Here is a 57,671-nt window from a genome sequence, read left to right as displayed (position 1 = left end):
TGTTGCGCTGACATGCGGTGATCCAGCGGGAATAGGGCCCGAAATAGCCATAAAAGCTCGTCAGGCACTTAAAGACCAAATGCCATTCTTCTGGATCGGCGATCCGCGCCACCTGCCAGCGGAGACTTCCTACCAAGTCATCGAAACGCCAGCCGAAGTTCCGGATGTGTCATCAACAAAGCTGCCTGTCCTTCGCCACGACTTCCCATGTCCGGCCACACCGGGCAATCCCACACCCGAGAACGCCAGTTCGATCGTGACCGCAATCGAACGCGCTGTCAGCCTGGTCAAAAGTGGCCAAGTTTCCGGCCTCTGCACAAGTCCAATCTCAAAGAAAATTCTTGTTGATCACGCCGACTTCAAGCACCCCGGACACACCGAATTTCTTGCACATCTGGCAGGCCAAGACCGCAGCGTCATGATGTTGGCTTCCAGCGAACTACGTGTAGTACCTGCAACCATCCACATTCCATTGCGCGATGTTCGTGGTGCTCTAACGCCCAATGTCCTGGAATACGTACTGCGGACCACCCTTGAGGCCCTTCACAAAGATTTCGGGCTCTTGGTGCCGCGAATTGCCGTTGCGGGGTTGAACCCGCACGCAGGCGAAGGCGGCATTTTGGGTGATGAGGAACTGGAATTCATAGCGCCGCTTTGTGAAAAGCTGCGAAAAGAGGGGCATGATGTCATCGGCCCATTGCCCGCTGACACGATGTTTCACGCGGCTGCTCGATCCACCTATGACGCCGCAGTGGCAATGTATCACGATCAGGCATTGATACCCATCAAGACGATAGCCTTTGATACTGGCGTAAACACAACTTTGGGTTTGCCCTTCATTCGCACCTCTCCTGACCATGGGACAGCTTTTGATATTGCTGGCAAAGGCATAGCTAACCCAAATTCGTTAATCGAGGCGCTCAAACTGGCCGACAGCATGGCACAGGTTCGAAAGAAAAGTCTCGCATGAGCGCAATTGATGACCTGCCACCTCTGCGTGACGTGATTGCCAAGCACGGATTGTCGGCGCGAAAATCTCTCGGCCAGAACTTTCTCTTAGATCTCAACTTAACAGCTAAGATTGCACGGGTTGGAGGTGATCTGAGTGCCTCCGACATCCTTGAAATCGGCCCTGGCCCAGGTGGGCTGACGCGTGGTCTCTTGGCAGAAGGAGCCCGCCGTGTCCTGGCGGTTGAAAAAGACGAACGCTGTCTGCCCGCACTTCAACAAATCGCAGACGCATATCCCGACAGGCTCACTGTAATTTCAGCAGACGCATTGGATTTGGACATTTCCGGAATGTTGGTGCCACCAATCAAGATCGCCGCCAATCTTCCGTACAACGTCGGAACAGAGCTCCTGACACGCTGGCTTGATCCACCAGAATGGCCTCCATTCTGGGAAAGCATGACTTTGATGTTTCAAAAGGAGGTCGCACAGCGCATCGTCGCACGTCCAGGAAGCAAAACTTATGGCCGCCTAAGCATCCTTGCCTCTTGGCGAAGCGATGCCAGAATTGCGATGGAGCTGCCGCCGGCTGCCTTTTCGCCACCACCCAAAGTGCACTCGGCAGTTGTACATTTGAAGTCGCTACCAGAGCCACGATTTCCCGCAGATGGCAAAACGCTTTTGCGCCTTGTGGCTCAAGCTTTCAATCAGCGCCGAAAGATGATGCGCGCAAGCCTTAAAGGTGCCGCGCCAGATATCGAAGATCGCTTGATAGCTGCTGGTATCAAACCCACGGACCGCGCAGAAAACGTAGAGCTAGAGCAATTTTGTACTCTGGCACGAACCATACTAGAACCTTAGTTAGATTTATTCTGCAGCATCCGGGGCCGCAGGTGTCTCAGAAATCACGGGCTGCTCACCGTTTCCCTCGTCCTGCGCTTTTGGCTTCGGTTCCGGCTTTTTTCTTGGCTTGCGTGCGCGCTGGGGCCGCTCTTCCGGGGTCTCTACCAAACCGGTTTCAACACCCGAACTGTCAAGATCAATTACATCACCACCTGATTTCGGCGCCTCTTTGGAACTCGGTTGAGGCTGGGTGGCGTCCTGCACATCCGGCTGAACACCATTTCCCGCAGGCTGCTCATTGTCGTGGCGGCGCGGCTGCTGATTTTGATTATTCTGCTGGTTTTGATTGTTTTGCTGATTTTGATTGTTTTGTTGGTTCTGCTGGTGCTGTTGCTGCCGTTCCTGCTGTTCACGCTGTGCCTCTGCCAGCATACGCAAATAATGCTCAGCATGCTGCTGAAAATTCTCGGCCGCTACGCGGTCATTCGACAATTGCGCATCGCGTGCAAGTTGATTGTACTTATCAATTATTTGCTGCGGCGTTCCGCGAACCTTCCCCTCGGGGCCTGAACTGTCGAAAACTCGGTTAACGACATTACCGACGGAACGGTTGCGGTTCGACTTCGACCGCGAACGTGATTTTGATGATCTCATTAGGTTACAGTCCAGCCTTTGGTCTGGTCTTGCGCGGCTTTCCTAACGTGGCGTCCCGTCGTGGGTCGCAATGTCCGTGCAAGGATTGGCAATTCGCGAGGTGAGCTAACAGATGCTCCGCAACTCGCTGAATTTTGTGTAGCTAGTGGGGTTGTTCAGGGCAAGGGAAAACTGTCGCATTGGGCGCATAATCAGCGGAAATCCCACATACTTGCCAAAAAGATCGCTATTTTCCGTTAACTTTGACCGAGCAAGCGACTACACGGTCATGACCATTCAAGTCGGTATAGGTTTGGATATCTTCAAGTCCCTCGCTCCGAAAAATCTGTGAAACTGCACTTGCCTGCGTTTTCCCGATCTCGACGATTAGCCTCCCGTCAGGGTGTAAAAACTCGCGCGCCCGCCGCGCAATTTCGATATATGCCGAAGTGCCATCACCTTCGTCAGTCAAAGCGCCCCGCGGCTCAAATTCCCGCACTTCGGGTTGAAGAGCATCCATTTCGTCCAGTGCGATGTAAGGCGGGTTCGAGACGATAAGATCGAATGCACCGCTCAATCCGGACCACCAGTTGGACTTAACGAAAGAGACTCGACTGCCCATCCCCAATGCGTCTGTGTTTGTTTGAGCACACCGCAAGGCGCCATCGGACGCATCACAACCAATACCTGTCGCGCCTTTTGCTTCAGCCAGTATGCTAAGTAGAATGCAACCGCTACCGGTCCCTAGGTCCAGGCAACGTTCAACCGACCTCTCTAACGCAATGTCCACCAACATTTCTGTTTCTGGCCTCGGGTCCAACACGTCCGCTGAAACGCGAAACCAATGATCGCGAAACCACCGACCCCCGATAATGTGAGATACTGGCTCGCGATTTGCGCGCCGTTGGATCAACTCGTCAAATAGCTTGGCCACGACCCCACCAACATCATCGCGCAGCATCAAAGTAATTCGGTCAATGTCGACACCCATGGCAAATGCCAAAAGTCGGCGAGCATCCCGGACCGCATCCGAAACACCATTGCGTGACAACATTTCAGCGCCCTCATTCACAATTGACTGAACTGTTCGCTTCGTCAAAGTCCCTGCTCTGCCAGTTTCGCAGCCTGATCATCCGCGGTCAAAGCGTCGACAATCTCATCAAGATCACCCTGCATGATCTCGCTAAGCTTATATAAAGTAAGACCAATTCTATGATCCGTCATACGGCCCTGCGGAAAGTTGTAGGTTCGGATACGTTCGGACCGGTCACCAGATCCCACTTGCGACTTGCGCTCGGCCGCGCGCTCGTCGGCGGCCTTTTGCCTCTCGGCATCAAAGAGTTTCGCCCGTAGAACCTGCATCGCAATCGCACGGTTCTGGTGCTGTGATTTCTCAGACGACGTTACGACAATACCGCTTGGAATATGCGTAATGCGAACAGCCGAATCTGTGGTGTTCACGTGCTGCCCGCCTGCGCCGCTGGCTCGCATGGTATCAATCCGGATGTCAGTCACTGGGATATCGATGTCGACCTCTTCTGCCTCTGGAAGCACGGCAACAGTTGCTGCCGAGGTATGAATACGGCCACCACTTTCGGTTTCGGGCACCCTTTGCACACGATGCACCCCAGACTCGAACTTCAAACGGGCAAACACTCCCTCGCCCGCGACATTAACGACAGCCTCTTTGATCCCGCCCAGCTCAGACTCTGAATGCTCGATAATGTTGAACCGCCAACCCTTGGCCTCGGCATAGCGCTGATACATCCGCAGAAGATCCCCTGCAAAAAGCGCCGCCTCGTCGCCACCTGTTCCAGGACGGATCTCAATGATAGCTGGGCGAGCATCCGCCGCATCTTTCGGCAAAAGCGAAACGCGCAGAGCTTGCTCCGCCGCCGGAATACTACCACGAAGCCCAAGCAATTCTTCTTCTGCCAGAGCGCGCATTTCCGGATCATCAAGCATAGATTCGGCTTCTGCCTGCCCCGTCAACAGCGCCTGATACTCGGCAATCTCCGCAACTACTGGACGCAGATCCGAGTATTCTTTCGCAAGTGCAGCTATTTCACCGGCATCTGCCCCACCGGCCATTTTGGCCTCAAGGAACTGGAAACGCGCGGTAATCTGGTCAAGTGTATCAGACGGGATCATGTATCCCATGTCCTTCATTGCCCGTTGTTGGTCAAGCCGCTGTTACCTGCTTTGGAGGTGTTATTTTACAGTTCTCGTCCTCATGGGGAGAGTTTCGCTGAAAAATTTGACCACGTCGGCCTCTGACTTGCAGACATGAAAGGTGATAGCGGGCAGGTTCTGGACAGTAATTGCAGCGATACTCAGTGTGCACGGATAGACTTGGGTGAAATCATCTGTGTCGCTGTCGATGGACGTAATTTATGGCGCCGTGCGACATGTCCGCAAGTGGTCCACTTTGCGAGGACGCCCGCGCGGTTAGGCTTTCGTCGTCGCTAAGCGAACCGCAGTTGCAGTTCAGCCAGCCAGCGATCCAATCTGTCACGGTTGCGTCCGGCATCTGACCCCAACTTCATGCGCTGGCGCGAAATCACCGAAACTTTTGTGTTAGCACCTTCGGCAACGGCCTTAACAGTTATGACATCGCGTGTTCCGGTCACTGGAGCCCTAGCGACGAAAGTCATCATACCCTCCGAGATATCGCCCTCCAGGGCCTTAACTCCCGGTTCACTCAGAGCAACTTCCGAAAATTCTTGTAAGACCTCTGAAAGCGGCCCAGAAAATCTGGGCGCTTCCCGCCCGATAAGGCGAAATGACCGCTGTGCACTGTCGTCAACATCCGCTGGATCCAAATGCCATTCATCCGGATTCGTAGGTGACCACCTGCTCCACATAAAGGTAATTAGTGCAATAATACCAACAACTAAAGCAAAGTTGCCCATAGATCCTCCATCGCGCCCGTTGACAGTAATAGCGGCTAATTATGGCAAAATTTTTGCGTCAGAAATCTGATCGGCGGTTCCATGCCAACAAACAAATCAACTCGTATCCAACATGTGCGGCCGCGACCGCTGTGATACTCGCATGATCATATGCCGGCGCAACTTCTACGACATCCGCTCCGATTAGATTGATGCCCGCCAAATCCCGTAGCATTGCGGCGACTTGCGCAGACGTTAGACCGCCCCAAACTGGCGTGCCGGTTCCTGGCGCATATGCAGGGTCCATCGCATCAATGTCAAAGCTCAGATAAACGTTAGATTCTCCTATTATCTCTTTGATTTTGCTCACAATATCTGGCGCACTAGCCTCATGAACTTCTCGTGCTCCAATACGCCGAATACCCATTGGAGTATCATTGCTAATTCGAATGCCCACTTGAACTGACTTCTCGACATCGATCAGGCCTTCTTTCACCGCCTTATAGATGATTGTGCCACGATCGACCCGTGCGGGTTCATCATCAATCCAGGTGTCCGAATGCGCATCGAACTGCAAAAGCGCGAGCGGACCAAATTTCTTGGCGTGGGCGCGCAAAATTGGAAGAGTTATCGAATGATCCCCACCCAAGGTCAGACAGGACGTTTCTGTATCCAGAATACCGTCTATATGAGATTCAATAAGCACCGGAACATCCGCGACACGGGCATAATCAAATGCCATGTCACCGTAGTCGGCAATTGCAAACTCGCTCAATGGATCAAAACCCCAACCATACGGGGGATCTCCAGCTTGCAGCGTCGATGCTTCTCGAATTGCGCGGGGTCCAAACCGTGCACCAGAACGGTGCGTCACCGCTTGATCGAAAGGCACTCCAGTCACCGCAATATCAATGTCATCAAGCTCTTTGGTGAGCTTTCGACGCAAAAATGAGGACACACCGGAAAACACATTCTCATAGGCTAACCCACGTGGATCCTTCCGGGTGACTGCTACATCCACCTCATTGGCAGCATCTTCCAACGCCATCTTTGTCTCCCGCGGCTTTCTTTCAGCCATCAATATGATTTGCTCGCACCATGTAGACTCATCGGGTTGGCTGGTAAAAGGTGCACAGGGAAAATTCTGCAAAAAGACACCAGCATGACAATCACCACTGATCCCATTGGAAACACGCCTGACGGATTGCCAAGACTATTGGAAGTCATGCGCCGCCTACGAGACAAGGACACCGGCTGTCCCTGGGATATTGAGCAGGACTTTGCCTCAATCGCGCCCTACACTATCGAAGAAGCCTATGAAGTCGCCGACGCGATCGAGCGCACAAATTGGCCGGACCTGCAGGGGGAACTTGGCGATCTCTTGCTTCAGGTTGTTTACCACAGTCAGATGGCAGAAGAGTCCGGCCTGTTCACTTTCGATGACGTTGCCAAACGCATCTCTTCCAAGATGATCAGCCGTCACCCACATGTTTTTGGGTCTGAAAACAGGAACAAAAGCGCGGAACAACAAACCGCCGATTGGGAAAAAGCCAAAGCAGCTGAGCGCTCCAATGATGGCGAAAAGCGCACCTTGGACGGCGTGGCACTTGGATTACCAGCGCTGATGCGCGCCCTGAAACTGCAGAAAAGACTGTCCCGCGTCGGTTTTGACTGGGGTGAAACTGGTCCTGTTCTGGAAAAACTCATGGAAGAAATCCAAGAGCTGGAAGACGCCAAAAACATCTCCAAAGATGAAACCGAAGCCGAATTCGGCGATCTACTATTCGTTATGGTCAATCTTTCTCGCCACTGGGGCATTGACCCAGAGCAAGCGCTCAAACGCACAAATGCAAAAGTTGAAAGGCGGTTCGCAGCTATTGAAGACGAACTTGCAGGTTCTGGCAAATCACCAGCGGATTCCACGCTCGATGAGATGGATGCGTTATGGAACGAAATTAAGGCACGCGAGAAATAGCCGACTTTAATGATCAGATATTGACCCGACAAAAAGAGTCGGATTAATACCTCAGCGTGTCTTAAACCTTTGGAGTGTTTAATGCGAACCGCCCCTATCATGCTCGCCGTGTCGTTGATTGCAGCACCCGCATTCAGCGCCGAGGTCAATATCTACTCGTATCGCCAGCCGGAACTTATCCAGCCACTATTGGATGGGTTTACCCAAGAAACAGGCATCGAAACGAATGTTGCTTTTGTGAACAAGGGATTGGTCGAACGGCTTCTGGCAGAAGGCAAACGTTCTCCAGCCGACATCATTCTGACCACTGACATCAGCCGCCTAACCGAAGCTAAATCCGCAGGGGTCACTCAGCCCGTCAAAAGCGATGCGCTCTCGTCTTCAATTCCAGCAAACTTACGCGACCCCGCTGGTGAGTGGTTCGCGCTGACAACAAGGGCACGGATCATCTATGCCTCCAAAGATCGTGTCGCCCCCGGAGAAGTCACAACTTACGATGATCTGGCCGACCCAAAATGGAAAGGCCGCATCTGCACCCGCTCGGGCACTCATTCCTACACTCTTGGACTTCTGTCGGCTGTTATTGAACACGTTGGGCCTGAAACCGCAGAAAGCTGGCTTCAAGGCGTAAAGGCAAATCTGGCCAAGGCTCCCGAAGGTAATGACCGCGCGCAGGTCAAATCGATCTGGGCTGGTGAATGCGATATATCGATTGGAAACACCTACTACATGGGCGCAATGCTGAATGATCCGGATCAGCAAGACTGGGCAAACGCGGTTCGCATCGAGTTTCCGACATTCGCCGATAACAACCAAACCCATGTGAATGTTTCAGGTGTTGCCATGACAGCCAGCGCTCCCAATCGGGATAATGCGCTGAAATTCATGGAATACTTGGCATCCAACAACGCGCAATCCATCTTTGCATCCGCTGTCTATGAATACCCTGCTAGTCCCGATGCTGATATTTCGGACTTAGTGGCGTCATGGGGTTCTTTCGATCCAGATCAAACAGATTTGGCGACAATTTCCCAGCACCGCGCCGAAGCTTTGAAGATAGTCGAACGTGTGGACTTTGATGGTGCTGCAGGCACAGATGGATAAGGCACTCTGATTGCCCACCCTATGGACATCAGTGCGACGTGCAGCCAATGTTCCGGCTCAATTCGGAGACCCACATGGCCGCCCCACGCAAAATTATCATAGATACTGATCCCGGCCAGGACGACGCCGTTGCCATTCTTCTGGCGCTGGCTTCACCAGATGAAGTTGACGTATTGGGTGTTGTCGCGGTCGCAGGCAACGTCCCTCTGAACCTCACTCAGAAGAACGCTCGCATCGTCTGTGAACTGGCTGGGCGTCCAGATGTTAGGGTCTTCGCTGGTTGCGATCAGCCTTTGTCACGCAAGCTGGTAACTGCCGAGCACGTTCACGGGAAAACCGGCTTGGACGGACCACAACTTCCAGAGCCAAATATGCCGCTGCAGGAGCAGCACGGCGTGGATTTTATCATCCAGACCCTTCGAAACGAAGAGCCCGGAACGGTTACCCTGGTTCCAATCGGCCCGCTAACGAACATCGCCCAAGCCTTTCAGCAGGCACCGGACATAGTCGATCGCGTTCAGGAGATCGTTCTGATGGGTGGCGCCTACTTCGAAGTCGGCAACAGCACACCCGCAGCCGAATTCAACATCTATGTCGATCCTGAAGCCGCTGAAATCGTTTTCAAATCTGGGGTCGAAATCGTCGTCATGCCGCTAGACCTCACCCACAAGGCCCTGACCAACGCCACGTGGGTTCAAGGAATGCGCGATCTTGGTACCGACGTCGGCCAAATGGTTGCAGAATGGACCGATTTTTTCGAAAGGTTCGACAAAGAAAAATACGGCTCCGAAGGCGCACCGCTACATGACCCCTGCACCGTGGCTTATCTGATCAACCCTTCTATGTTTTCGGGTCGCAAAGTGAATGTAGAGATTGAAACCTCCTCCGAACTTACACTCGGAATGACAGTTGCCGATTGGTGGGGCGTGACGGATCGCCCAGTCAACGCAATGTTCATGGGCGACATTGACAAAAAGATGTTCTTTGACCTTCTGACCGAAAGACTGGCGCGCCTTTAGTGACCATTTTAGATTTTGCCCAATTTCCAACCCCGCCTCATCCGAAACAACAATTCACAGCAATGACCCTGCACCGGAGCACTTCTGTTGACACAACTTCTGCATTTGGCCGATGAAAAATCCCTTGAGCGTATCGAGTCCATGGTCGAAGCCTATCATGCGTTCGAGGATATTTCGTCCACTCCCGAAACGCGCCGTGACGCCATTCTCCCATTGCTCAAAGGCTCTCCTCATGGCGCCATTTGGCTTGTAGGCCCGAAAATTGCACCAGTCGGCTATGTCGCCGTCAGTTTTGGCTGGTCAATCGAGATGGGCGGAATGGACGGTTTCATAGATGAGTTCTGGGTTCGGGAAAAAGTGCGCGGTCGGGGCATGGGCGGCGAAGCGCTTGGCGCTCTAATAAGCTCACTCCAGGATGCTGGTGTCAAAGCCCTGCATCTGGAAATCTCCAACGACAACACACCAGCACGCAACCTATACAAACGCTTGGGCTTTCAACGGCGCAGCTATGGACTGATGACGTGGACAGCGTGATGCAATCCCAATCGCACGGCCTATATTAACCAATATGTCCTTCACCGTTCCCTTCGATAACAGCTACGCCAAACTGCCTGATCGGTTTTACACCAGAATGTCCCCCATTCCGGTCCGCGAGCCCTCATTGATCGCTATGAACCAAGCCTTGGCCACTGAGCTGGGGTTGGATACTGCCGCACTGTCATCACCCGAAGGCATGGCAATGCTCGCAGGAAATGCGATGCCGTCCGAGGCAGCACCACTTGCGCAGGTCTACGCCGGTCATCAGTTCGGCGGCTGGTCGCCGCGCTTGGGCGACGGGCGTGCACTTCTTCTCGGCGAAATCGTTGCCCCAAACGGATCGCGATATGACCTCCAACTAAAGGGTTCCGGCCCAACACCCTATTCACGAATGGGCGATGGCCGCGCCTGGGTTGGCCCGGTTTTGCGTGAATATATCGTGTCTGAGGCCATGCACGCCTTGGGCGTTCCAACCACACGCGCTCTGGCTGCCGTCGCCACCGGCGAAACTGTTATCCGCGAGGCACCCCTGCCCGGAGCCATTTTGACGCGCGTCGCATCAAGTCATATCCGCGTCGGAACCTTTCAGTATTTTGCGTCGCAAAAAGATGTCGAAGCACTCGTACACTTGGCGGATCATGCTATTCAAAGGCACTTTCCAGATGCCCATGACGCTTTGGGCCTTCTAAATTCCGTCGTAGAAAAACAGGCCCGGTTGATCGCCAGATGGATGGGATTTGGCTTCATTCATGGTGTGATGAACACCGACAATATGACAATCTCGGGCGAAACTATCGACTATGGCCCCTGCGCATTTATGGATGAACACCATCCTCTACGCGTCTTTTCATCTATCGACCAACACGGCCGCTACGCCTATGCACGACAACCCGATATTGCCATGTGGAATCTGGCCCAGCTCGCCACGTCCCTTGTTCCGCTGATTGACAAAGTCGAAGATGCGCAGGCCAGCATTGACGCTTTCCCAGACATGTTCCGCTCCGAGTGGCTAAAAGTATTCCGCGCCAAACTGGGCCTCCAGTCCAGTGAAGATGGCGACGAAGAACTCATTCACGATCTCATGAATAGAATGGCAAAAGGCCAGGCCGACTTCACGAACACCTTCAGGTCATTGGGAGACGACAACGCAAAAGACCAGTTTTTGCAGCCAGAGTTCTACACTGAATGGCAGCAAAAATGGCGGGACCGTCTTGACCACGAACAAACAACTCCAGAAGACCGCCTGCCAGAACTTCATCGCGTCAATCCCGCATTTATCGCACGCACTCATCGGATCGAAGAAGCTATTCAAGCCGGCGTAGATGGTGACTATTCCGTTTTTGAACGACTGAACGCCGCACTGTCTGACCCATTCGCTGACCTGGATGCTTTCAAAGACCTGACCCGCCCACCAAGCGACGGCGAAAGAGTGCCTCAAACATTCTGCGGAACGTAATTCTCACCAAGTCTTATCACAGTGCGGGCTTTCCCTGATAAGCACCTTGCCCTAAAACGAAAACTCAGGCGCAGTAAGGAGGGGACATGCCCGATACCATTATCGAGCGATGCGAAGAGCAAGGACTGCGCTTAACCGACCAGCGACGCACGATTGCATCTGTCCTGGAAGAAGCCGACGACCACCCAGACGTCGAAGAGCTTTACGCGCGCGCCAGCGGCGTCGATCCCAAGATCTCGCTTGCGACAGTTTACCGAACAGTAAAACTCTTTGAAGAGGCTGGCATCCTTGAAAAATTAGAGTTTCGCGACGGCCGGGCACGGTACGAAGACGCCGAACGTGACCATCACGACCACCTGATTGATCTGCATTCAGGCGAAGTCATAGAATTTGTCGATGCCGAAATCGAAGCCCTGCAGGAAAAGATCGCCGACAAACTGGGGTTCGAATTGCGTGGCCATCGACTAGAACTTTATGGCGTCCCTAAGAAATCTGATTGATCACTCAAGTTGCTGTCGTTTCGCGGCAAGCCACCGTTTCTCATCATCACTGCTCGACAATTTTATTGCCATGTCCATCGCGTCACGCGCAGCCGTTTTAGTTCCTGCCCGCGCCTCCAGTTCCGCCAATGCAGCGTAGTAAGGCTGATAACGCGGAAGTTCTTCTTTCAACCCGCGCACTTCACTCAATGCCAGATCCAATGATCCGGTTTCGGCTAATGCCACTGCGCGATTCAACCGAACAACCGGCGAAGGCTGGAACTCAAGCAACCGATCATACAGCAACACAATCTGCGCCCAATCCGTGCCGACGTCTGAATCAGACTGGACGTGCAGCGCATGGATTGCCGCCTGACATTGGAATGGTCCAACATTCTGACGCGCAACTGCGGCATCCAGAACATTTAACCCTTCTGATATCATGGCATCGTCCCAAAGCCTTCGGTCTTGCTGATCCAACGGAATAAATCCCCGACCAGTCTGATGACGTGCACCGTGCCTGGCGTGGGTCAATAGCATCAGAGCAAGCAGCCCTTCTATTTCCGACTCTTCCGGTGCCAGCTGGCACATTAGTCTGGCCAAAAAAATCGCTTCATCGCACAACCGATTTCGGATCGGAGCTTCGCCCGCCCCTGCCGTCCAACCTTCGTTGAAAATCAAATAGATAACGGTCAACACTGAACCGAGCCTGGCATCCCAATCAGCTCTTTCGGGAACAACATACGGTATTGTCGCTGCTCCAATTTTTGACCTCGCTCGCGACAGCCGCTGCCCAATATTCACTTCAGAGTCTAAAAATGCGCGCGCAATTTCCCGCGTCGTTAGCCCGCCTACGGTGCGCAATGTCAGTGCAATGCGGGTCTTTTCCTCAAGCGCCGGGTGACAGCAGGTAAATATCAACCGCAACCGCTCATCCGGAATCTCCTCAGGCTTCGCATTACGGGATTCCTGATCTTCTTCCATCAAACGCTCGATGTCCGGGGCTCTGGCCGCCAACCTTCTGCCTCGCCGAATACGGTCAATGGCCGAGCGCCGCCCAACCTGAAGCAGCCACCCCTTTGGCGATCTGGGAATGCCACTGCGTTTCCAATGCACCAACGCACGTTCAACAGCATCGCTCAAACAATCTTCGGCCAAATCAAAGTCGCCGACGGCACCGATAAGCGCCGCCAGCAATTGTCCGCGATCTTTCCGCAAGATACCGCCAAGGACATCCGCCAGATCACTGTCGGCTTTATCTTCAGCCAAGTTCCATGATCGGGCGCACTTCGATTGTGCCCACCTCGGCCGTTGGTATCATGGCCGCAAGCTCAATCGCCTCGTCCAAATCTTTGCAATCAAATACATAATACCCGCCCAGCCGCTCCTTGGTCTCAGCAAAAGGCCCGTCAATGGTTTCGGTCTTACCGTCACGAACGCGCACCGATGTTGCGGTTTCGGTGTGCTGCAGCGGCTCCCCCGCCAATAAAACACCGCGCTCGCGATACGTTTGCGTCACCTCGAAATACCTCTTCATGAAGTCGTCACCTTCGGGTGTTCCAGGTTGGGGGGCCGTTCCGTCGGCTGCGTAAATTAGTGCAATATAACGCATTGATCTTCTCCTACTTCAGTTGAAAGTCTCTAGAATTCGATTTCGTCACGCAAGGCCTAGGCAATGCCCGCCATCAGCACGTAGACAATCGGAATTGTCATGGCTGCATAAGTCGCTAGTTGCCCACCAATTCGGGCGGCAAAAACCCCGCCGTCTTCCGCAATACCAAACGGATGCACCAATCGGCCTGCCACCAGCAACACCCCAGCCACATGAAGCCATGTGGCGCTCAGGCCGCTGATTTCTGCAAGAGCCATCAGTATCAAAGCGAACGGAACATATTCGGCCATATTGCCGTGCCGCCTCATCGCCACAACCATCTGGATGTTCCCACCATCTCCGGTTCCGACACCGGTCTTGCTACGAACCGAGCTGACATACCCCGAGAATGCGATGAAGATGATGCCCAAAAATGCGGCGTATAGGGCTGTAATTGCGACTGACATAAGTGCCTCCTTTCGTTGGTCGTCAAACTAAAGACGAACGAGGATCGACATTTTCGACATCGCTTCAAAATTTTTTTAAACTAATTAGGCCCGCTTCAAAGCCATCACAGCATTCAGACCACCAAATGCGAACGCATTGGACAGTGCAAAGGTTACTTTGGCCTCTCGCGCCGTATTGGGAACAACATCCAGCGCGCATTCCGGGTCCGGCTCTTCATAGCCAATCGTTGGCGCGACAATTCCATCTTTCAAAGCCATCAAAACTGCCAGCAGCTCAACGGCACCGGTCCCACCAATCAAATGCCCATGCATCGACTTGGTCGACGAGATCATAACCTTGTCTGCGTGCCGCCCCAGAACATTTGCCACTGCCGCACATTCCGTCTTGTCATTGGCCGCCGTGCCAGTCCCATGAGCATTGATATAGTCGACCATGTCTGCATCGATTTTGGCATCCCTCAGTGCACCCCGAATTGCACGGGCGGCACCCTGTTGGCTTGGCATCACAATATCAGCGGCATCAGAAGTCATCGAAAATCCCACGACCTCCGCCAGTATCTCGGCGCCACGAGCCACGGCGCGCTCACGCTCTTCAAAAACGTACACCCCTGCGCCCTCGCCTTGAACCATCCCGTTACGGTTCGCACTAAACGGCCGACAAGCGTCTTTGGACATGACACGCAGTCCTTCCCACGCCTTAACCCCACCAAAACACAGCATCGACTCCGAACCGCCTGTGATCATAACCTCTGCGCCACCATTGCGGATCAACCAGAACGCCTGACCCATGGCGTGATTGGACGAAGCGCAAGCTGTCGCAACGGTGAATGACGGCCCCTTTAGGTTCCACGTCATCGACACATGCGATGCGGCAGCATTGTTCATTAGCTTTGGCACAATGAACGGATGAACTCGGTTCTTACCCTGCTCATACACAGCGCGATAATTTTCGTCCTGCGTGGTCAAGCCGCCGCCGGATGTGCCCAGAACCACACCTGACTCAGCCGCCAATGTGCCTTCGAACACCAGCCCCGACTGCGCAATCGCCTGACGCGCGGCTATCAGCGTAAATTGAGTAAATCGGTCGTAAAGCGCCTGTTGCTGCCTGTTGAACTCGGCATCCGGATCATACTCCTTAACCTGTCCGCCGATGCGTATGGACAGACGCTCAACATCGCGAATATCCAAGTCACCAATGCCGCACCGCCCTTCGCGCATAGCTTCAAACGTTTCTGCAACCGAATGCCCTAGCGGGTTAATCGTCCCGGCACCGGTTATGACAACGCGACGCATCTACGACGTCTGGTCCGCAACCAGCTTTTCAACTGCCGCAACAACCGCCGAGACCGAAGTGATATCAAAATCAGATTTTTCTGGCTCGTTCGCATTGAATGGAACCTGAATGTCAAACTCTTCCTCGATAGAAAAGATCGCCTCGACCAGGCCCATACTGTCGATGCCCAGATCATCCAGGGATTGACCGCGATCAACGTCAGACACCTCCAAGACAGCTTGGTCAGCAATTATTCGGATCACACGCTCTGCTATATCGTTGCTCATCTCAACCTGCCTGTGAATTTGGCTCCAGAAGTGTGGCGACTATCTAGTCATCCCCATCTTGGTTTGAAACAGATTTCTTTAACGCTTTGATGTCATCCAACATGCGCGGCAATCTGCGCCAGTTACGACTGGCCTCCAGATATTGGTCCATTTTCATCGCAGGATACCCAAGAACCACACGTCCAGCAGGCACCTTCGACATCATCTTCGAGGCGCCGCCAGCGACCACATCATCGCCGACAAATATGTTATCAGACACACCACACTGTCCGCCCATGACCACGCGATCTCCAATGGTCGTCGAACCGGCGATCCCCACTTGCGCGCACAGCAATGTGTCATCGCCGACGATCACATTATGCCCGATCTGAACAAGGTTATCCAACTTCGTGCGATTGCCGATCTGCGTCGCACGAATAGTTCCCGCATCTATACAAGTGTTCGCACCGACTTCGACGTCATCGCCGATTTTCACGGAACCTAGCGAGTGAATACGCGTCCAGCTGGCGTTCAACGCGTTCGCATCTTTCCCCAGCGACTGTCGCGCATCCTCTACCCGGCTTTTCTCGGGTGTAACAAAACTAAAGCCGTCTCCGCCAATTACCGCACCCGGCTGACAAATGAACCGGTCGCCAATTCGGACACGGGCTGAAATTCTGACGCCAGAGTGGATCAAGGCGCTGTCGCCAATCTCAACTTCCTCTGCGATGTAAACATGCGCGGCAATTCGGGCGTTCGTCCCTATCTGCGAGCGCGCACCGATCACTGCCAATGGCCCGATTGCGACACCGCAACCAATAATAGCTGTTTCATGGATGACGGCAGAGGGATGAACGCCCGCTTCGATCTCAGGCCCGGAATCCATCAGCGCTGTTAACCCCGACATTGCATAACGCGCGCGAGGCACCACCAACGCTGCCTTCAGTCCAAATGACTGCCAGTCTGCATCTTCCCAAACAATGGCCGCCAATGCTGAACCAGAAGCAAGGCCATCGGCGTATTTCGGATCCATTGCTAACGCCAAATCCGAAACGCCCGCACTGGCCGGCTCCGAGGCTCCGCTGATGACTATATCACCATCACCAAACAGCACCGCATCCAGCGCCTTGGCAATTTCACTGACGGTAAAGTTCATAGGCCGCCCCTTTCGGGAAAGAATTAGCCGCGAACGGACCCCAATGCCACCCCGGCATTCTCCAACGCGCGCCAAATCTTGGAATCGCGTCGATAAACGTCACCGCGGAATTGGATCTTGCGCTTGGGTTCGGTGAAGGCTGTTCGATAGACCAGATGCACGGGCACCGGCTCTTTCAGATTCACAAAACTTTCTTCACCAGTTCTCAGAAGACGGGCAAAGAACCCCTTAGGGTCATTCGTCTGCCGCGCCAGCAGGGCATAGGCAAAGTCAAACGGATCGCGAAGCCGAATGCACCCGTGGCTAAAGTCCCGCTTCTCACGCCCAAAAAGACTCTTCGCTGGCGTGTCGTGTAAATAAATGTTGTGTCGGTTCGGGAACATGAACTTCACAAGTCCAAGCGCGTTGCCTTGGCTAGGCGGCTCCTTAAGACGGAAGGGGAAATTTTCCTCATCGAAATCGTTGAAGTCCAAACCCGTGCGCGGAACAACCTGATCACTGGTCTTGTCCAGCAAGTTTAGGTGTGAGACCGCATAAGGGTCTTCACGCAGCATCGGCAGGTATTCTTTGATAGTGATTGATTCCGGCACATTCCACGTTGGATTGATCACCATGTATTCCATAACGTCCGAGAACTCGGGGCTACGTCGATCATCGGCATTCATCCCGACAACAGAGCGGGTTTTGAACGTGATCTTACCGTTGTCGATAATGCGCGCATGGAAATCAGTCAGGTTAACCCAAACGTGACGCTTGCCCAGCGGCATGTTCAACCAACGCTCGCGTTCCATGGCAACAATAATCTGGCTCAACCGCGTTTCGGCCTGTGTGTTAATGGCTGCAAGAGTCCGCGGCCCAACAACACCATCGGTGTTCAGCCCATGGTCTTGCTGAAACTCTGCAACCGCCTTGACCATTTTCTCGTTGAAAACTTTTGTCGACGTACGCTTCAGATAACCCATGGCAATCAGGCGATTGCGCAATTGAATGACAGCGTTGCCACTCGCGCCCGGTTCCAGCTTCTTAGCCGAAACTTTGCCGCCCCATCCGCCACGCGCAACGATCTTCTCAAAGCGCAATTTCTCTTTCATGAGGCGCGCATATTCTGGCGCTTTTGGTGGCAAACTTTTGATAAAGCCTGCGGCATTGGACTTCTCAAATGCAGAAAGAATAGATTGACGCGAGCGCAATGGAACTTCACGCGGCATCTCTTCATCGATACGACGCGGATTTAGAATGCCCGTTTGCACATCGCGCGCGTAATCTAGGAACATCCGGCTCAATTCAACATCAAGTTTACCCAGCTCCCGCTGAGAAGACACCGACCGTAATTTCGACTTTAGCGCATCCGCCTGATACTTTTCAGCTGGCAACCCATGGGTTGCCGCCGCCGCAATTGCTTTCAGAAATGCCTCGCGTCGCGCACGATCCTGTCGGCGTTTTCCGGTCCAGATCTGCTTGTAGCCAATCGATTTATAGAACCCGGCAATCGCTTTGTCTTTGGACGAGAACTCTGCAATCGACTGCATAACTGCCGTTGTCGAGGCAAACGCTGGAAAACCGCTCACAAGCGGCAACAAAACTCCCGAGGCAACGCCTAGGGTGAAATCTCTCTTCGAAATATGCATGGCAGTCTCAACTCGTCCCATCAAATTCTGGCCCCCACCGCTAATATATGTGCGGTAAACAGATGATTGCTGTCCACTCACTTTCCCGACAGACAGTTAATTTCAAGGCATCCAGCTCAGGTCTGCGGCAAAACGGTCACGAAAATCGCAAGACATTCAAAATGAGCAATATTTCGCCGATTCTAGCGAAATATTTCAAACTGCAACCAACCAAGGTTCACTTGTGAACTTCTTCATGCAATACAAATCGGGCACTTGGGGATGGGCGTGCGCATCGCGTGGTATGATCGTGGTGCTGGAAGACGGGACAAATACTGAATGACGACGACAAGCTCGAAGGGCATTTCGCGGCGCAATCTACTTGGCGCATTTGCTGCAACGGCGGTCGCTTCGGCTCCGACTTACTCCAATGCTTTTGGTCTGCTCCGTGGCGCTGGCGATATCCGCCGCATCAACCTTCACTCTGGTCGCAGTGGCGAAAGCATCAATACCATCTACTGGATCGAAGGCGAATACATTCCCGAGGCACTGGCCGAGGTGAACCGGTTCATGCGCGATTGGCGCACTGGCGGGGTCATCAACATCGATACCAGAACAGTCGACATCATCGCGGCATCCCACAACCTTCTTGATGCGGACTCTCCGTTCCTGATGTTGTCCGGATACCGGTCGCCCACGACGAACAACATGCTGCGTTCACGCTCGCGTTCGGTCGCACGGAACTCTCTTCATATGAAGGGACAGGCGGCGGATTTACGTCTCAGTGGTCGTAGCGTGTCTCAGATTGCTCGCGCCGCAATCTCTTGTTCAGCCGGCGGTGTTGGCAAATATTCCAGATCGAACTTTGTTCATGTGGATTGTGGACCGATCCGCGTTTGGGGCAGATAAGCCTGCTTTAGCGGCGATTAAAAACCGCGTCACAACGCCATTATCGCTATGACGCACCTTGTGCTGCGCGAAACCATTCAACAATCTTTCGGCGCGCCTCATCGTCCATTTGAACTGCATTCGGTGGCGGCATCGCATGGCTGACGCCTGCTTGCAGAAAGACCGGCTGCGCATGTCTAAGGACATCTGACCGGGTTTCCAGCACCACACCTTTCGGCGGCCAGAGCAGGCCCGTCCAAACCGGTTCTCGTGCGTGACACATCGAGCAATTTCCTATCACCGCATCATAGGCTTCGTCGAACCCATCTGCCGATGCATAGACCAATTCAGTTGGCGTAAGCGCGCGCGCTTCTGCCTCTTCATAAGTCTCGCCCATGGATGCCGTCGATAGCCACGCAATGATGATGAACAAAATGACAGTTACTGCCCAAGTCCAGTGCGGCCCCTTCCCCGTCGCGTGCAAGGTATTGAAGTAATGGCGGATCGTGACACCGGTCAGAAAGATCAAACTGGCGATGATCCAATTGTAGTCGGTGGCAAACGCCAAGGGGTAATGGTTCGACAACATCAGAAAGACCACCGGCAGGGTCAGATAGTTGTTATGTGTCGACCGTAGCTTTGCGATCTTCCCGTATTTTGGATCCGGCAGACGTCCTTCCTGCAGATCCTTCACCACGATCCGCTGGTTCGGCATGATGATGAAAAACACATTCGCTGTCATGATCGTTGCAGTAAATGCACCAAGATGCAGCAGCGCCGCCCGTCCCGTGAATATTTGGTTATAGCCCCAGGACATCACAACCAGAATGACAAACAGCAACACCATCAATGCCGTCGGGGTCTCACCCAACTTCGATTTGCACAAGAAATCATAGCAAATCCAACCGATCGTCAGCGATCCACCAGAAATCAAAATGCCGTGCCACAGAGAAAGGTCAGCTTTGGTCGGGTCCAGCAAATACAGCTCGCCGCCAACCCAGTAGACAACCATCAATAAAGCCGCGCCAGACAGCCAGGTTGCATAGCTTTCCCATTTAAACCACACCAGATGCTCTGGCATGTTTTCGGGCGCCACCAAATATTTGTTGATGTGATAGAATCCGCCGCCGTGGACTTGCCACTCTTCGCCATGAGCGCCCTCCGGCAAATGCGGTGTTTTCCGCAATCCAAGATCCAGCGCCACAAAATAGAACGACGATCCAATCCAGGCTATCGCGGTGATGACATGCAGCCAACGGACTGCAAAACCGACCCAATCCCACATCACCACAAAATCATACATGACCGCCTCCTTAAGATTCGCATCACCACTCTAGTTGCGAAGCGATTATTCTGGTATTGATGGCAAAATCCAAGCTGTATCAAAAATAGCCGAACAATGTCGTACTTTGATAACATCCGAACCTTCGTACGTGTTTACGAATTGGGCAGCATGTCAGCCGCCGGACGCGACTTGCGAATTTCGCCAGCCGTGACATCCTCACGCATTTCCCAATTGGAAGAACACCTGCGCGTCCGACTGTTCCAAAGAACAACTCGCAGCCTCACGCCAACCGAACAGGGCAAAGTCTTTTACAGTGGTGCCCGTGAAGTGCTCGAGTCCGTGGAAAATGCCGAAGCCCAGGTCGTCAATATCACTGACAACCCCAAAGGCTCGATTTATGTTGCAGCGCCCCTGGGGGCTGGCCGACGCTTGATCGCACCACTCGTTCCGGCGTTTTTGAAGGAGTACCCAGATGTCAGCGTTCGCCTGCGCCTCACTGACCGTAAAGTCGACCTCACCACCGAAGGGCTGGATCTGGCATTCTTCCTGGGCCAACCCGAGGACAGCAACCTGCGCATACGGAAAATCGCCGACGTCGAACGGGTTCTCGTCGCCGCACCGTCTTACGTTGAAGCCCGAGGAAATCCTGCCAGCGGCGATGATCTCATTCGCGACAGCCACGAATGCCTCAGTCTAAGGTTCCCAGGTGCCACCGAATTCCAATGGAACCTGAATACCGATGAAGGCCCCAAGCGTTTCCGCGTTTCCGGGCGTTTCGAATGCGATGATGGTGACGTCTTGGTCGACTGGGCTTTGGGCGGACACGGCATCGCCATGAAACCCCGCTTTGAAGTATCCGATCATCTAAACACCGGAAAACTGGTCATTGTGGCAACGAAAACGCCGCCGACGCCAATTCAGATAGCATGCTTATTTACGCACCGGCGCATGCAGGACCCAAAAACCAGACTGTTCATGGAATTCATGATCAGCCGCATCTCGGCTGTTGTAAAAGAAACCTGATCTGAATCAATAGTTTAGTGGGTGTCTCATTCACGATCGGTCAAAAGTCCACTTCAATCGCCAGTCCCTTTTCGACTGCAAGTTCAACCACCCGCGCCGCAACCGCCAGATCTTGCAGGCCCACTCCGGTCCCATCATACAAGGTAATCTCATCAGCATCCACGCGCCCTGGATGCGTCCCATTGATAACCGCACCGATCTGATTGACATCGCTTTCGTCAATGAGACCTTTGCTGACGGCGTGTTGTGCCTCGCCGATGCTGACTGATTGCGCCACCTCGTCGGTAAACACCGTCGCACGCTTCAAAAGCGCAGCTTCAACCTCTTGCTTGCCCTTGGTGTCGGTGCCCATACAGGCAATATGCGTGCCTCCGCTGACCTGATCAGCGCCCAGAATTGCGTAAATGACGACGTAATCGAAATGATCACATCCGCCTCATGCATCCCGTCCAACTCCACAGCTTCAAACGGCAACCCAGCCTTCGACGCCACACCCTCAAGGTTCTTCAACATCTCTGGATGCAGATTCCAGCCTATGACCTTTTCGAATTTTCTCTGCTCCAATGCGGCTCGCAACTGGAACGTCGCCTGATGCCCGGCGCCAATCATCCCCATGATCTTCGCATCTTCCCGCGCCAGGTGCTTGATTGACACCGACGAAGCCGCTGCTGTCCTGAGCGCCGTCAAAAGGTTGCCACCAACCATCGCTTTCACCTTGCCGGTATCGGGATCGAACAGGAACACGGTCGACTGGTGGTTAATAATCCCATGTGTCGCCAGATTGTTGGGCCAGTATCCCCCAGCCTTCAGTCCCAACGACTTCCCCAAACGGTCGAACCCACCTTTGAATCCATACAGAGCATCTTCATACCCAATCGCCTCTCGCACGACCGGAAAGTTGTAGGCATCGCCTGATGCCATGGCCGCAAAAACATTTTCAACGGCTTCAAATGCAGCATCGCGAGTCATCAACTCGGCAATGTCGCGCTCGGGAACGATCAGCATCTTTTGTCCTTCATTTTTGGAAATTCGCGGTCCGCCTGCAGCAAACGGACACCCGCCGAACGACCAGTATCAATAGGCCTTGGCCGCGCGCTGAAACGGGCCAAACCGTCTCAACCGTGCCATTTCGCACGCCCACATACCAATCGTGAACGTTGCAAGTCGGATCACAATGTCCGGGCACCAGACGCAGTTTGTCGTTAACCTTCAGATTGCCGTCCGTGTCCATGACCACACCATGCTCATCAGAGCATTTGATGTATTCCACATCGTCGCGCCCAAATACCACGGGCAACCCACTATCCACCGACTGCGCTTTCAATCCGGCGTCGACAATTGCTTTGTCAACCTTCGCATGGCTCATAACCGTGGACAGAATAAACAAGGCATTCTCCCACTCGCCCGCGTCTATCCTGTTGCCATCTGCATCCAGGATACGCCCATAGTCGGCATCCATGAACGCATAAGAACCACACTGCAACTCGTTGTAAACGTTCGAATTACTTTCAAAGTAATAAGACCCTGTTCCGCCGCCGCCAACGATATCGCACTCCAACCCCTCGGCCTTCAGCCCGTCAACTGCATCCGCCACCTGGGCAATGGCTGTATCCAGCTTGCCCCTGCGATCTTCATAGCTGTCCATATGTTGCATTGCGCCCTGATAGGCCTGAATACCGGCAAACTTCAGACCATCAGCTGCATCGATTAGCTTTGCAATTTCAACGACTGCTGGCGTCGTGGTCACTCCACACCGCCCGGCACCACAGTCAATTTCAACCAGCGCTTCAATCTCGGTGCCATGCTTCTGCGCCGCTGCCGCCAGGTCGGCAACATTCGCCGGGTCATCGACACAGACAAGAACACGCGCGCCCAACTTTGGCATCGCAGCAAGCCGGTCAATCTTCCGCAAATCTGTCACTTGGTTCGACACCATGACATCCTTGATGCCGCCACGCGCAAATACCTCTGCCTCGCTCACTTTCTGACAGCAAACGCCGCAGGCGCCGCCAAGCTCAATCTGCAATCTCGCAACATCAACAGATTTATGCATCTTGCCGTGAACGCGGTGACGCATCCCGTGCGCCTTCGCATAGTCGCCCATCTTTTTGATGTTGCGCTCCAGCGCGTCCAGATCAAGCACCAGGCTCGGCGTTTGAATGTCACGCTCGCTCATCCCCGGAACCGCTGGAATATCATATCCAACTTCAAAGTCGGAAAAATCCGATTGTACGTTCATTTTCAGTCCTCACTTATTCCAGGGCAGCGCGCCCAAATCGACGTTCCCGCCTGTAATGATGATGCCGACCCGCTTTCCTGCAAATCGGTCTTTGTTCTTCAAAATTGTGGCCAAAGGCACAGCACTGCTTGGCTCCATAACGATTTTCATGCGGCTCCAGATCAGTTCCATCGCATCAATTATCTCGTCTTCCGATGCTGTCAGAATATCAGCCACATGGTTCGAAACAAAATGCCACGTCAGTTCTTTCAGCGGCACTTTCAGCCCATCGGCCACCGTCACTGGCGCGTCATCCGCAATGATATGCCCGGCCTTAAAGCTGCGATACGCATCATCCGCCTGCTCGGGCTCTGCTGCAATGATCTCTGTTTCTGGTGCAATGTTCGACAACGTCAGGCATGTACCTGAAATCATTCCACCGCCCCCAATTGGCGCAACCACCGCATCCAATGAACCGACTTGGTCGACTAGTTCACGAGAGCACGTCCCCTGCCCGCTGATCACGCGCGGATCATTATACGGATGCACAAAATCTCCACCAGTCGCGGCCTGAACTTCAGCAAATACGGCCTCGCGACTCGACGTAGAAGGCTCGCATTCCGTAATCACCCCACCATATCCGATAACCGCGTCCTTCTTCGCCTGTGGCGCGGTGCGCGGCATGACGACGTTGCAGGGAATGCCCCTGCGCCCGGCCGCATAGCTCAACGACAGCGCATGATTTCCCGATGAATGGGTGCAAACGCCTCGTTCCGCCGCTTCTTCAGAAAGCCCGAAAACCGCATTGGACGCGCCCCGCACCTTGAACGCCCCGGCCTTCTGAAAGTTCTCACATTTGAAAAACAATTCAGCGCCAGTCAGATCATTCAGGAAAGTCGACGTCAAAACCGGTGTGCGATGGATGTAGGGCGCAACTCGCTCGTGCGCCTCAAGAACATCCTCATAAGTCGGTATATACATGCGATCCTCCCGTCAGGCCGCCTGTTGCGCCTGGGCCGGATGGCTGCGGTAGAACTCCTGTGCCGCCGCAACTCCTGAACCCAATTTGATATCCAATCCAAGGTCAGCCATGCACATTTCCGCGGTCGCAATTCCGCTCAAAGTCATGACATCGGTCAGACTACCAAGATGACCGATGCGGAAAACTTTCCCGGCCACTTCACCCAGCCCAACACCAAAAGCCACACCGTATGTCTTAGCCGCATGGGTGACAATGTCAGTCGCATTGAACCCTTCCGGCGTGCAAACTGCACTGACTGTATCCGAGTAAAACTCGGGCTTGGTTGCACAAAGGCGCAGATCCCAAGCCGCCGTGGCCGCCCGAACGCCCTCAGCAATACGCCTGTGGCGGGCGAAAACGTTCTCCAGCCCTTCTTCCAGCAACATGTCCGTCGCCAGCTTCAAACCATTCATCAATCCAACGGGCGGCGTGTAAGGAAATGCATTGGCGGCATACCCATTTGCCATATCCCCAATATCGAAAAAGGTTCTTGGCAACGATGCCGTATTCCTTGCCTCCATAGCTTTCTGAGAAAATCCCAGAATGGCCAGTCCGGCAGGCAGCATGAAGCCCTTCTGACTGCCCGCAACGGCAATATCGACGCCCCACTCATCGAACCGGAAATCCATCGAGGCGATGGATGAAACACCATCAACAAAAAGCAACGCCGGATGACCAGCCGCATCCAATGCCCGACGCACGGCCGCGATATCGGACTTAACGCCCGTCGCGGTTTCATTGTGCGTGGCAAGAACCGCCTTGATCTGATGGCCGGTGTCTGCCGTCAAAACTTCTTCAAACCGATCAGCGGGCAACCCATCACCCCAAGCAGTTTCCACAACCTGAACTTCTAGTTCATGCCGTTGGCACATGTCGATCCAGCGATGGCTGAACATGCCATTGCGCGCGGAGAGAACTTTGTCGCCTGCTGAAAGGGTATTGGACAACGCCGTTTCCCAACCACCGGTTCCGGTAGACGGAAAGATGAAGACCTGAGCCGAGTCCGACTTCAGGATGCGCTGCACATTTTCCAAACAGGGATTCAAAATACCGCCGAACACCGGCGAGCGGTGATCGATCGTCGGCATATAGCACGCCTTGCGAATTTCTTCCGGCATGTTGGTTGGGCCGGGAATAAAGACTGGATTTTGAAAGCTCATGACCATCTCCATCAAACATTTCCACCACCATAAGTTGGTATTTCTTCGTCAACAATTTTTTCGAAATCCGTTCACTTCCACTCGCCTTCCAATTTAATTCAACATTGCCAAACTCTTACATTTTTCATATAATGAATATGTTTTTCAAAAAAATACCGAGACAGTTTATGAATTCTCCGAAAGATCACCCCCAATCACCCCGGCGCGCCCGCGGTCGGCCTCGCGACTGGCACGATAAGTCGGATCAAAACACCATAAAGTCCTTGGACCGAGCGATGGAGATCTTCGAGTATCTCAGCGAAACTTCAGGCAAGCCGCTTTCGGCACTTTCCTCCGAGATGAACCAGTCTCCTGCCACCGTCTACCGGGTTCTGACGACGCTTCAGCAGCGCCAGTTGGTCGAGTTCGACGCGACTGATCAAACCTGGCACATTGGCCCCCAGGCGTTCGTCATCGGAGCGAAATTTCTGCGCCGCACCAGCCTTGTCGACCGCGCCCGCCTAATCCTACGCCAACTGATGGAAGAAACAGGCGAAACCGCGAACCTTGGCGTTGAACAGGGTCCGAACGTCCTGTTCGTCAGCCAGGTCGAGACCCATGAGAATATCCGCGCCTTTTTTCCCCCTGGAACATTATCGCCTCTGCACGCATCCGGTATCGGCAAGGCACTGCTTGCCAACAAAGAGCCAGGATGGATTGCAAAATCACTCGGCCACACTCCGTTGGAAGAATTCACACCCCAAACGATCACCAATCTCGAACAATTGGCGGACGATCTGAAAGTCACTCGAGACCGAGGGTATGCCTTTGACGCCGAAGAGAAAAACTTGGGCATGCGCTGCATTGCAGCTGCCGTTTTCGACATGCACGGCGAAGCAGTGGCAGGCATTTCCGTATCCGGCCCCACAAGTCGCGTCGGCCACGACCAAATCGACCGATTAGCAATCGCAGTGGTCGACGCTGCTCAGAATCTGACCCGTGCAATTGGGGGGCACTGGCGATAAGCCAAAGTCTCCAAACCTCAGATGGTCAACGCCATGTGTCGGTTAACGTCTTTGTAGAGCAGATACCGAAACTTCCCGGGCCCGCCAGCATAACACGCTTGCGGGCAAAACGCGCGCAGCCACATATAGTCGCCCGCTTCAACCTCAACCCAATCCTGATTAAGCCGGTACACCGCCTTGCCTTCTAAAACATAAAGCCCGTGTTCCATCACATGGGTTTCGGCAAATGGAATGACCGCACCAGGATCGAACGAAACGACCGTAACATGCATGTCATACCGCATGTCGGTCACATCAAAGAACCGTGTCGTCGCCCATTTCCCGTCCGTTCCGGGCATCTCTGTCGGCGCAATGTCATTTTCATTTAGTATCAACACATCCGGCAGGGATAGCCCCTCAACATGCTGATATTTCTTCCGGATCCAATGAAACCGCAGCGTCTGATCGCTGTCATTTTTCAGCATCCAGGCTTTGCCCGGTGGCAAAAATGCAAACCCGCCCACTTCCAGAATGTGACTTTGCCCATCCACGGTCAAAGTCGCCTGTCCATCGACCACAAACAAGGCGGCTTCCGCCTCGGGGTCGATCTCAGGCCGCTCAGATCCACCTCCTGCAGATACTTCCATAATGTATTGCGAGAATGTCTCTGCAAATCCACTCAATGGCCGCGACAATACCCATAGTCGTGTCTTTTCCCAAAACGGCAACTGACTCGTCACGATATCGCGCATCGTGCCTTTGGGAATGACCGCATAAGCATCTGTAAAAACAGCGCGGTCGGTCAACAATTGTGACTGATCAGGGTGCCCGCCATCGGGCGCATAGTATGTCCGGGACATTCACAGACTTTCATTCGAAACTCGTTCCCACCCAATATGATCGCCCAGCCAAACACTCGCCACCCACAGTCCTTGGACAACACCTTCCTGCAAGATTTGAAAATCCGACACATCAGCGCGGTCAAACCACCTTCATAGATAACTCATATCTTTCAGAGGCATAACAAGCAGAATATATTGCCTGCGCACTCATGGCAGCGTATTGCAATCGCATGAATCCTGACGGTCGTTCAACGATGCCTGACAGTTCCATTCATGTTTACCTTCATGTTATCCATCCGCATGAGCGCCCATTATGACACCATCGGATTGAATTACGCGAACCTGCGAATGCCGGATCCGCGTATTGCACGTGTTATCAATGAAGCCCTCGGCGACGCCCAAACCATTTTGAATGTTGGCGCCGGCACAGGCTCCTATGAACCCGCCGACCGAGATGTAACAGCGGTTGAACCTTCCGCCGAAATGATAGCCCAGCGCCGCGAAGACGCGGGTCAAGTGATCCAAGGCAGCGCAGAGAACTTGCCCTTTGACGACAACTCGTTCGATGCCGCAATGGCGGTGCTGACCATCCATCATTGGAGCGATCAGCCCGGCGGTTTGCGCGAAATGCGTCGCGTCGCGCGTGGGCCACTGGTCCTTTTGACCTACGACCCCACGTTTCGCGATTTTTGGCTCTTGGATTATGTGCCGGAACTCACCGCAGTTGACGATGATCACATGCCAGCCCTGCCAAAATTCGCCGAATGGCTCGGTCAGGCCCAAGTCACGACCGTTCCGGTTCCCGCAGACTGCCAGGACGGTTTCCTCAGTGCCTATTGGCGCCGCCCCGCAGCCTACCTTGACCCAAAGGTCCGCGCCGCCATGTCATCATTCTGGGCAATCGGTGATGTAAGCCCGGCAATGAAACGATTGTCCAACGATCTGGAAAGCGGCGAGTGGGACCGAAAATACGGAAGCCTAATGAGCCTGGAAGAACGCGATTGCGGATATAGACTGGTCACTTCAGTCTAAACCGACTGTCCAACAGTACTATTAAGACATTCTTTCTAAGCTGCTGCCTCGCGCGGCACCTGCCCCATGGCCCGTTCGACCAAACCCACTCCTGCCCCATCCTTCGACGCTCCCTCGGACAGTAAACGTCTCCAGGCCCGCGCGCCGGGCCGCCCAGAGAACAACCCAAGCATATGACGCGTGATCTGATGCAATCGTCCGCGTTCAGCCAAATGCTTTTCGATATAGGGCAGCATTGCAATCACCGCATCATGCGGACCAGTGCAATTGTCCGTAGTTCCAAAAATCCGACAGTCAGCCTGGCCAAGCACTTGCCAAGGCACTTGATACGCTGCGCGCCCAATCATCACCCCATCCAGCCCATTGCCCAATTGCAGCGCCACATCATCCAATGACTGGATGCCTCCGTTGATCGAAACATGCAAGTTCGGGAAAAGGTTCTTCATTTCCAAAACAAGGGGATAGTCTAACGGCGGAATATCACGGTTTTCCTTTGGACTAAGCCCATCCAGCCAGGCTTTACGCGCATGAATTGCAACCCGCGTCACACCTGCACTTTCCATCTTGCGCAAGAAATCCGGCAATACCACTTCGGGAACCTGATCATCAACACCGATGCGGCATTTGACCGTAACCGGCACATCGACCGCTTCTGCCATAGCCTCAACGCAACGGGAAACGACATCAGATGTCTTCATCAAAACGGCCCCAAAGACCCCCGATTGAACGCGATCCGATGGGCACCCCACGTTCAAATTTATCTCGTCATACCCTTCCGCAGCCCCCATCTTCGCCGCTTCCGCCAACTCTTTCGGATCCGATCCGCCCAACTGCAAAGCAACCGGGTGTTCAGCCGGGTCAAACCGCAACAAATGCCGTGCCCCACCGCGAACAAGTGCCGGTGCCGTGACCATCTCTGTATAAAGACGCGTCTGCTTGCTCAGGACACGATGAAAATACCGACAATGCCGATCCGTCCAATCCATCATCGGGGCGACAGACAGGCGCGCAGCTTGCTCAATATGAAGATGATTGACCATGCGCGCGTTCTACTAAAGCAAAACAAAGGTGTCGAACAATTCTCGGCGAACTCCCTGTCCGGTCCGAGCAACCTTCGGCCGCTTTCACTCTAATCTTCCCTGACACCGTCACTCGGTTCAAGAAGTTCAATCTCAACAAAAGCGCATTCGAAATCGTTGCCATTGATGACATCGTGTTCAACACCGATTTCACGGTAATACGGCACTCCATTTTGCATGGCCGCCCGCACATGTTGGCCTCCACCAAGATTGATCTCAAGCGTACCGTCAAAAAGAGGAACAACCACATAGTCAAACGCATGCCTGTGCCAACCGGTGTTGTCTCCGCGCTTCTTGAACCGCCACTTCGTCGCTCGGACCCGCTCATTATCAATCAACACTGTCGGTATTGCTGATCCGCTTTCAGGGCACATGGCCGTCCTTTTCCGGTTCACCGCTCAAAGGCTTATGGTTCCTAGCGGAACCCCTCTTCCCCATCCGTGTGCAACTTGGGCCCACGCTCAACAATCTTCTCCAGCGCTTCATCAACCGTTCGATTGGGCGCCTCATGCACATCCACCTGCCGCTCGGCGGGATTGTGCGCCCATTTCACCGCGTTGGTCAGAACCTGACGCACATTGGCATCGTAATAGGTCGGATAGGTCTCGTGCCCCGGACGGAAATAGAAAATGTTTCCAGCACCGCGTCGATACGTCAGGCCCGAGCGGAAAACCTCTCCGCCCTTAAACCAACTGATGAAAACCGTTTCCAAAGGTTCCGGCACCCCAAACGGCTCACCATACATTTCTTCGTTCTCCAACTCGAAATGATCCGGCAATCCGAGTGCAATCGGATGCTGGCGCGATGTCACCCAAAGCCGCTCGCGCTCTCCGGCTTCGCGCCAGGTCAGATTGCAGGGCGCGCCCATTAACTTCCTAAATATTTTCGCAAAATGCGCCGAATGCAAAAGGATCAGACCCATGCCACCATAAACATGGTCCGCAACACGTTCGACGACGGCGTCGTCAACCTCTCCATGAGCGGCATGTCCCCACCACAGCAGAACGTCTGTTTCCCCCAGCCGCGCATCAGTCAACCCATGTTCGGGTTCCTGCAATGTCGCCGTCGTAGCCGTGATATCAGCGTCCATATTCAGCGCCTGTGCGATGCAGGCATGCATGCCATCGGGATACAGGTCGGCAACAACCTTGTTCTCGCGCTCATGAACATTTTCGCCCCAAACCACTGCGCGTATTGGCATTGTCGCATCCTTTCTCAACCACTCGATAGCGCCGATAGACCGTGACGGGACAGCGCACGATATCGGTATTACGCGGCTCTCCCGTCGGCGGCAATGGCGGGCCTGCGCCACGGCAATTACCTGCAACGCTATTGGGGGATTGAAGCAATTTTTATGCATTTGGCGGGAGCGATTAAATGCCCGGTAAGGTTAGGACCCTAAATCGACCCAAAGAGGATCTGCTATGATTATTGAAAGGAAACGACATGAAGCGCCTAATGATGGGATCAACCGCGGCCATAATGCTTGCGGCCCCGGCAACGGCAAACGAAATTGCCGACGCGATGGAAGATTTTTACAATTCCGAAGTTGCGGGCTGGTCAACGAACCAACTTCTTGTTGACGCGATCGTCGCACAAAATGCCGAAACTGCAGGATATGTCCAATCTGATATCGATGCCATGGACCAGACCTGGCGTGCCGAAGTTGGTCAGGCTGTGACGCCAACGATATCTCCTGTTCTGGAAAACCCGGCCTCGGAATTTCTGCGTCAGCAGGTCGAAGCATATGGCGGCCAGATCACCGAAGTCTTCATTATGGACGCGCGCGGTTTGAACGTGGCAGCCAGCGATGTGACTTCCGATTTCTGGCAAGGTGACGAAGCTAAACACGCCGAAACTTTCGTGCTCGGGCCCGGCAGTGTGCACATGTCCGAAATCGAGTTGGACGAATCCACACAGCGCTATCAGGGTCAGATTTCATTCACGATGGTTGATCCAAGTTCGGGACAGGCTGTGGGTGCAATCACTGTCGGCGTCGACGCCGATGCGCTGATGTAAACCGCAAATGGCGGCGCAAATTTAATCAAAATGGACATCGTGTAATGGGTTTGCCGAATATTCAGAGCAGGAATCCGATCTCTTCTATATTCATGACATGTGTCTTGATCTTGGCAGGGGCGATTGCCGTTGTAGCTGGCACCATGTACTCGATGTCCGCGAAATCGGCGATTTCGGTGGCCGAGGACGGGGTGCGAACCCTGGCCCTGGACGTCACAAAAATGGCAGGGGCCTCGATGGTTGGCGCCGTCCGGTTCAACAAATCTGAAGACGTTGAAAAACTGCTGGGCGAGGTCCTCGAAGCCAACCTCGAGCGCATCCAAAGCGCCTTCGTCGCCAAAATCGACGGCAACAAAATGGCAGAGGTTGGCGACCCACCAAACCAAAGCCTCCAATCGCTTGCAGAGTTGGCCTTAAGTTCCAACCAGATCGAACTCGGTCCAGATGGTTTCCAGGTCGCCGCCCCTATTCTTAAGGACGCAAAATCTCCCGCGATTGCTGTCATCGCATTTCACTGGTCTCCCCGGGCTGTTTTGAGGCGCCTTGAAAAAGAACGCACCAGCCAACTTTTTTGGACCGGTGGTTTGTTCATTACGACACTCCTCATAGCCGGTCTGGTCATTCGTCAATTGGTTTCCATGCCGTTGCGTTCTGTCACACTTAGAACGGTTCAAATGGCCGAGGGCGAATATACTCTCGACGTACCCGGCATGACACGACGCGACGAGATCGGAGAACTTGCCCGACAGCTCGAAGAATTGCGTTCAAAACTTCACGCCGCGGAAGCGACGACGAAAAATGCGCTCTTTCAAAGCGGCGGCTTTCAGGCCTCTTCTGCGGGCATGGTGATGACCAACGCTGACCTGAAAATCATGAATTTCAACAATGCCTTTAAAGAATTGGTTCAATCGTTCGGCGCCGATCTTGGTGTCGGCGTCGCAAAGATTGAGGCGGGTTCTCTCGCCGGGCTTGGCATTGATACCATCCACCGGCGCCCAGAAGACCTGAAAACCCTGCTCGCAAAAGGCCAATTTCCTTTCTCTCAAGAAATCAAACTTGGTGCCAGTACGGTTGCGATCGTCGTCAATCAGGTGAAAGACGATGCGGGCGGCTCCCTCGGCTACATTCTCGAATGGAAAGACATTACGGCAGACCGCACCAACAAAGCCGTCATCGATGCCTTGGATTCCACGCAAATGCGCGCGGACTTCGACGTCAAGGGAGTACTGAAATGGATAAATTCTAATTTGAATTCAGCGCTGGGTTCATCCAATGAATTACTTGGCAGTACATCAGCCGACGGCTTCATGAGGTCCGAGGATGCGCCCGAATTCTTTGCGCGCGCCAGTCGCGGCGAAGCGGTCATTGGAACGTTTGATCTCTGCTATGACGATTTGAAAATCAAAATCAGCGGCAGTTTTACACCAACATTGGATAACGAGGGTAAGTCAGCCGGTTTTGTGATGGTCGGTAGCGACATAACAGAAGCAGCGCGCGCGCATGCGCAGACAGAAATCGAGAGATCGGAAAATGCGAGTTCTCAGAAACGGGTGGTAGAGGGGTTCAGCAAAGGTTTGACCGCATTGTCAGCTGGCGACCTGGCCGCGAGAATTGATACACCTTTTTCGGACGAATACGACCTGCTTCGACTTCAATTTAATGACTCTGTGGCGGCATTGGACACAGCCCTCGGCACCGTACTGATCAACTCCGCCTCGATCCTCGGTGAATCCGGCAACATTTCTTCTGCTGCAAAGGACTTGTCCCAGCGGACCGAACGACAGGCCACGACCCTGAAAGAGTTCGCGGCCGCGTTGACCCAATTGAACGCGTCGGTTTCCTCTGCCGCCGATGGCGCAAACCAAGCCAGCGAAGTTGTCAGCGTCGCGCGATCCAACGCCGAATCCTCTGGCAGCGTAATGCGTGAAGCCGTTGAAGCGATGGGAGAAATTGCAACTTCGTCGGATCAGATTTCCCGGATCATTAGCGTCATCGACGACATTGCCTTCCAAACTAACCTTTTGGCACTGAATGCCGGGGTCGAGGCTGCCCGCGCAGGCGACGCTGGCCGTGGGTTTGCCGTGGTGGCGTCAGAAGTGCGGGCTCTGGCACAACGCTCCTCTGAAGCGGCCCGCGAGATCAACACCCTGATCTCAACGTCCGGAAACCACGTAAAACGCGGCGTCTCGCTGGTTGATAAAGCCGGTGACGCGCTGGCCGAGATTGTCGACTCCGTTGGAAACATTGCCGAGCATGTGACCGGCATTGCGTCCTCTGCCCGCGAACAATCCATCGGACTTGACGAAATCAACGCCTCGATTAACCAACTTGATCAAGTAACTCAGCAAAACGTGGCAATGTTCGAAGAAACGACCGCCGCGACCGTCACTTTAACGTCCGAAGCCAACGCCCTGGTTAGTGCAACTGGCCAGTTCACGACCAGCAAGCGCGCGCCTACGCAAAAAGGCAGACATGCTGCACCGCTACATACTCTCAAGAAACAGCCCCCAACCCCCTCATCTTCGCAATTGTCCGATATCCGCGTAAATCACGAAACCCGTCCAGGAATACCCACAGCACAGCCACTTGTTGGAACCGCTTCAGGCAATCTGGCACATGATGCCGCAGAAGACGATTGGGAAGATTTCTAGAGATTTCGCCATGCTGATCTTACGAAAATACTTATTATCAGCATCTTATAACAGACAATCTCGCAGCCCAGCGATTCAAATTATTGTCGAAGTCGATCACCATCCGGGTCAAACAGCGGCGCGTGCAAAACGGTTGCGGCGCGTCTCTCGCCCAGAATCTCAATTTCAGCACCTTCCGCAATCTCGGCCAGATCAACCGGCAAGAAGCCAAACGCAATCGATGTTTTTGTCCAATGCGAATACCCACCCGAAGTGCAGAATCCAACGACCTCGTCACCAATCCAGATTGGCTCATAACCAAAAACATCACTGTCGTCGGCATCGACTTTGAACGCCACCAGCTTTCGATCGGGTGGCGATTGTCTTTCCGTCAAAGCTGGCTCACGACCAATAAAGTTGTCCGATTTTTTGAACGAGATGAAACGGTCCAACCCAGTTTCGGCCGCCGTATAATCCGGTGAAAATTCGCGTTGCCACGAACCAAAGAAACGATCCAATCTGAGCGACATCATTGCCCGCATTCCAAACGGTCGCATTTCAAACTCTTGTCCTGCATCCCAGAGAACGTCCCAAAGGTGCCGCTGATCTATGGGGTCACAGAAAATTTCATACCCAAGGTCGCCTGTGTAACTAACCCTTTGAACGATGCATGACACCATCCCAACCGTCATCTGTCGCACATCAAGAAACCGAAACGCCTCGTTTGAGACATCTGCGTCCGCAACCTTTGCAAGCACTTTCCGCGCAGAAGGACCGGCAATCTGAAAGCCGGTCCTTTGATCAGAAATGTTCTGAACAGAAACTCCGTCGTCGCAATGCGCCTCGAACCAACGCAAATGGTCATCCTGGCTCCCGTAGCTGGCGGTCAGCTGAAAACGTTCCTCATCCAGACAAGACACAGTGAAATCACCAAGCAATCGGCCCTTCGGGGACAACATAGGCGTCAAAGACAAACGACCGGGCTTGGGGATGCGACCGGCCATAACCCGGTTCAACCAATCGCGGGCCCTTTTACCGGCAACCAAAAACTTCCCAAAGTTATGAACTTCATTGATTCCAACGTTCTCGCGAACCGCAAAAACCTCCTGGCGCGTTGCCTCAAAGGCGTTTGACCGCCGAAAACTCGGCGTTTCAAACCGCGGCTCACCGGCAAGCGCAAAATAGTTCACCACCTCAAGACCATACTGGGCACCAAATACTGCACCCATCTGGTCCCAAACATCATACATAGGAGTTCGGCGAAGGCCGCGCGCAGCTGGCAATTCTTCATTTGGATATGTGACGGAAAACCGTCGCTGGTAATTTTCGATCACCTTCGGAAGCGTATATCCCGGCGTCGTCCATCGCCCAAAGCGGGCCACGTCCATGGCACGTGGGTCGCGTTCGGTTTCACCTTCGATCATCCATTGCGCCAAACTGAGACCAACACCACCACCTTGACTAAATCCGGCCATAACGGCGCAGGCGGACCAATAGTTGCGAAGACCGGGCACAGGGCCAACCAATGGGTTGCCATCAGGCGCAAAGGTAAATGGTCCATGGATAATGCGCTTCACGCCCGCGCGCTCCAAAACCGGGAAACGGCGATAGGCAAACTCGACGCTGTCTTCGATCTTCGAAACGTCATCATTTAATAGCTCGTGCCCAAAGTCCCAGGGCGTTCCATTCACCGACCAGGGTTCGCAATTTTGTTCATAAAATCCAATACATAACCCACGCCCTTCTTGGCGCAGATAGCTTTCCCCTCCTGGATCCATCACATGTGGAAATTCGGTTTCGCGCTCATAGATCTCTGGAATATCCTCGGTCACAAGGTACTGGTGCGCCATTGGCATCAGCGGCAAATAGACCCCTGCCATTGCAGCAACTTCTCGCGCCCAAAGCCCCCCGGCATTTACAATATGCTCGGCCACCACCGTGCCATTTTCGGTCACAACGTCCCAACCACCGTCAGCTCTGGCGTTGGTTTCCAGAACTCGGGTCTGAGTCACTATCTCCGCGCCCCCCATCCGGGCCGCTTTTGCATAGGCATGTGTGGTGCCTGACGGATCAAGATGCCCATCCAACGGGTCATAAAGCCCGCCCAAAATGCCATCGACATTTACCAATTCCGCGACATCCCGGATTTCACTCGGAGTCAGGATCTCGGTTTGAAGCCCCATATATCGATGCTTCGCCCGTTCTGCCTTCAGCATGTCCAGCCGCTCAGGAGTTTCCGCCAACGTGACCCCACCAACATGGTGCAACCCGCACGACATGCCAGTCAGTTCCTCTAACTCCTTGTAAAGACGTATTGTATACCCCTGCAAAGCCGCCATATTTGTGTCGCCATTCAGGGTATGAAAGCCGCCGGCCGCGTGCCAGGTCGAGCCTGACGTCAATTCCGAACGTTCGATCAGCATCACATCCGACCAACCCAGCTTCGTTAGATGATACAAAACCGAACAGCCAACAACGCCTCCACCGATAACCACGACTCTTGCATGTGATTTCATCTCGTTGCCTTCCTGATTCTGGTGTTACTCGTCGACGCGGCCATGCGCTCTTAACCGAGCACACAATTCTTCTTGAAGATCGTGATCCATTTCCAAAGCAAAGATCCATGCGTAGGTCAGGAAAAAACACATCCCATCTAAATCAGCACGGGATTCCTCTCTATCGGCCGCCTGCCGGTACAATTCCACAAGCGCATTCCGATCGTCTCGTTCATGCGCTGCCAAAATTTCATCATTCAGCTTCGCATCAAAGCTAGCGGCCAGTTCGCGACTTGAAGATATGACGTTACCCATTTGAAATTATTGAATTACTCTGCAGCCACTGATTTTTTAGTCAGCCGCCCTGCGACCCACTGGTGAAACATGTGCGTTGGTCTGTCCATGGCAGGTGAAAACCGACCGCCATCAAAACCAACCGCTCCACGAGCTGCTTGCAAACCCTCGACGATATCGATGTCCTCAACAAAAACTATTCTCCACTGCTCCAGGTTTTTCTCCCGCAAACTCGTCGACGTATCCGGCTCTGAATAAAAAATGTGGACATGCTCCAATGTCAGCGTTGGGCCTTTAGGTTCCAAAACGATGGCGAACACATGATCGCGCTGCACTCCAACCATAACGTTTGGAGTGACCGTTATATATTCGCCCGCTGCATCCCATTTCTCGGATAATCCAGGAAAATCAGGAAACCGCGTTCCATCCTCATCCTCGATCTGGCGATAAACTTCTGTGCCCTGCCCGGAAAACTTCCCTTCAACTTCAATGCCATAGTGGTCTTCAAGTCTTGAGTAACTATTCAATCCCGGATGCACCCAAGGTAAATGATAACTTTCGCAATAGTTCTCGACCGCCAGCTTCCAATTCGTCTGACATTTCAATTGCAGATATCCCTGTTCACCGCCATGGAACAACGGCTTGTCGAACTCGGACCAGCGCTGCATCAATTCGCCGTGCACGTCCTCAAATTCAGGCGCGTCGCCAGAAAGATTGACGAAGACAACCCCCATCCATATGCGAGAACGCACTTCGATCAGGCCCAATTCTTCGCGCTTGATATCGGGATGCGAGTTTTGCCCCGGTCCACCAACATGGGGCGTCGCAATCAACCCACCTTTGTGGTTATAGCACCACGAGTGATACGGGCAGCGTATTGCCCCCTCGATTTTACGAGGCTCTTTCACCAGGATCATGCCGCGGTGGCGACAAATGTTCTGAAAAACCCGCACCTCGCCGTCGCGGCCACGCAGCATGAACAAAGGCACGCCCAAAAAATCAATCGGGCGCGCATCCCCTGCTTCAGGGACATCGGCCACCACACCAATACCTGCCCAGGTCGAAAACCAAATCGGCCCCTTTTCGGCTTCGTACATCTCGCTTGACGTGTAATGCGCGTTCGGCAACCCGTTTGCTATATCAACGGGTTGAAAAACCGCGGAAAGATCGTGTTGGGCCATGACCGCTCCTCCTGAAACATTCAGGAAAAATCTGCGCCCGCTCAATAAGTCCATCGCGCCACTGTGCGACATGCCCGTGTCGCGAACAAACTATCGCAAATCCAGTTTTATCGCGTTCCCGGTGCGCGCCGCCTCTTGCGCCGCCAGACCCATGGCAACGGCGCGGGCACCATCCATCAAGCTGACCTCCGGTGATCCGCCACCGCGCACCAATTCCAAGAACCGCGCGTGTTGATAGAACGTTGATCCGTTATGGTCCCCCGCATCCAAAATCGTTGGATCCACAGGAATTTCAACCACTTGCGGCCCCTTAGGATTGCGCGGCGAAACGATGACCTGCGGCACCGGTGCCTCGCCCAGATGCGTCGGCCAAAACCGTCCCGGTCCCGGAACAAAGGCCTCGATTTTTCCGCCCGGCCCCACTGCCGAAATCTCTTCCTGATACCGCGAGCCTTCAGCATACATGCAAAGCTCTAACATCGCCCGTGACCCGCTGGCGAAATCAACGATCACATAGGCTCCGTCCCAGATATCCGGCGTCTCGCCACCGTAATCCTCGTCCAGATGGTTCACGTCCTGTCCCGCCGAAGCAACGATCCGCACCGGCTCGGACTTCAGAATAAACCGCATCAAATCAAAGAAATGGCAGCACTTCTCAACCAAGGTGCCGCCCGTATACCGATTGAACCGGTTCCAATCGCCCACTTTAGGCAGAAACGGAAACCGATGCTCGCGGATCGTCAGCATCGTCGGACCACCCGTTGCCGCCGGCACTTGATCAGCAAACGTCTGGATCGGAGGCATATACCGATATTCCATCGCCACCCAAACCGGTGCCGGATAGCTCTTAATCAGCGCGTCAATCCGCGCGCCGTGATCCGGGTCAGTATAAAGCGGCTTTTCGATCAACAGCGGCAAAGGTCGACGCGCTGCAATCTCTTCGAACTGAGCAACATGCAAATGGTTCGGCGAAACGATCAACAAACAGTCCAGATCGTCGATATTCAACAGCGCATCAACCGAGTCTACCAACTTTGCATTCGGCGCGATCGCCTTTGCTGCATCCGCCTGTATCCGGTCCGGCTCGTAAATCGCTGCTACCCGTGCATCCGGCAACAACGCGATATTGCGCAAGTGCTCCTGCCCCATCATTCCACAGCCAATCACGCCATAGTTCACCGTCTTCGTCATCGTTCCCGTTACCTCATCCGCGCGACATAGCGCGCTACATTCTGATCGAACCAGGTGCGCGAATACTCCGCCACCTCGCCCGTGTCCGTTCTTCCCCAGCGCTCGATAAACCCACAAGGGGCACCAGCGTCCAGCCCAAATTCTTGCACCGTCCAATCCGGCACTTCGGCAATCCCAACCCGGTCTTCCGCGCGCGTGATCCAAAGGTTCAGCCGCGTGCGGTAATAAAGGTAAAGGGACTCCAATATTTCGGCCTGATCAATGTCCTGCACCCAGGCACCATCCAGCCAAATCTCTTCCAAAGCAGCAGGCGCGTCGGAAAGATGCCGCAACCTTCGAATGCGATGCCCCTCGCCCGAGCTGCCAAACGATGGCAGATCAGCAGGCTTCTTCATCCGTCGCACATCCAGAAACTGGGCCGTCGGCAACCCGCCGCCTTCAACATGCTCCAGCCGAAAGAACGCATAGACGCCAGCCGCATCGGCCCTGTGCCGAACATAGTTGCCAGACCCCTGGATGCGTTCCAGCATTCCCCGTTCAGTCAGATCGTTCAGCGCCTTTCGTAACGTGCCAACCGAAATACCCATGTCCGTCGCCATATCCCGTTCGGGTGCCAGCCGCGCACCGTCAGCGATGCGCCCGGCAGCGATCTCGCGGATCAGCAATTCGGCGGTCTGAACGTATTTTGGCAGCGCGGACGAGTCGGTCACTTTGAGGCGGTCCGAAAATTGATACACTATTGATCTATATCATTGCGAGTGCTACGCAAGTGAAAAATACGCCCCGGAGAAGATTCGCATGACCATTGTTCCCGTGACCTCAGCCGACCTGGATGCGGCTGAAGTCAGTTGGTTTTCCGCTTTATGTTCAGATGATTACCAGTATCTCGGTGTGCCGGACGGTGCGCTGCGGTCCAGTTGGGAGCATTGCCGCGACATCCTGTTGGAAGCCGAAAAGCAAGGTTTTCGTAATATTTTGTGTCCCTCCTCTTATCAGGTTGGGCAAGATACCCTCAGCTTTGTTGCAGGCTGCGCGCCGCTGACCGAGAACATCAACATGTTGGCCGCCGTTCGCTGTGGTGAGATGCAGCCAATCATGTTGGCCCGCACGTTGGCGACGCTGGATCACATGCTAAAAGGCCGTTTGGTCATCAACATCATCTCGTCGGATTTCCCCGGCGAAGTTGCCCCATCAGCCTACCGCTACCAGCGCTCTCGCGAGGTGGTCGAAATCCTCCGTCAGGCGTGGACCCAGGACACAATCAACTATCAGGGCGAAGTCTATAACTTCGAAAACGTCCCTACCGGACCCGCTGCTCCCTATCAGCAGAATGGTGGTCCGCTGATGTATTTCGGGGGCTACTCCCCAGCGGCGTTGGATCTTTGCGGCCAGCACTGCGACGTCTACCTCATGTGGCCCGAGCCGAAAGAGAACCTCGCGCAGCGCATGAAAGACGCCCACGCAGTCGCCGAGAAATACAACCGTACGCTTGATTATGGCCTTCGCGTTCACATGATTGTCCGTGATACCGAGGCCGAAGCGAAAGAATATGCCGAACACCTCGTTAGCAAGCTGGACGATGAATACGGCCAACTCATTCGCGACCGCGCGCACGACTCTATCTCGCTAGGCGTGGCCCATCAGGCCAAAGCGCGCGAGCTGGCAGATAAATTTGGATATATCGAACCCAACCTCTGGACAGGCGTTGGTCGTGCACGCTCCGGCTGCGGCGCCGCCCTTGTCGGATCTACTGATCAGGTTCTCACGCAAATCGAAGAGTATAAAAAGATGGGCATCCGCGCCTTCATCTTCTCCGGCTATCCGCACATCGACGAATGCATCAGCTTCGGCCAGCGCGTTTTGCCCGAGTTGAAAACCTGCTCGCTTCCGCACGAATACGGCCGTGTTCCTGCAGAAACACCAGCCACCCCTCTCGGCGCAGGAGAGCGCGTATAATGGATCGCGTTGACCTCACGCCCGACCTCAGTTTCAGCCGCATTGTCTATGGCATGTGGCGTCTGGACGAAGCTGCCGATACATCACCCGAGCACATCCGCGCCAAGATTGAGGCGTGCTTGGATCAGGGCATCACGACCATGGATCAGGCCGACGTCTACGGCCTTTACGCGTCGGAAGAACTGTTCGGCGCCGCGCTGAAAGGCACAGATCTGGCCAGCAAGATCGAGGTTGTCACCAAAACCGACATTGTCGTGCCCTCGGACGCTTATCCAAACGCGAAGGTTAAGCACTACGACACCTCGGCTGAACATATCACCGCCTCTGTCGATCGTTCGCTGAAGCTGATGAATCTGGAAAAAATCGACCTGCTCCTGATCCACCGGCAGGATCCATTCATGGATCATCTTGAAACAGGCCCGGCACTGGACGCTCTGGTCGCCAGCGGCAAAGTCCTTTCGGTCGGCGTTTCAAATTTCCGTCCTTGGGATTTTTCGCTGCTACAGTCGGCCATGGAAAACGACCTTGTCGTCAACCAGATCGAGCTTAGCCTGTCCTGCAACGAAGCCTTTACCAACGGCGACATCGCCTTCCTTCAGGAAAACGCCATCGCACCCATGGCATGGTCCCCACTTGGCGGCGGCGCACTTGTTTCGGCAGGCAGCGAAGGCGAATTGCGCACGACGATTTCAAAGATTGCCATGCAAAATCATGTGGATGAGGCCGCAGTGGCCGTCGCTTGGCTGCTGGCACACCCTTCGGGCATCATGCCTGTAATGGGCACCAACAACCTCGACCGGATCAAGGCACTTTCAGATGCGCTGAAAGTAAAAATGGACCGCGAAACGTGGTTCGAGCTTTACACAGCCGCAATTGGCCACGAGGTTCCATAAGATGCCGGACGGAGGATTTACCAACATGTTGCAATTCACGCCGGGCCCCGACACGTCGCGCGCATTCCGCGATGCGCTGGGAAGTTTTGCCACGGGCGTCACAGTTGTAACCTGTAAATCCACCGAAGGCCCCCTTGGCATCACCGCCAACAGCTTTGCCTCTCTGTCATTGGACCCGCCTCTGGTCATCTGGTCCCCGGCCCGGGCTTCCAAGCGCTTCGCCGCATTCGAGGCCGCCAACGACTACGCCATCCACATCATGTCCTGCGATCAATTCGAGCTTTGCTCCGGTTTCGCCCGCGACGGGTGGGATTTCTCCAAAGCGGATTGGGAAGAAAACGCATCCGGTGTTCCGCTTCTGAACAACTGCATCGCACGCTTTGAATGCACACGTCACGCCATCCACGACGGCGGCGATCATGCCATTATCGTTGGCCGCGTTACCAACGCAGCCACACAACTCGGCGACCCGCTGATTTTCTCAAAAGGATCATACGGACGCTTTACAGACCAAACGTAAGACGAAAGACTAATTTGGCTGACCCGCAAAAAAGATAACAATGGGTCACGAAGGGGAGGATAAGCGCAATGTCGCTGCTAATGGGGCTATTAACGCCCTTTCAACTTTGGAACGACATCGTTCTGAAAGTCGGACGATGGATATCCCTTGTCGCGATCTTTTTGATGGTGCTGGCGATCCTGATCCAGGTGTTCTTTCGCTACGCCCTGAACAACGCCCTGCCCTGGCCCGATGAAGCCGCCCGCTTCATGATGCTCTGGATGACCGGCTTCATGGCACCGCTAGCCTACCGGCGCGGTGGATTTGTTGCTATCGACATGCTGGTCGAAGCCCTTCCCCAAAAGATCGGCGCAGCGCTTTCATTGATCCTCCTGATCATTTCTGGCGCCGTCCTGGCCATGGCCGTCAGCATTGGCTGGGGCGAGGTCACCGGTTTTGGTGGCAGGTTCGCGACCGCCTCTCTCTATCTGCCGACATCTGTAGACTTCAGCGAATGGTTCCGTGTCCCACGGTCCTGGATGATGATGTCCTTCTTCATGGGCGTCATCTTACTGCTGATTGTGAATATCGAGTTGATCCTGCGCACCCTGATCACAATGCTGGGTGGCGGAGATCAATTAAAGGACATTGTCCCTCCTGAAGAAGAAATGGTGGTGGATTGATATGCTGATTTGGTTCCTCCCCGTCTTCCTCATCTTCCTCATGATCGGACTCCCGGTCTTCTTCGGCCTGCTCGCAGCCCCCGGCATCTTGCTATGGGCGGCAGGCCAAGAGAAAGACATCACCCTCCTTTACCGCAACGTTTACAATGGCATGGACAGCTTCCCGCTGATGGCGATCCCGTTCTTCATGCTGGCAGGCGAACTGATGAACAAGGGCGGTATCACCGAACGCCTTGTTGAATTCAGCCAGGCCCTCATGGGCCACCTGCGCGGCGGACTCGCCCATGTGAACATTCTGTCCTCCATGCTGTTCGCAGGCCTTTCAGGGTCCGCTGTGGCCGACACATCGGCACTGGGTTCGATGTTGATCCCGGCGATGGAGAAACAAGGCTATACACGTCGTTTCGCCGCCGCGGTCACCGCTGCATCTTCTGTCATCGGCCCGATTATCCCGCCCTCGGGCATCATGATCATCTACGCCTATGTCATGGGCGAAAGCGTCGCGGCGCTGTTCCTTGCAGGTATCGTGCCCGGCGTCATGGTCGGCCTCGGCCTGATGCTGGTCGTGCGCCTATTGGCCAACAAATACGATTTGCCGAAGGCCGAGCGTATCGTCAAGAAAGGCATGAAACTGACATCCCGCGAATACTGGGTGTCATTCGTGCTGCTGCGCCTGAACATGGGCTGGGTCTTCTTCGCAATCTTCCGCAATGCCACCGGCATCGCTACGGGCGAAGAAACCTCCGCCGCTGTCGTCTGGCTCACTTTCCTTGTCAGCGTCGGTGCAGCGCACGCGCTTTTGATGGCTATGCGCCCCCGCGTTGACAGCGATTTCCGCATGGTGACCAAGCGCGCGGTCGTTCCGCTGCAAACGCCGATCCTGATCCTGGGCGGCATCCTTCTTGGCGTCTTCACCCCAACCGAGGCCGCGGCCGTTGCCGTCTTCTACGCGATCTTCGTGGCGTTCTTCGTGCTAAAGACAATGAAGTTCTCAGACCTCCCCGGCGTCCTCAGCCGATCGGCTATGACGTCCGCAGTCGTCCTGCTGCTGGTTGGCGGTGCCATGGCGTTCAAAACCGTGGTCTCGCTCAGCTACGCGCCCCAAATCCTGGCGGATTACATCCTCGGCTTGTCGGAAAACCCACTGATCCTGCTGTTCCTGATCAACATCCTGTTGTTCATTGTCGGCATGTTCCTGGACGCTGGCCCGGCGATCATCATCCTGGGACCAATTCTTGGGCCGATCTTCGTCGATCTCGGGGTGCATCCGGTGCATTTCGCCATTATCATGTCGGTCAACCTGACCGTCGGATTGGCGACACCGCCGATGGGACTGGTGTTATTCGTCGCCTCATCGGTCTCTGGCGAAAAGGTGCAAACCATCGCCAAAGCCATCCTACCATTCCTTGCGGTCGAGGTTCTGGTGATCTTCCTGATCACCTATATTCCGGCCATCTCGATGACGGTTCCTAGACTTACAGGCTTCGTCAACTAATTAGAAACCCATAAAGCACCATTCAAAAGGGAGAAAAATATGCTGAAAGGGATCACCAAGTCGCTGATGATAGCGACGCTGCTTGCCGGAACGGCCGTGGCCGCTCAGGCTGCGGACTTCAAACTCCGCGCCACGGCAAACTCGAACGAGAACGACGAAGACTATGACGGTCTGATCGTTTTCAAAAACCACGTTGAACAAGCCTCAAACGGCGCGATCGAAGTGGAACTGTTCATCGGCACACAGCTGTGCTCGAACGGTGCTGAGTGCCTGCAGGGCATCGCCGATGGCAACATCGACGTTTACATCTCAACATCGGGTGGCGCTTCCGGCATCTTCCCATTCGTTCAGGTTCTCGACCTGCCGTATCTGATGACTGACGACCGCATCGCCGAAGCAGCCCTGTCCAACGGCACAGACTTCATGAAAACCATGAAGGACATGACCCTGGAAGCCTCCGGCGGCATGATCCGCCTGATGACAGTCGGCAACACAGGTGGTTGGAGAAACTTCGCCAACACCAAACGTCGGGTGGCAAGCCCGGGCGACATGGAAGGCCTGAAGATCCGCACCGTGGTTGCTGACCTTCCGCAGGAACTGGTGAAAGCCCTTGGTGCTTCGCCAACGCCGATCCCATGGCCCGAACTGTTCACCTCGTTCCAGACTGGCGTTGTTGAAGGCTCCAAAAACGGCATCACCGACATCATGGGCATGAAGTTCCCTGATGCTGGCCTGCAATATGTGACGCTGGACGGCCACGCCTACATGGGCGCTCTGTGGTTCATGAACAACGAGTCGTTCTCGTCCATGCCAGACGACATGAAGCGCGTCGTTGCTGACGGTTTCTATGCGCTGCAGCAAGCGACTTTTGCCTCGCCAAAGCGTAAATCGATCCAGGCCTATCAGGACTTCCAAGAAGGTGGTGGCGATCTCTATGTGCCATCTCCTGCGGAAAAGGCCGCATTCAAAGAAGCCTCAGCACCTGTCTATGACTGGTTCAAAGGCAACGTTGACGGTGGCGGACGTATCTTTGATGCGCTCACAGGCACTGTTGCAGCTGTAGAAGCCGACATCGACGCGTCGCGCGCAGCTGACCTGAACTAAGGTCTCCCATAAATCGACCTTGTAAGGGCGCTCCAATCTGGGCGCCCTTTCTTAATAGGGCGTTATCCAACCGTTCGGGTCCACCGACGTAATACCGACGCGATACAGACAGCGCCAAAACCTTTCTCAAGCGGTCATTATTGGCCCAATAAATATCCTCGCCGAAGGCACTCCGCGCCCCGGTTTTCGCCCACACGACAAGCACTAATTAAGAAAAAGGCGGCTCCAAACCGGGCCGCCTTCAAACGTCTTTATGCTGCAGATTTGCGCTTGCTGCGCCGCGGTCTGTTGCGGCGTCTCTGCCCGCCGGGCTTGCCTTTATTGCCTTTGTTATCAGGCTTTTGCCCCCGAACAGGCTCCCATGCGCGACCCCCAATCACCGGTATCGCCTTGCCCATAGTCTTCTCAATCTGGCGCAGCGCACCCACTTCCTCAGGCGAACAAAACGCCACTGCCTGCCCGCTCAAACCGGCCCGCGCCGTGCGCCCAATCCGGTGAACATAATTGTCCGGCACATTTGGCAGATCATAGTTATAAACGTGCCGAACCCCGGGAATATCCAACCCCCGCGCCGCCACATCCGTCGCCACCAGAACCTTCAATTCGCCATCCTTAAACTGCCGGATCGCCCGCTCCCGTTGACCCTGTGATTTGTTGCCGTGAATTGATCCTGCCGCAAACCCAGCCGCAACCAGCGACTTCATCAAACGCTCTGAACCATGCTTGGTTCGCGCAAACACCAGCGCCAGTTCTTCGCGGTGCTTATCCAGATATTCTTTCAACAAACCCGTCTTCTCGGCCTGCGCAATATAGTGCAGTCCCTGGGAAACTTTGTCCGCTGGCTTGCCCGGAGGCGCCGCTTCAACTCGTACCGGGTTGGTCAGATAAGCCGTTGAAAGCTCTGCCATTTGCTTGGGCATAGTGGCCGAAAACAACATCGTCTGACGATCTTTGGACAACAGCGGAGCAATCCGACGCAGCGCATGAATAAAGCCCATGTCCAGCATCTGGTCAGCCTCATCCAGCACCAGAAATTTAGTCTGATTCAGGCGCACAGCCCGGCGATCCAACAGGTCGATCAACCGACCCGGTGTCGCCACCAGAAGGTCGGTACCTTTACCTAATCGCTGCATCTGGGGATTGATCGACGCGCCGCCCACTACAAGGTTCACCTTCAGATGCGTGTCTTGTGTATAGGCGCGCATATTGTCCGAGATTTGCTTGGCCAGCTCGCGCGTCGGCGCAAGGATCAATCCGTGGGCGCATTTCGCCTCGGGCTTCACGCCAAGCTTAGTTAATGTGTGTATCAATGGCAGCCCGAAAGCCGCCGTTTTGCCCGTGCCGGTTTGCGCCAGCCCCATCACATCGCGGCCATTCATGGCATGCGGGATGGCTTTCTTCTGGATAGGGGTCGGGTCTTTAATACCTTGTTCAGCAAGTTTCGCTACAAGGCGGGGCTGAAGCCCCAGCATATCAAAATCCATAATCGTTCATTCTTGTTCGGGCACGCGTTAACGCACCAAAGGAATCGCTGCCGCACCCCAAACGGGCGGGCAATCGCAGTTGGTTGCACATCGCGCTGATCAATGGGGCCGAATTGCCCTTTGGTCGTCGATGCGCCGGACCCCTGCGTGATGTGGGTGCCAATTCGTTCCCGATGCCTTGCGTCGAAGGGCGAACCCCAGGTGACGAAACTGCTCACGCGGCAGTAAGCATCGCTTGACGGGCACATGGGCCCTAACGCCGGGCAAGTCAACTGGATTGATTAAATTGAATAATTTGCGCTCTGTGTGTTGCCTGCGGCATCACCGAAACGGATACATCCACGGCTTGTAATCGTTGACTAATACATGGGCGCGATCAATCTCTTCCTTGGTCATGCGCTTTTGAATTTCTTCAAGGGAATCAACGGCATCCGGATCACCCCCTATGGAACTCAACGCGTACCAAAGATAAGCACGCACCATATCCGGCGCCGGCATTCCAATGCCAAGCTCGTAGTACCATCCCAGGCCCGATTGCGCCCCCGGATGACCTTTCAAAGATGACCGTAAATACCACTCAAACGCCCGCTCCGGGTCCTTTTCCACCCCAAGCCCAAGCGCATACATCACACCAATCAGTTCTTCAGCGTCCGCGTTCCCGGACCGCGCTGCAGGCAATAGTGCAATCCGCGCCTCCTCAAACCGACCCGCTTCCATCAAATCGCGGGCCTCTTCGATCTCGGCCCAAACAGGGGTTGCCACCGCCAATGCGACTGCCACAATCGCCAAATGAATCGCTTGTTTCATATCATGACCCTTTGTCTGGCCTTGCCCGCAACAGCAGCCGATTTGCCGCGTCCACTAACCAACGACGACTTCATAGCCTTTGACCCTGCAAAGGCAAAGATCGGTCAACTTCTGTTCTATGACAAGATCTTATCGGGCAATCGTAACATCTCGTGCGGCACCTGCCACCATCATGATCTGGGTGGCGCCGATGGCCTTAGTCTTGGGATCGGCGAGGGCGGCGAAGGACTTGGTCCGAAACGTATTGCCGAAAGTCAGCATGATCGCATTCGCAAGCGGATCCCCCGGAATGCCCCCGCCCTTTGGAACCTTGGCGCCAAGGATATCAGCGTCATGTTTCATGACGGCCGGCTGGAGACATCCGACCTCTACGGTAACGGCTTCAACTCGCCCGCAGAAGAATGGTTGCCCCAAGGTCTTGAAACCATCCTGGCGGCCCAAGCCCTCTTCCCCGTCACGGCGCGCTTCGAAATGGCCGGTGACCCCGAAGAAAACCAAATTTCCGGAGCGGTTAACGACCGGATCGATAACGCCTGGCCCATCCTTGCCAAACGGGTCCGCACAATTCCCGAATATGGCCTAATGTTCGTCAAGGCATTCGACCATATCGAGTCTTCAGAACAGGTCACAATCGTCGACATTGCAAACGCGCTGGCCGCCTTTATGGGCACAGAATGGCAAAATTTCGACAGCCCATTTGACCGCTATCTCGCTGGCAACACAGATGAAATGACGCCCGTGGCTATCGCGGGCATGAAGCTGTTTTACGGCGATGCAGGCTGCTCCCGATGCCACAGCGGCCCTTTGATGAGCGACCAGGGATTTCACGCTCTTGCCCTGCCCGCTTTCGGCCCCGGCAAGACCCGTCGGTTCGACCTTCAACCTCGCGATGTCGGTCGCATGGGGGAAAGTGATCATCTGGAAGATGCCTATCGTTTCCTCACGCCGATGCTCCGAAACGTGGCGTTAACCGCACCCTATGGTCACAACGGCGCATACCCGACCCTGGAAGGCATTGTGCGCCATCACCTTGATCCATTGGGCAATTTGGACGCGTGGACAAGAAATCAGGCCCAGCTTCCAAACGCTGATTGGCTTGAACGGGTCGACTTCATCATTCAGGCCGACAGCCGCGAAATGGCGCGCCAGCGCGCCAATGTGGACATCAGACCAGTTTCGCTTTCGGACCAGGAAGTCGCCTCGCTGGTATCCTTTTTGGAAAGACTCACCGGAAAAACCGCCAAAACCAGACCACTGGGCCGACCTACCAGCGTGCCATCAGGTCTTAGCGTCGATTAGGCGCTGTTCCTTGCTTCAATCCGGTTTAGGTTAGTTCGCATGCTTCTTGATATGCGCCAGATCACCAAACGCTTCGGCAATATCACCATCCTGGACGATGTTTCGCTTTCCTTGTCAGCGGGTGAAGTTATCGCACTGACCGGAGAGTCCGGATCAGGCAAATCCACTTTTTTACATATCGCTGCCGGTCTTGAGCCATTGGATGAAGGTAGTGTCACCATCAACGGCACCGAAATCCATCAGCTCAATGATGGTGAACTCGCCAATCTGCGACGGACCTCATTTGGAATAATATTTCAACAATTCAATCTGATACCGTCTCTGACAGTCGCAAAAAACCTGACATTTCAGGCAAGGCTCAACGGACTTACGACCGACGTTGATGAGCTGGCAGATCGTCTCGGGCTGACAGACCAATTGGCCAAATACCCCGAGGATCTATCGGGCGGCGAACAGCAACGCGTCGCCATCGGGCGTGCGGCCGCCGCTCAATCCAAGCTGATCCTCGCCGATGAACCAACGGGAAATCTTGATGAAAATACCGGTGATGCGGTTTTCGAGCTGTTGCTGTCCCTGGCACGCGACACAGGCGCAGGCCTTTTGATCGTTACTCACTCCAGCCGATTAGCCGCGCGCGCAGATCGCCGACTTCATTTGACCCATGGGCGCTTTCAGTCATGACCTTCACCGTCTTGGCAACCTATCTATCACATTGGCAACGACATCCATTTCAGTTGTTCACTCTTGTTGCCGGCCTCGCCCTGGCGACTGCGCTTTGGTCCGGTGTGCAAGCCATCAATGCCGAAGCCCGCAAAAGTTATGCCGAAGCAACCAAGAGCTTTGCCCATAATATCAACCTGGTATCTCGCGATGGTAGCCCGATTTCTGTGGCAACCTACACCACCCTTCGTCGTTCCGGTTGGAACGTAAGCCCACTTATTGAAGGCTGGCTCGAAGGTTCAACCGGACGAGTGCGCCTGTTGGGAATTGATCCCCTGACCGCGCCCACTCAATCCGGCTCTAACCATGAATTCAATTTCGCAAGTGTCACTGCTCTATTAGATGGCAGCATACTCATCGCACCCACAACAGCAGACCGGATCGGCGACACGACGGTTTCGTTAACACCTACCGATTCCGTAAGATCCGGGCTGGCAATCGCAGACATCCGAACGGCACAGGCCCTTTTAAACAAGGATGGTTTCAATCGGTTATCGGTGTTGCCCGAACAGCCCTTACGTCAGGATCAGCTCGGCGATATTGCCCCCGAACTGAAATTCCAGACACAGCAGTCGGCCGATGACCTTAGCCGACTAACTGACAGTTTTCACTTGAACCTAACAGCATTCGGCCTGCTAAGTTTCGTGGTCGGGCTTTTTATCGTCAACGGTGCGATTGGTCTGGCAGTGGAACAGCGCAGGCCGGTATTCCGAACACTTCGCGCGATCGGTGTGTCGGCCCGAAAACTCGTCGCGCTATTTGTTTGTGAGTTATTAACCCTATCAACGGTATCAGGGGCCATCGGGATCGCTATCGGCTATGGCATTGCCGCCGCGCTATTACCGGACGTTGCGGCAACACTGCGTGGGCTCTATGGCGCGAACCTGGAAGGATCGCTAACCCTTTCACCAGTTTGGTGGCTTTCTGGATTTGCGATCGCCATCTTGGGAACTCTCGCGGCTGCTGCGACCAGCCTCACACGGGTTTCCAGGATCAAACCGCTCGCTGCGGCGCAGCCCCGAGCTTGGCTTCGCGCGACGTCGAAGTCTATGCGATTTCAATACTCCGCTGCGCGAATGTTACTGATATTCGGCTTTCTGGCTCTTGCTTTCGGCCAAGGTCTGTTGGCGGGATTTGCGGGTCTGGCCGGTGTTTTAATTGGCGCCGCACTGTTACTTCCTTTCGTTCTTTCTGCATGCCTATCTCTCGCTGAAGAAAGAGCACAATCTCCAAAAATCGAATGGTTCTGGGCAGATACGCGTCAACAACTGCCCGGTCTTTCCCTTGCGTTGATGGCGCTCTTGCTGGCGCTTTCAACCAACATCGGGGTCAGCACAATGGTTGGCAGCTTCCGCCTGACCTTTACCGGATGGCTTGATCAACGACTGGCCAGCGAACTTTATGTTACTTTGGAATCCGAAGAAGACATCGACGCCTTTTACACCTTCGCGACACCACTAACCGACGCAATTTTGCCTATCTGGCAAACCGAAGCCAACGTCCTTGGTCGCAATACCGAAATCTACGGTGTTATCGACCACGCAACTTATCGCGACAACTGGCCGATGCTGAACGCAACAACAGACGTTTGGGAACAGATTGCATCTGGAAATGGCGTGCTCATCAACGAACAACTCGCACGAAGCAACGCTCTTTCACTGGGTGCCGAACTGACCATGCCCGGCGGCCTGACAGCAAAAGTCCTGGGCATCTACAGTGACTACGGTAACACAAAGCCACAGATTATTTTGCCGACCAAGGTTCTTGTAAAGCGCTTCACCGACGTGTCACGCCTTGACTTCGGACTTCGCGTTGACCCCTCCAAACTGGATGACATCACATTACGACTCCAGGAAGATTTCGGTCTCCCACCAGGAAATATTGCAAACCAGTCTACGGTTAAAGCATTCTCGCTAAGGGTCTTTGAGCGCACTTTTGCAGTCACGGCAGCCCTAAACTTTCTAACACTCGCCGTCGCAGGACTTGCAATTTTGACCAGCCTGTTGACGCTCGCCAATTTGCGCCTTCCTCAGCTCGCCCCAGTCTGGGCCATTGGAATACCGCGGCAGGCCCTTTCCAAACTCGAGGTTATCCGCGCGCTGATTCTTGCCGGATTGACCTTTGTTCTTTCTATTCCTCTGGGATTGTTTTTGGCCTGGGTCTTGCTGGCAGTGATTAACGTAGAGGCATTTGGTTGGCGGCTGCCGATGCATTTGTTCCCGTTAGACTGGCTTTGGCTAGGAATTCTTTCAATGACGGTCGCCGCTCTTGCATGCCTGTGGCCGGCACAACGTCTAAGCAAACGCCCCCCATCCGATCTTCTCAGGAGTTTCGCAAGTGAGCGTTAAAGCTGGTCTTCTTGCCCTTCTCGCGCTAGCCGCGGCTCTTGCATCGGGATGGGCGCAAGGCTTTGCCGCCCTAGGATCAGACGCTGAGGGCTTTCCAAATCCCGATCCGATGTATGCTCTCGAGTTTCCAAAAGACCATGGTGCGCACCCAAATTTCAGGATCGAGTGGTGGTACTTTACCGCCGTCTTGCAAGACACTGATGCCATAACTTATGGCGCTCAATGGACATTGTTTCGCATGGCACGGCGTCCTAGCGGGCTGAAGGATGATCAGCTTTGGATGGGAAACGCTGCGTTAGCGTCCCCGTCGGGACACTACTTCGACGAACGATTGGCTCGCGGGGACATGGGGCTCGCAGATGTAAATGCCGAACCGTTTGAGGCCAAGATTGACGAATGGCTTGTCGCGGAACAACAATCAAATGACCTTACCATTCACGCGCAAGGCGCTGATTTCGCTTTTGATTTGCGATTTACCACTAACATGGCACCAGTCCTGCACGCCGAAAACGGATTCTCGGTCAAGTCGGGCAGTGGAACGGCAAGTCACTATTATTCCCAGCCAAACTATATGGTGACAGGTCAACTGGAAACACCCAATGGAGTCGTGGAAGTTTCGGGCAACGGGTGGATGGACCACGAGTGGTCATCACGACCTTTCGAACCTGACCAAGTTGGTTGGGATTGGATATCGCTTCACATGAATGACGGCGGCAAGCTAATGGCGTTTCGCCTCCGAGATCGGATAGATGGCGATTTCTTGGCGGGAACTTGGATGCCGAAAAACGGTGAAGCGCAGAGTCTGACTGCCAATGAATTAAGCCTATCAGCGCTCGCAACTTCTGTGATCGATGGGCGCGAAATTCCGACGGTATTTCAACTGGTTGTTCCTCAACACGGAATCGATGCGACCATAGAGGCAATTTACCCTGATAGCTGGATGGCAACGAGTGTGCCCTACTGGGAAGGGCCGGTTCGCTTTGACGGCTCGCATTCCGGCGTTGGGTATCTTGAAATGACAGGCTATGAATAATGTCCATTCAACTGATTGCGAGTGAACGCGCGCTCGACTGGCGATCAAGTGGTTCGCAAGGTAGCAATCCAACATGAGGGACCAGACGCCCCTTCCTTTGACCCGCGAGGTTGTGCTGATTGGCGGCGGCCACGCCCATGCAGTGTTGCTGCGGGCATGGGGGATGAACCCCCTGCCCGGTGCCAGGCTGACGCTAATTAATCCCGGCGCTACAGCGCCTTACACTGGCATGCTTCCCGGTTTTGTTGCAGGGCACTATCAGCGCAGCGAACTGGAAATCGATCTGGTCAAACTGGCACGTTTTGCCGGTGCTCGCATAATTTTCGGTGCCGCCACCGGCTTAGACCGATTAAACAAACGCATTCAGGTCACCGATCGACCAGACGTCGCCTATGACTTCGCTTCATTCGATATCGGCATCACTTCCGACATGCCAACGATTGACGGCTTCACCCAACACGCGATTGCGGCCAAACCTTTAGGACCATTCGCCCAGCGTTGGACGCGTTTCCTGAGTGCAAACTCTCCCGGAGCCGTTGCTGTGATTGGGGGCGGAGTCGCTGGCGTCGAATTGGCCATGGCGATGGCTCATTCGTTGAAAGAAAAAAACAACGGCGGCGTAACCCTGATCGAGACCGGCAAGATACTATCTGGACTGACAGACCAAACGCGACGCCGCCTCAAACGCGCCTTGGACGCCGCTAAGGTAACGGTCATCCAAGGCAAGCAGCCAAAAGCCATCACTGCAAATCATATATTGCTACAGGATGGTCAAAAAATCGCCTCCGATTTTACTGTTGGAGCTGCCGGGGCTCGACCATTCGATTGGCTGAAAGATACCGGATTGCATCTGGTCAATGGCTACATCGACGTTGATTCTGACCTGCGTTCTACGAACGACCCTTCCATATTTGCTGTCGGCGATTGCGCACATCTATCCCAAAGCCCTCGGCCCAAAGCAGGTGTCTTTGCTGTGCGTTCTGCGTCGATTCTGACCCATAATCTTCGCGCTGCATTGTCCGATGCTCCTTCAAAGCGGTTTAGACCTCAGACGCATTACCTCAAGCTGATATCCTTAGGCGGAAAAGTCGCATTGGGCGACAAATTTGGTGCATCTATTTCAGGTGCTTGGGTTTGGAAATGGAAAGATCGCATTGATCGTAAGTTCATGAACAGGCTTGGAAACTTGCCCTTAATGCAACCGAATTCAGTGCCATTTACCACAGCCTCAGGTATGTCAGAGGTGTTGGATGGCGGACATCTTTGCGGCGGATGCGGCGCAAAAGTCGGCGCTGACATTCTTAACGAAATCGTTCAGAAAATCGACACCTCAGAGCATGACAGCGTCTTGCAGTCCGCTGGCGACGATGCAGCGGTTCTTCGAATTGGTGACACATATCAAGTCATCACGACTGACCACCTTCGCAGCTTCTGGAATGACCCCTACGTCATGACTCGAATTGCCGCTCTTCATGCCGTATCGGACGTCTTGGCGATGGGAGCAGCGCCACAGACAATTCTGGCCCAAATAACCCTACCTAGAATGAGCGAACACATGCAAAGAGAGTGGTTGCGCGAATGCGTGGCTGCGGCCGAGGACATAGCACAAGAAACTGGTGCCGCTTTGGTTGGCGGGCACACCACGATGGGAACAGAGCTTTTCGTGGGTTTTACCGCTACAGGATTATCCGACAATCTTCCAAAAACACTTTCCGGAGCGAAAGTCGGCGATGCTTTGGTTTTGTCACGGGCGATTGGATCAGGAACTTTGATGTCGGCGGAAATGAAATTACAAGCAAACGGCGTCGATGTTGCTCAAGCCTTAAATGTCATGGCGACTTCTCAGGCCGCCGTTGCCACTGTGGTCGCCAAAAACGCAAATGCACTAACGGATGTGACCGGCTTTGGATTGGCTGGCCACGCCACTCAGATGGCAGAAGCCTCTGGCATAACGGCTGAAATAGACGTGGAGAATGTGCCGATAATGCCGGGCGCACGCGAACTAGCGGTTGCTGGCATCAGGTCGACACTTTATTCGGCCAACCGTAGGTCTGCTCCAACTGATTTTGGCGAAAGTTCTTCGGTTTCGCTTTTGTTTGACCCGCAGACAGCCGGCGGCTTTTTGGCCTCCGTTCCACCCGAAAATCTTGAACAATTGTTGAAAAACAACCCGGAACTGGTGGTTATCGGTCGAATGCTGGAACGCCAGACATCACCTATTCGCCTGAATTGACGGTGTCCGCCACTTGTTCAGCCAGCCGATTAAGTCCCTCATCATCCAGATGTTCTGCAGTGACAGTTTTGATGGGTGCATATTCATGTCGTCCACGAGCTTTTGCGTAACTTGGATCATAATGGTTCTCTATCAATGACTTAGCAACATCGCGAAACGAACCAGTGACTACACCTTTTTGCCACGTCTCGACAAGCGCACGCCCCCGCAATGCAGTTAGCCCATCCAGGCGATCCGCAACTGCTGACCGATCCGCCAATGCATCCGAGTAATCTTTAACCAAGTATTTGGCCCGCTCATCCACCGGCGCAGCTATTCTAATGCGCCTAGCACTTTTCATGGCCCTCAGTATCTCAGGTGGAATGTTTAGCTGACCAATTCGGCTGGATTCAGCTTCGATAATCACCGGTTTTTTGGCGTCCAGACCGCATATCCAATGTGCCAATCTCGTCTCAAACGCTTTTTGACTTGGTTGACGGCCTTGGTGGCCCAAAACTGATCCTCGATGATTAGCAATACCCTCAAGATCCAAAACCTGGATTCCGAGTTTACCAATTCGGCGCAAAACCTCTGTTTTTCCGGTGCCCGTGTTTCCGTCCAACAGGATAACCGGCGCAGGAAATTCCTTGTCATACAGCGCATCTACAATTAGGCGGCGATACGTACGATATCCACCTTCCAACGTTTGGACACGCCAGCCTATCTGAGAAAGAATGGTGGCAAATGACCCGGATCGTTGCCCGCCTCGCCAGCAATAAACCAATGGTTGCCAGCTTCCGTCAAAGTCGACCATATGACGTTCAATGTGCGAAGCTGCATTTCGCGCCACCAGCGCTGCCCCTAATTTGCGCGCCCGGAAAGCACTTTCCTGTTTGTAAATTGTTCCGACATCCACCCGCTCTGCATCAGAAAGAACCGGCATATTCACCGCACCGGGCACGCAGTCCTCTGAATACTCAATTGGAGCACGCACATCGATGACAGTGTCGAATTTTGCGTTGAAAAGATCGGTCAAACTGGCTGGAGCAAATGGCATGGTTCCTTGCTATGCCTTTCCTGCATAACCTGCAAAGGTCATCGGCCAAGAATGGCGCCATCGTTCAAATCGTGAAGACGGGACGCAACGTCCCTTCTTGACCTCACGTTGGCGCGCACCCAAGTTTGTTGGGATGCCGTGGCTCGACACAGTTCAGATTATGAGTTGGAGAGCTTTAGGAAGAGACAGTATGTTGAGTATTTGCGATCTAGTGGTCCGCGCAAAAGCCTTGATGCCATTAAATGCCAAATTTCTCGGAAAATTAGTGCGCCGGACATCAGTTTGTTTGGTCGCCTTCGGATGTCCGGCGATCGCCGCCGCCGACTGTGTCGTCTTAATGCATGGTCTCGCACGCGGTGCCACATCCATGGTGATATTGGAAGCCGCGCTGAACGCAGAAGGTTTTGCGACAGTAAACCGGGGATATCCTTCGACAAAGCTGCCCTTAGAACAACTGGTTGCCGAAACCGTGGGCCCGGCAGTTGCCGATTGTGG

At 54.2% G+C, this 57,671-nt stretch carries 54 protein-coding genes and 1 pseudogene (2 of these 55 running past the window's edge); 26 read left to right on the top strand and 29 right to left on the bottom strand.

Translation table 11 applies throughout. From position 1 onward, the window contains the following. Together pdxA and rsmA are read left to right on the top strand one after the other, a co-directional pair. Positions 1-970 carry the 3' portion of a 4-hydroxythreonine-4-phosphate dehydrogenase PdxA gene (gene pdxA, locus GKR98_17300; protein QMU59780.1) on the top strand. It extends 11 nt beyond the left edge of the window, so the window shows 970 of its 981 coding nt (coding positions 12-981); the start codon falls outside the window, past its left edge; the stop codon is at positions 968-970. Beyond that, the gene (rsmA, locus tag GKR98_17295) at positions 967-1,809 is read left to right on the top strand and encodes a 16S rRNA (adenine(1518)-N(6)/adenine(1519)-N(6))-dimethyltransferase RsmA (GenBank protein QMU59779.1); all 843 of its coding nucleotides are present in this window, start codon (positions 967-969) and stop codon (positions 1,807-1,809) included. Before pdxA ends, rsmA begins: the two co-directional genes overlap by 4 nt. Before the next feature lie 6 nt (positions 1,810-1,815). Here the strand turns inward: rsmA and GKR98_17290 are convergent, their stop codons facing one another. From GKR98_17290 to speB, 5 genes are all read right to left on the bottom strand, one after another. Next, the gene (locus tag GKR98_17290) at positions 1,816-2,445 is read right to left on the bottom strand and encodes a DUF4167 domain-containing protein (GenBank protein QMU59778.1); all 630 of its coding nucleotides are present in this window, start codon (positions 2,443-2,445) and stop codon (positions 1,816-1,818) included. 226 nt (positions 2,446-2,671) lie between these two features. Continuing rightward, positions 2,672-3,478 (bottom strand): peptide chain release factor N(5)-glutamine methyltransferase, encoded by an 807-nt coding sequence (gene prmC / locus GKR98_17285; GenBank protein ID QMU60156.1) that lies wholly within the window; start codon positions 3,476-3,478, stop codon positions 2,672-2,674. Positions 3,479-3,519: 41 nt separating this feature from the next. After that, positions 3,520-4,575: a peptide chain release factor 1 gene (prfA, locus tag GKR98_17280; GenBank protein QMU59777.1), complete on the bottom strand. Its 1,056-nt coding sequence runs from the start codon at positions 4,573-4,575 to the stop codon at positions 3,520-3,522. 314 nt (positions 4,576-4,889) lie between these two features. After that, complete coding sequence (locus GKR98_17275) at positions 4,890-5,336, bottom strand: DUF1499 domain-containing protein (protein ID QMU59776.1); 447 nt, start codon at positions 5,334-5,336, stop codon at positions 4,890-4,892. A 58-nt stretch (positions 5,337-5,394) separates the two neighbouring features. Beyond that, the gene (gene speB, locus GKR98_17270; GenBank protein QMU59775.1) at positions 5,395-6,363 is read right to left on the bottom strand and encodes an agmatinase; all 969 of its coding nucleotides are present in this window, start codon (positions 6,361-6,363) and stop codon (positions 5,395-5,397) included. A 114-nt stretch (positions 6,364-6,477) separates the two neighbouring features. On the opposite strand from speB, the gene mazG reads away from it, so the two are divergent. From mazG to GKR98_17240, 6 genes are all read left to right on the top strand, one after another. Further along, the gene (gene mazG / locus GKR98_17265) at positions 6,478-7,290 is read left to right on the top strand and encodes a nucleoside triphosphate pyrophosphohydrolase (protein ID QMU59774.1); all 813 of its coding nucleotides are present in this window, start codon (positions 6,478-6,480) and stop codon (positions 7,288-7,290) included. Between the two features lie 81 nt (positions 7,291-7,371). Further along, positions 7,372-8,394, top strand: a complete 1,023-nt coding sequence (locus tag GKR98_17260; GenBank protein ID QMU59773.1) for an extracellular solute-binding protein — start codon at positions 7,372-7,374, stop codon at positions 8,392-8,394. Positions 8,395-8,468: 74 nt separating this feature from the next. Beyond that, positions 8,469-9,413: a nucleoside hydrolase gene (locus tag GKR98_17255; GenBank protein QMU59772.1), complete on the top strand. Its 945-nt coding sequence runs from the start codon at positions 8,469-8,471 to the stop codon at positions 9,411-9,413. An 87-nt stretch (positions 9,414-9,500) separates the two neighbouring features. Next, entirely contained in the window at positions 9,501-9,947 is a 447-nt protein-coding gene (locus tag GKR98_17250) for a GNAT family N-acetyltransferase (protein ID QMU59771.1), read from the top strand. Between the two features lie 34 nt (positions 9,948-9,981). Further along, positions 9,982-11,406 carry a YdiU family protein gene (locus GKR98_17245; protein ID QMU59770.1) on the top strand — a complete coding sequence of 475 codons (1,425 nt, stop codon included), beginning with the start codon at positions 9,982-9,984 and terminating at the stop codon, positions 11,404-11,406. A gap of 86 nt (positions 11,407-11,492) precedes the next feature. Continuing rightward, on the top strand, positions 11,493-11,906 hold the full coding sequence (locus GKR98_17240; GenBank protein QMU59769.1) for a transcriptional repressor: 414 nt from the start codon (positions 11,493-11,495) through the stop codon (positions 11,904-11,906). Here GKR98_17240 and GKR98_17235 read toward each other — a convergent pair whose 3' ends face one another. The 7 genes from GKR98_17235 to GKR98_17205 form a co-directional block, all read right to left on the bottom strand. After that, positions 11,907-13,154 (bottom strand): sigma-70 family RNA polymerase sigma factor, encoded by a 1,248-nt coding sequence (locus GKR98_17235; protein ID QMU59768.1) that lies wholly within the window; start codon positions 13,152-13,154, stop codon positions 11,907-11,909. Further along, the gene (locus tag GKR98_17230; protein ID QMU59767.1) at positions 13,147-13,497 is read right to left on the bottom strand and encodes a YciI family protein; all 351 of its coding nucleotides are present in this window, start codon (positions 13,495-13,497) and stop codon (positions 13,147-13,149) included. The genes GKR98_17235 and GKR98_17230 overlap by 8 nt, the downstream gene beginning before the upstream one ends. A 56-nt stretch (positions 13,498-13,553) precedes the next feature. Next, the gene (locus GKR98_17225) at positions 13,554-13,943 is read right to left on the bottom strand and encodes a hypothetical protein (GenBank protein ID QMU59766.1); all 390 of its coding nucleotides are present in this window, start codon (positions 13,941-13,943) and stop codon (positions 13,554-13,556) included. Positions 13,944-14,027: 84 nt separating this feature from the next. Further along, positions 14,028-15,236, bottom strand: a complete 1,209-nt coding sequence (locus tag GKR98_17220) for a beta-ketoacyl-ACP synthase II (protein QMU59765.1) — start codon at positions 15,234-15,236, stop codon at positions 14,028-14,030. After that, positions 15,237-15,503 (bottom strand): acyl carrier protein, encoded by a 267-nt coding sequence (locus GKR98_17215; protein ID QMU59764.1) that lies wholly within the window; start codon positions 15,501-15,503, stop codon positions 15,237-15,239. Between the two features lie 43 nt (positions 15,504-15,546). Continuing rightward, positions 15,547-16,638, bottom strand: a complete 1,092-nt coding sequence (lpxD, locus tag GKR98_17210) for a UDP-3-O-(3-hydroxymyristoyl)glucosamine N-acyltransferase (protein ID QMU59763.1) — start codon at positions 16,636-16,638, stop codon at positions 15,547-15,549. 23 nt (positions 16,639-16,661) lie between these two features. Next, positions 16,662-18,266, bottom strand: coding sequence for a L,D-transpeptidase family protein (locus tag GKR98_17205; GenBank protein QMU59762.1), 1,605 nt, complete (start codon positions 18,264-18,266; stop codon positions 16,662-16,664). A gap of 318 nt (positions 18,267-18,584) precedes the next feature. Between GKR98_17205 and GKR98_17200 the strand changes: the two genes are divergently transcribed. Beyond that, positions 18,585-19,154: a DUF882 domain-containing protein gene (locus tag GKR98_17200; protein ID QMU59761.1), complete on the top strand. Its 570-nt coding sequence runs from the start codon at positions 18,585-18,587 to the stop codon at positions 19,152-19,154. 46 nt (positions 19,155-19,200) lie between these two features. Here GKR98_17200 and GKR98_17195 read toward each other — a convergent pair whose 3' ends face one another. Then, positions 19,201-20,436, bottom strand: a complete 1,236-nt coding sequence (locus tag GKR98_17195) for a cysteine desulfurase (GenBank protein QMU59760.1) — start codon at positions 20,434-20,436, stop codon at positions 19,201-19,203. A 96-nt stretch (positions 20,437-20,532) separates the two neighbouring features. On the opposite strand from GKR98_17195, the gene GKR98_17190 reads away from it, so the two are divergent. Continuing rightward, entirely contained in the window at positions 20,533-21,441 is a 909-nt protein-coding gene (locus GKR98_17190; protein ID QMU59759.1) for a LysR family transcriptional regulator, read from the top strand. A 40-nt stretch (positions 21,442-21,481) separates the two neighbouring features. Here GKR98_17190 and GKR98_17185 read toward each other — a convergent pair. The 4 genes and pseudogenes from GKR98_17185 to GKR98_17170 all read right to left on the bottom strand — a co-directional run bounded on the left by GKR98_17185 (position 21,482) and on the right by GKR98_17170 (position 25,840). After that, positions 21,482-22,446, bottom strand: a pseudogene (locus GKR98_17185) (ornithine cyclodeaminase family protein). A 10-nt stretch (positions 22,447-22,456) separates the two neighbouring features. Beyond that, the gene (locus GKR98_17180) at positions 22,457-23,680 is read right to left on the bottom strand and encodes a DSD1 family PLP-dependent enzyme (protein QMU59758.1); all 1,224 of its coding nucleotides are present in this window, start codon (positions 23,678-23,680) and stop codon (positions 22,457-22,459) included. Between the two features lie 9 nt (positions 23,681-23,689). Then, complete coding sequence (locus GKR98_17175) at positions 23,690-24,640, bottom strand: pyridoxal-phosphate dependent enzyme (protein QMU59757.1); 951 nt, start codon at positions 24,638-24,640, stop codon at positions 23,690-23,692. A gap of 12 nt (positions 24,641-24,652) precedes the next feature. Then, positions 24,653-25,840 (bottom strand): aminotransferase class V-fold PLP-dependent enzyme, encoded by a 1,188-nt coding sequence (locus tag GKR98_17170; protein ID QMU59756.1) that lies wholly within the window; start codon positions 25,838-25,840, stop codon positions 24,653-24,655. Positions 25,841-26,007: 167 nt separating this feature from the next. Here GKR98_17170 and GKR98_17165 point away from each other — a divergent pair, with 167 nt between their 5' ends. Beyond that, entirely contained in the window at positions 26,008-26,844 is an 837-nt protein-coding gene (locus GKR98_17165) for a helix-turn-helix domain-containing protein (GenBank protein QMU59755.1), read from the top strand. 17 nt (positions 26,845-26,861) lie between these two features. Here the strand turns inward: GKR98_17165 and GKR98_17160 are convergent, their stop codons facing one another. Continuing rightward, a complete protein-coding gene (locus tag GKR98_17160) occupies positions 26,862-27,683 on the bottom strand; it encodes a (S)-ureidoglycine aminohydrolase (GenBank protein QMU59754.1) in 822 nt (273 codons plus the stop codon). 282 nt (positions 27,684-27,965) lie between these two features. Between GKR98_17160 and GKR98_17155 the strand changes: the two genes are divergently transcribed. After that, positions 27,966-28,697, top strand: a complete 732-nt coding sequence (locus GKR98_17155; protein ID QMU60155.1) for a methyltransferase domain-containing protein — start codon at positions 27,966-27,968, stop codon at positions 28,695-28,697. A gap of 35 nt (positions 28,698-28,732) precedes the next feature. Here GKR98_17155 and dusA read toward each other — a convergent pair whose 3' ends face one another. The 3 genes from dusA to GKR98_17140 form a co-directional block, all read right to left on the bottom strand. Continuing rightward, positions 28,733-29,737, bottom strand: coding sequence for a tRNA dihydrouridine(20/20a) synthase DusA (gene dusA, locus GKR98_17150; protein QMU59753.1), 1,005 nt, complete (start codon positions 29,735-29,737; stop codon positions 28,733-28,735). Positions 29,738-29,826: 89 nt separating this feature from the next. Next, a complete protein-coding gene (locus tag GKR98_17145) occupies positions 29,827-30,150 on the bottom strand; it encodes a cupin (GenBank protein ID QMU59752.1) in 324 nt (107 codons plus the stop codon). A 41-nt stretch (positions 30,151-30,191) separates the two neighbouring features. Next, positions 30,192-30,977 (bottom strand): trehalose utilization protein ThuA, encoded by a 786-nt coding sequence (locus tag GKR98_17140; protein QMU59751.1) that lies wholly within the window; start codon positions 30,975-30,977, stop codon positions 30,192-30,194. A gap of 245 nt (positions 30,978-31,222) precedes the next feature. On the opposite strand from GKR98_17140, the gene GKR98_17135 reads away from it, so the two are divergent. Continuing rightward, entirely contained in the window at positions 31,223-31,795 is a 573-nt protein-coding gene (locus GKR98_17135; GenBank protein QMU59750.1) for a hypothetical protein, read from the top strand. Between the two features lie 44 nt (positions 31,796-31,839). Continuing rightward, entirely contained in the window at positions 31,840-34,446 is a 2,607-nt protein-coding gene (locus GKR98_17130) for a HAMP domain-containing protein (protein QMU59749.1), read from the top strand. 80 nt (positions 34,447-34,526) lie between these two features. On the opposite strand, the gene GKR98_17125 is transcribed toward GKR98_17130, so the two are convergent. The 5 genes from GKR98_17125 to GKR98_17105 form a co-directional block, all read right to left on the bottom strand. Further along, complete coding sequence (locus GKR98_17125) at positions 34,527-36,941, bottom strand: FAD-dependent oxidoreductase (GenBank protein ID QMU59748.1); 2,415 nt, start codon at positions 36,939-36,941, stop codon at positions 34,527-34,529. A gap of 24 nt (positions 36,942-36,965) precedes the next feature. Then, entirely contained in the window at positions 36,966-37,235 is a 270-nt protein-coding gene (locus GKR98_17120; protein ID QMU59747.1) for a hypothetical protein, read from the bottom strand. Positions 37,236-37,249: 14 nt separating this feature from the next. Further along, a complete protein-coding gene (locus tag GKR98_17115; protein QMU59746.1) occupies positions 37,250-38,395 on the bottom strand; it encodes a Rieske 2Fe-2S domain-containing protein in 1,146 nt (381 codons plus the stop codon). 90 nt (positions 38,396-38,485) lie between these two features. Beyond that, positions 38,486-39,586: a gfo/Idh/MocA family oxidoreductase gene (locus GKR98_17110; protein QMU59745.1), complete on the bottom strand. Its 1,101-nt coding sequence runs from the start codon at positions 39,584-39,586 to the stop codon at positions 38,486-38,488. Between the two features lie 8 nt (positions 39,587-39,594). Beyond that, positions 39,595-40,296: a UTRA domain-containing protein gene (locus GKR98_17105; protein ID QMU59744.1), complete on the bottom strand. Its 702-nt coding sequence runs from the start codon at positions 40,294-40,296 to the stop codon at positions 39,595-39,597. Positions 40,297-40,384: 88 nt separating this feature from the next. Between GKR98_17105 and GKR98_17100 the strand changes: the two genes are divergently transcribed. From GKR98_17100 to GKR98_17075, 6 genes are all read left to right on the top strand, one after another. Further along, positions 40,385-41,542, top strand: coding sequence for an LLM class flavin-dependent oxidoreductase (locus GKR98_17100; GenBank protein ID QMU59743.1), 1,158 nt, complete (start codon positions 40,385-40,387; stop codon positions 41,540-41,542). Then, on the top strand, positions 41,542-42,435 hold the full coding sequence (locus tag GKR98_17095; protein QMU59742.1) for an oxidoreductase: 894 nt from the start codon (positions 41,542-41,544) through the stop codon (positions 42,433-42,435). Before GKR98_17100 ends, GKR98_17095 begins: the two co-directional genes overlap by 1 nt. Before the next feature lie 25 nt (positions 42,436-42,460). Next, positions 42,461-42,955 (top strand): flavin reductase, encoded by a 495-nt coding sequence (locus GKR98_17090; GenBank protein ID QMU59741.1) that lies wholly within the window; start codon positions 42,461-42,463, stop codon positions 42,953-42,955. Between the two features lie 68 nt (positions 42,956-43,023). Then, the gene (locus tag GKR98_17085) at positions 43,024-43,617 is read left to right on the top strand and encodes a DUF2768 family protein (GenBank protein QMU59740.1); all 594 of its coding nucleotides are present in this window, start codon (positions 43,024-43,026) and stop codon (positions 43,615-43,617) included. Position 43,618: 1 nt separating this feature from the next. Next, on the top strand, positions 43,619-45,112 hold the full coding sequence (locus tag GKR98_17080) for a TRAP transporter large permease subunit (GenBank protein ID QMU59739.1): 1,494 nt from the start codon (positions 43,619-43,621) through the stop codon (positions 45,110-45,112). A gap of 39 nt (positions 45,113-45,151) precedes the next feature. Beyond that, the gene (locus GKR98_17075) at positions 45,152-46,216 is read left to right on the top strand and encodes a C4-dicarboxylate ABC transporter substrate-binding protein (protein ID QMU59738.1); all 1,065 of its coding nucleotides are present in this window, start codon (positions 45,152-45,154) and stop codon (positions 46,214-46,216) included. 251 nt (positions 46,217-46,467) lie between these two features. On the opposite strand, the gene GKR98_17070 is transcribed toward GKR98_17075, so the two are convergent. Continuing rightward, positions 46,468-47,700 carry a DEAD/DEAH box helicase gene (locus GKR98_17070; GenBank protein QMU59737.1) on the bottom strand — a complete coding sequence of 411 codons (1,233 nt, stop codon included), beginning with the start codon at positions 47,698-47,700 and terminating at the stop codon, positions 46,468-46,470. A gap of 321 nt (positions 47,701-48,021) precedes the next feature. After that, positions 48,022-48,507, bottom strand: a complete 486-nt coding sequence (locus GKR98_17065) for a sel1 repeat family protein (protein QMU59736.1) — start codon at positions 48,505-48,507, stop codon at positions 48,022-48,024. A 3-nt stretch (positions 48,508-48,510) separates the two neighbouring features. Between GKR98_17065 and GKR98_17060 the strand changes: the two genes are divergently transcribed. The 5 genes from GKR98_17060 (at position 48,511) to selD (ending at position 56,140) form a co-directional block, all read left to right on the top strand. Next, on the top strand, positions 48,511-49,806 hold the full coding sequence (locus tag GKR98_17060) for a methylamine utilization protein MauG (protein ID QMU59735.1): 1,296 nt from the start codon (positions 48,511-48,513) through the stop codon (positions 49,804-49,806). A gap of 39 nt (positions 49,807-49,845) precedes the next feature. Beyond that, entirely contained in the window at positions 49,846-50,487 is a 642-nt protein-coding gene (locus GKR98_17055; protein ID QMU59734.1) for an ATP-binding cassette domain-containing protein, read from the top strand. After that, positions 50,484-52,874 (top strand): FtsX-like permease family protein, encoded by a 2,391-nt coding sequence (locus tag GKR98_17050; GenBank protein QMU59733.1) that lies wholly within the window; start codon positions 50,484-50,486, stop codon positions 52,872-52,874. The genes GKR98_17055 and GKR98_17050 overlap by 4 nt, the downstream gene beginning before the upstream one ends. Before the next feature lie 109 nt (positions 52,875-52,983). Further along, positions 52,984-53,907 carry an iron ABC transporter permease gene (locus tag GKR98_17045; protein ID QMU60154.1) on the top strand — a complete coding sequence of 308 codons (924 nt, stop codon included), beginning with the start codon at positions 52,984-52,986 and terminating at the stop codon, positions 53,905-53,907. A gap of 73 nt (positions 53,908-53,980) precedes the next feature. Beyond that, positions 53,981-56,140 carry a selenide, water dikinase SelD gene (gene selD, locus GKR98_17040; GenBank protein ID QMU59732.1) on the top strand — a complete coding sequence of 720 codons (2,160 nt, stop codon included), beginning with the start codon at positions 53,981-53,983 and terminating at the stop codon, positions 56,138-56,140. Here the strand turns inward: selD and mnmH are convergent. Then, positions 56,124-57,176 (bottom strand): tRNA 2-selenouridine(34) synthase MnmH, encoded by a 1,053-nt coding sequence (mnmH, locus tag GKR98_17035; protein QMU59731.1) that lies wholly within the window; start codon positions 57,174-57,176, stop codon positions 56,124-56,126. The two genes, selD and mnmH, sit on opposite strands and share 17 nt — an antisense overlap. A 265-nt stretch (positions 57,177-57,441) precedes the next feature. Between mnmH and GKR98_17030 the strand changes: the two genes are divergently transcribed. After that, positions 57,442-57,671: the start of an alpha/beta hydrolase gene (locus tag GKR98_17030; protein QMU59730.1), read on the top strand. 496 nt of this gene lie beyond the right edge of the window; only the first 230 of its 726 coding nucleotides appear in the window; the start codon lies at positions 57,442-57,444; its stop codon lies off the right edge, out of view.

The sequence above is a fragment of the Boseongicola sp. genome, assembly GCA_014075275.1.
In the GTDB taxonomy this organism is placed as follows: domain Bacteria; phylum Pseudomonadota; class Alphaproteobacteria; order Rhodobacterales; family Rhodobacteraceae.
Note: the sequence above shows the minus strand (reverse complement) of the source record. Positions and strands in the feature narration are given on the sequence as shown.

What these genes read in the sequence shown, in the direction of transcription:
- rsmA (QMU59779.1), top strand. Translation starts at nt 967, where the DNA reads ATGAGCGCAATTGATGACCTGCCACCTCTGCGTGACGTGATTGCCAAG.
- GKR98_17290 (QMU59778.1), bottom strand. Translation starts at nt 2,445, where the DNA reads ATGAGATCATCAAAATCACGTTCGCGGTCGAAGTCGAACCGCAACCGT.
- prmC (QMU60156.1), bottom strand. Translation starts at nt 3,478, where the DNA reads ATGTTGTCACGCAATGGTGTTTCGGATGCGGTCCGGGATGCTCGCCGA.
- prfA (QMU59777.1), bottom strand. Translation starts at nt 4,575, where the DNA reads ATGATCCCGTCTGATACACTTGACCAGATTACCGCGCGTTTCCAGTTC.
- GKR98_17275 (QMU59776.1), bottom strand. Translation starts at nt 5,336, where the DNA reads ATGGGCAACTTTGCTTTAGTTGTTGGTATTATTGCACTAATTACCTTT.
- speB (QMU59775.1), bottom strand. Translation starts at nt 6,363, where the DNA reads ATGGCGTTGGAAGATGCTGCCAATGAGGTGGATGTAGCAGTCACCCGG.
- mazG (QMU59774.1), top strand. Translation starts at nt 6,478, where the DNA reads ATGACAATCACCACTGATCCCATTGGAAACACGCCTGACGGATTGCCA.
- GKR98_17260 (QMU59773.1), top strand. Translation starts at nt 7,372, where the DNA reads ATGCGAACCGCCCCTATCATGCTCGCCGTGTCGTTGATTGCAGCACCC.
- GKR98_17255 (QMU59772.1), top strand. Translation starts at nt 8,469, where the DNA reads ATGGCCGCCCCACGCAAAATTATCATAGATACTGATCCCGGCCAGGAC.
- GKR98_17245 (QMU59770.1), top strand. Translation starts at nt 9,982, where the DNA reads ATGTCCTTCACCGTTCCCTTCGATAACAGCTACGCCAAACTGCCTGAT.
- GKR98_17240 (QMU59769.1), top strand. Translation starts at nt 11,493, where the DNA reads ATGCCCGATACCATTATCGAGCGATGCGAAGAGCAAGGACTGCGCTTA.
- GKR98_17230 (QMU59767.1), bottom strand. Translation starts at nt 13,497, where the DNA reads ATGCGTTATATTGCACTAATTTACGCAGCCGACGGAACGGCCCCCCAA.
- GKR98_17225 (QMU59766.1), bottom strand. Translation starts at nt 13,943, where the DNA reads ATGTCAGTCGCAATTACAGCCCTATACGCCGCATTTTTGGGCATCATC.
- GKR98_17220 (QMU59765.1), bottom strand. Translation starts at nt 15,236, where the DNA reads ATGCGTCGCGTTGTCATAACCGGTGCCGGGACGATTAACCCGCTAGGG.
- GKR98_17215 (QMU59764.1), bottom strand. Translation starts at nt 15,503, where the DNA reads ATGAGCAACGATATAGCAGAGCGTGTGATCCGAATAATTGCTGACCAA.
- lpxD (QMU59763.1), bottom strand. Translation starts at nt 16,638, where the DNA reads ATGAACTTTACCGTCAGTGAAATTGCCAAGGCGCTGGATGCGGTGCTG.
- GKR98_17205 (QMU59762.1), bottom strand. Translation starts at nt 18,266, where the DNA reads ATGCATATTTCGAAGAGAGATTTCACCCTAGGCGTTGCCTCGGGAGTT.
- GKR98_17200 (QMU59761.1), top strand. Translation starts at nt 18,585, where the DNA reads ATGACGACGACAAGCTCGAAGGGCATTTCGCGGCGCAATCTACTTGGC.
- GKR98_17195 (QMU59760.1), bottom strand. Translation starts at nt 20,436, where the DNA reads ATGTATGATTTTGTGGTGATGTGGGATTGGGTCGGTTTTGCAGTCCGT.
- GKR98_17190 (QMU59759.1), top strand. Translation starts at nt 20,533, where the DNA reads ATGTCGTACTTTGATAACATCCGAACCTTCGTACGTGTTTACGAATTG.
- GKR98_17180 (QMU59758.1), bottom strand. Translation starts at nt 23,680, where the DNA reads ATGAACGTACAATCGGATTTTTCCGACTTTGAAGTTGGATATGATATT.
- GKR98_17175 (QMU59757.1), bottom strand. Translation starts at nt 24,640, where the DNA reads ATGTATATACCGACTTATGAGGATGTTCTTGAGGCGCACGAGCGAGTT.
- GKR98_17170 (QMU59756.1), bottom strand. Translation starts at nt 25,840, where the DNA reads ATGAGCTTTCAAAATCCAGTCTTTATTCCCGGCCCAACCAACATGCCG.
- GKR98_17165 (QMU59755.1), top strand. Translation starts at nt 26,008, where the DNA reads ATGAATTCTCCGAAAGATCACCCCCAATCACCCCGGCGCGCCCGCGGT.
- GKR98_17160 (QMU59754.1), bottom strand. Translation starts at nt 27,683, where the DNA reads ATGTCCCGGACATACTATGCGCCCGATGGCGGGCACCCTGATCAGTCA.
- GKR98_17155 (QMU60155.1), top strand. Translation starts at nt 27,966, where the DNA reads ATGAGCGCCCATTATGACACCATCGGATTGAATTACGCGAACCTGCGA.
- dusA (QMU59753.1), bottom strand. Translation starts at nt 29,737, where the DNA reads ATGGTCAATCATCTTCATATTGAGCAAGCTGCGCGCCTGTCTGTCGCC.
- GKR98_17145 (QMU59752.1), bottom strand. Translation starts at nt 30,150, where the DNA reads ATGTGCCCTGAAAGCGGATCAGCAATACCGACAGTGTTGATTGATAAT.
- GKR98_17140 (QMU59751.1), bottom strand. Translation starts at nt 30,977, where the DNA reads ATGCCAATACGCGCAGTGGTTTGGGGCGAAAATGTTCATGAGCGCGAG.
- GKR98_17135 (QMU59750.1), top strand. Translation starts at nt 31,223, where the DNA reads ATGAAGCGCCTAATGATGGGATCAACCGCGGCCATAATGCTTGCGGCC.
- GKR98_17130 (QMU59749.1), top strand. Translation starts at nt 31,840, where the DNA reads ATGGGTTTGCCGAATATTCAGAGCAGGAATCCGATCTCTTCTATATTC.
- GKR98_17125 (QMU59748.1), bottom strand. Translation starts at nt 36,941, where the DNA reads ATGAAATCACATGCAAGAGTCGTGGTTATCGGTGGAGGCGTTGTTGGC.
- GKR98_17120 (QMU59747.1), bottom strand. Translation starts at nt 37,235, where the DNA reads ATGGGTAACGTCATATCTTCAAGTCGCGAACTGGCCGCTAGCTTTGAT.
- GKR98_17115 (QMU59746.1), bottom strand. Translation starts at nt 38,395, where the DNA reads ATGGCCCAACACGATCTTTCCGCGGTTTTTCAACCCGTTGATATAGCA.
- GKR98_17110 (QMU59745.1), bottom strand. Translation starts at nt 39,586, where the DNA reads ATGACGAAGACGGTGAACTATGGCGTGATTGGCTGTGGAATGATGGGG.
- GKR98_17100 (QMU59743.1), top strand. Translation starts at nt 40,385, where the DNA reads ATGACCATTGTTCCCGTGACCTCAGCCGACCTGGATGCGGCTGAAGTC.
- GKR98_17095 (QMU59742.1), top strand. Translation starts at nt 41,542, where the DNA reads ATGGATCGCGTTGACCTCACGCCCGACCTCAGTTTCAGCCGCATTGTC.
- GKR98_17090 (QMU59741.1), top strand. Translation starts at nt 42,461, where the DNA reads ATGTTGCAATTCACGCCGGGCCCCGACACGTCGCGCGCATTCCGCGAT.
- GKR98_17085 (QMU59740.1), top strand. Translation starts at nt 43,024, where the DNA reads ATGTCGCTGCTAATGGGGCTATTAACGCCCTTTCAACTTTGGAACGAC.
- GKR98_17080 (QMU59739.1), top strand. Translation starts at nt 43,619, where the DNA reads ATGCTGATTTGGTTCCTCCCCGTCTTCCTCATCTTCCTCATGATCGGA.
- GKR98_17075 (QMU59738.1), top strand. Translation starts at nt 45,152, where the DNA reads ATGCTGAAAGGGATCACCAAGTCGCTGATGATAGCGACGCTGCTTGCC.
- GKR98_17070 (QMU59737.1), bottom strand. Translation starts at nt 47,700, where the DNA reads ATGGATTTTGATATGCTGGGGCTTCAGCCCCGCCTTGTAGCGAAACTT.
- GKR98_17065 (QMU59736.1), bottom strand. Translation starts at nt 48,507, where the DNA reads ATGAAACAAGCGATTCATTTGGCGATTGTGGCAGTCGCATTGGCGGTG.
- GKR98_17060 (QMU59735.1), top strand. Translation starts at nt 48,511, where the DNA reads ATGACCCTTTGTCTGGCCTTGCCCGCAACAGCAGCCGATTTGCCGCGT.
- GKR98_17055 (QMU59734.1), top strand. Translation starts at nt 49,846, where the DNA reads ATGCTTCTTGATATGCGCCAGATCACCAAACGCTTCGGCAATATCACC.
- GKR98_17050 (QMU59733.1), top strand. Translation starts at nt 50,484, where the DNA reads ATGACCTTCACCGTCTTGGCAACCTATCTATCACATTGGCAACGACAT.
- GKR98_17045 (QMU60154.1), top strand. Translation starts at nt 52,984, where the DNA reads ATGTATGCTCTCGAGTTTCCAAAAGACCATGGTGCGCACCCAAATTTC.
- selD (QMU59732.1), top strand. Translation starts at nt 53,981, where the DNA reads ATGAGGGACCAGACGCCCCTTCCTTTGACCCGCGAGGTTGTGCTGATT.
- mnmH (QMU59731.1), bottom strand. Translation starts at nt 57,176, where the DNA reads ATGCCATTTGCTCCAGCCAGTTTGACCGATCTTTTCAACGCAAAATTC.